General features: G+C 66.3%; 44 protein-coding genes and 2 pseudogenes (2 of these 46 running past the window's edge). 20 read left to right on the forward strand and 26 right to left on the reverse strand.

Translation table 11 applies throughout. The features are described 5' to 3' along the window. Positions 1-385, forward strand: the 3' portion of a protein-coding gene (gene fabF, locus LSI54_RS07990) for a beta-ketoacyl-ACP synthase II (RefSeq protein WP_241464915.1). 875 nt of this gene lie to the left of the window's left edge; only the last 385 of its 1,260 coding nucleotides appear in the window; the start codon falls outside the window, past its left edge; it ends in the stop codon at positions 383-385. Between the two features lie 235 nt (positions 386-620). On the opposite strand, the gene LSI54_RS07995 is transcribed toward fabF, so the two are convergent. The 14 genes from LSI54_RS07995 to ffh all read right to left on the reverse strand — a co-directional run bounded on the left by LSI54_RS07995 (position 621) and on the right by ffh (position 12,638). Further along, the gene (locus LSI54_RS07995; RefSeq protein WP_241464916.1) at positions 621-1,127 is read right to left on the reverse strand and encodes a DUF3145 domain-containing protein; all 507 of its coding nucleotides are present in this window, start codon (positions 1,125-1,127) and stop codon (positions 621-623) included. A gap of 147 nt (positions 1,128-1,274) precedes the next feature. Then, positions 1,275-2,252, reverse strand: a complete 978-nt coding sequence (locus tag LSI54_RS13010) for a tyrosine recombinase XerC (protein ID WP_274617566.1) — start codon at positions 2,250-2,252, stop codon at positions 1,275-1,277. A 48-nt stretch (positions 2,253-2,300) separates the two neighbouring features. Beyond that, positions 2,301-3,704 (reverse strand): DNA-processing protein DprA, encoded by a 1,404-nt coding sequence (locus LSI54_RS08010; RefSeq protein ID WP_241478101.1) that lies wholly within the window; start codon positions 3,702-3,704, stop codon positions 2,301-2,303. 14 nt (positions 3,705-3,718) lie between these two features. Then, complete coding sequence (locus LSI54_RS08015; protein ID WP_241478102.1) at positions 3,719-5,356, reverse strand: YifB family Mg chelatase-like AAA ATPase; 1,638 nt, start codon at positions 5,354-5,356, stop codon at positions 3,719-3,721. Beyond that, complete coding sequence (locus LSI54_RS08020) at positions 5,356-5,736, reverse strand: YraN family protein (RefSeq protein WP_241478103.1); 381 nt, start codon at positions 5,734-5,736, stop codon at positions 5,356-5,358. Before LSI54_RS08020 ends, LSI54_RS08015 begins: the two co-directional genes overlap by 1 nt. A 180-nt stretch (positions 5,737-5,916) precedes the next feature. Beyond that, positions 5,917-6,585: a ribonuclease HII gene (locus LSI54_RS08025; protein WP_241478104.1), complete on the reverse strand. Its 669-nt coding sequence runs from the start codon at positions 6,583-6,585 to the stop codon at positions 5,917-5,919. Positions 6,586-6,634: 49 nt separating this feature from the next. After that, positions 6,635-7,285, reverse strand: coding sequence for a signal peptidase I (gene lepB / locus LSI54_RS08030; protein ID WP_241470999.1), 651 nt, complete (start codon positions 7,283-7,285; stop codon positions 6,635-6,637). 70 nt (positions 7,286-7,355) lie between these two features. Beyond that, positions 7,356-7,982, reverse strand: coding sequence for a signal peptidase I (lepB, locus tag LSI54_RS08035; protein WP_241464922.1), 627 nt, complete (start codon positions 7,980-7,982; stop codon positions 7,356-7,358). A gap of 143 nt (positions 7,983-8,125) precedes the next feature. After that, positions 8,126-8,521, reverse strand: coding sequence for a 50S ribosomal protein L19 (gene rplS / locus LSI54_RS08040; RefSeq protein ID WP_241464923.1), 396 nt, complete (start codon positions 8,519-8,521; stop codon positions 8,126-8,128). 206 nt (positions 8,522-8,727) lie between these two features. After that, entirely contained in the window at positions 8,728-9,462 is a 735-nt protein-coding gene (trmD, locus tag LSI54_RS08045) for a tRNA (guanosine(37)-N1)-methyltransferase TrmD (RefSeq protein ID WP_241478105.1), read from the reverse strand. Positions 9,463-9,476: 14 nt separating this feature from the next. Further along, positions 9,477-10,061 (reverse strand): ribosome maturation factor RimM, encoded by a 585-nt coding sequence (gene rimM, locus LSI54_RS08050; protein ID WP_241464925.1) that lies wholly within the window; start codon positions 10,059-10,061, stop codon positions 9,477-9,479. A 19-nt stretch (positions 10,062-10,080) separates the two neighbouring features. Continuing rightward, entirely contained in the window at positions 10,081-10,323 is a 243-nt protein-coding gene (locus tag LSI54_RS08055) for an RNA-binding protein (RefSeq protein WP_036476533.1), read from the reverse strand. Positions 10,324-10,340: 17 nt separating this feature from the next. Further along, positions 10,341-10,748 carry a 30S ribosomal protein S16 gene (rpsP, locus tag LSI54_RS08060; RefSeq protein WP_241464926.1) on the reverse strand — a complete coding sequence of 136 codons (408 nt, stop codon included), beginning with the start codon at positions 10,746-10,748 and terminating at the stop codon, positions 10,341-10,343. 285 nt (positions 10,749-11,033) lie between these two features. Next, positions 11,034-12,638: a signal recognition particle protein gene (ffh, locus tag LSI54_RS08065; RefSeq protein WP_241478106.1), complete on the reverse strand. Its 1,605-nt coding sequence runs from the start codon at positions 12,636-12,638 to the stop codon at positions 11,034-11,036. A 202-nt stretch (positions 12,639-12,840) separates the two neighbouring features. On the opposite strand from ffh, the gene LSI54_RS08070 reads away from it, so the two are divergent. Further along, on the forward strand, positions 12,841-15,627 hold the full coding sequence (locus LSI54_RS08070; protein ID WP_241478107.1) for a glycosyltransferase: 2,787 nt from the start codon (positions 12,841-12,843) through the stop codon (positions 15,625-15,627). A gap of 795 nt (positions 15,628-16,422) precedes the next feature. Here LSI54_RS08070 and LSI54_RS08075 read toward each other — a convergent pair. Continuing rightward, positions 16,423-16,824: an acyltransferase family protein gene (locus LSI54_RS08075; RefSeq protein ID WP_274617567.1), complete on the reverse strand. Its 402-nt coding sequence runs from the start codon at positions 16,822-16,824 to the stop codon at positions 16,423-16,425. A 104-nt stretch (positions 16,825-16,928) separates the two neighbouring features. On the opposite strand from LSI54_RS08075, the gene wecC reads away from it, so the two are divergent. The 4 genes from wecC to LSI54_RS08095 all read left to right on the forward strand — a co-directional run bounded on the left by wecC (position 16,929) and on the right by LSI54_RS08095 (position 22,852). Beyond that, on the forward strand, positions 16,929-18,161 hold the full coding sequence (gene wecC / locus LSI54_RS08080) for a UDP-N-acetyl-D-mannosamine dehydrogenase (protein ID WP_241478155.1): 1,233 nt from the start codon (positions 16,929-16,931) through the stop codon (positions 18,159-18,161). Positions 18,162-18,268: 107 nt separating this feature from the next. Next, positions 18,269-18,682, forward strand: coding sequence for a hypothetical protein (locus LSI54_RS08085; protein WP_241478108.1), 414 nt, complete (start codon positions 18,269-18,271; stop codon positions 18,680-18,682). Next, positions 18,679-21,372, forward strand: a complete 2,694-nt coding sequence (locus LSI54_RS13180) for a glycosyltransferase (protein WP_241478109.1) — start codon at positions 18,679-18,681, stop codon at positions 21,370-21,372. The genes LSI54_RS08085 and LSI54_RS13180 overlap by 4 nt, the downstream gene beginning before the upstream one ends. A 100-nt stretch (positions 21,373-21,472) precedes the next feature. After that, positions 21,473-22,852, forward strand: coding sequence for an ATP-grasp fold amidoligase family protein (locus LSI54_RS08095; RefSeq protein WP_241478110.1), 1,380 nt, complete (start codon positions 21,473-21,475; stop codon positions 22,850-22,852). A 28-nt stretch (positions 22,853-22,880) separates the two neighbouring features. Here the strand turns inward: LSI54_RS08095 and LSI54_RS08100 are convergent, their stop codons facing one another. After that, positions 22,881-25,052: an acyltransferase family protein gene (locus LSI54_RS08100; protein ID WP_241478111.1), complete on the reverse strand. Its 2,172-nt coding sequence runs from the start codon at positions 25,050-25,052 to the stop codon at positions 22,881-22,883. Positions 25,053-25,254: 202 nt separating this feature from the next. Here LSI54_RS08100 and ftsY point away from each other — a divergent pair, with 202 nt between their 5' ends. Beyond that, the gene (ftsY, locus tag LSI54_RS08105) at positions 25,255-26,454 is read left to right on the forward strand and encodes a signal recognition particle-docking protein FtsY (RefSeq protein WP_241475921.1); all 1,200 of its coding nucleotides are present in this window, start codon (positions 25,255-25,257) and stop codon (positions 26,452-26,454) included. Positions 26,455-26,527: 73 nt separating this feature from the next. On the opposite strand, the gene LSI54_RS08110 is transcribed toward ftsY, so the two are convergent. Continuing rightward, on the reverse strand, positions 26,528-27,244 hold the full coding sequence (locus tag LSI54_RS08110; protein WP_241478112.1) for a FadR/GntR family transcriptional regulator: 717 nt from the start codon (positions 27,242-27,244) through the stop codon (positions 26,528-26,530). Positions 27,245-27,450: 206 nt separating this feature from the next. Here LSI54_RS08110 and eat point away from each other — a divergent pair, with 206 nt between their 5' ends. The 6 genes from eat (at position 27,451) to LSI54_RS08140 (ending at position 34,775) form a co-directional block, all read left to right on the forward strand. Next, complete coding sequence (eat, locus tag LSI54_RS08115; RefSeq protein WP_241475923.1) at positions 27,451-28,884, forward strand: ethanolamine permease; 1,434 nt, start codon at positions 27,451-27,453, stop codon at positions 28,882-28,884. A gap of 93 nt (positions 28,885-28,977) precedes the next feature. Beyond that, on the forward strand, positions 28,978-30,324 hold the full coding sequence (locus tag LSI54_RS08120) for a glutamine synthetase family protein (protein WP_241465102.1): 1,347 nt from the start codon (positions 28,978-28,980) through the stop codon (positions 30,322-30,324). Beyond that, the gene (locus LSI54_RS08125) at positions 30,305-31,126 is read left to right on the forward strand and encodes a gamma-glutamyl-gamma-aminobutyrate hydrolase family protein (RefSeq protein ID WP_241478113.1); all 822 of its coding nucleotides are present in this window, start codon (positions 30,305-30,307) and stop codon (positions 31,124-31,126) included. Before LSI54_RS08120 ends, LSI54_RS08125 begins: the two co-directional genes overlap by 20 nt. Further along, positions 31,123-32,481 carry an aldehyde dehydrogenase family protein gene (locus LSI54_RS08130; protein WP_241478114.1) on the forward strand — a complete coding sequence of 453 codons (1,359 nt, stop codon included), beginning with the start codon at positions 31,123-31,125 and terminating at the stop codon, positions 32,479-32,481. The genes LSI54_RS08125 and LSI54_RS08130 overlap by 4 nt, the downstream gene beginning before the upstream one ends. A 75-nt stretch (positions 32,482-32,556) precedes the next feature. Beyond that, entirely contained in the window at positions 32,557-33,333 is a 777-nt protein-coding gene (locus tag LSI54_RS08135) for a 3-oxoacyl-ACP reductase (protein ID WP_241475926.1), read from the forward strand. A 161-nt stretch (positions 33,334-33,494) separates the two neighbouring features. Next, positions 33,495-34,775: an ammonium transporter gene (locus LSI54_RS08140; protein WP_241464941.1), complete on the forward strand. Its 1,281-nt coding sequence runs from the start codon at positions 33,495-33,497 to the stop codon at positions 34,773-34,775. Between the two features lie 106 nt (positions 34,776-34,881). On the opposite strand, the gene LSI54_RS08145 is transcribed toward LSI54_RS08140, so the two are convergent. Next, positions 34,882-36,114 carry an MFS transporter gene (locus LSI54_RS08145; RefSeq protein ID WP_241475927.1) on the reverse strand — a complete coding sequence of 411 codons (1,233 nt, stop codon included), beginning with the start codon at positions 36,112-36,114 and terminating at the stop codon, positions 34,882-34,884. Between the two features lie 128 nt (positions 36,115-36,242). On the opposite strand from LSI54_RS08145, the gene LSI54_RS08150 reads away from it, so the two are divergent. Further along, positions 36,243-36,635, forward strand: a complete 393-nt coding sequence (locus LSI54_RS08150; protein ID WP_241470983.1) for a DUF1801 domain-containing protein — start codon at positions 36,243-36,245, stop codon at positions 36,633-36,635. Here the strand turns inward: LSI54_RS08150 and smc are convergent. Together smc and LSI54_RS08160 are read right to left on the reverse strand one after the other, a co-directional pair. Continuing rightward, positions 36,622-40,323 (reverse strand): chromosome segregation protein SMC, encoded by a 3,702-nt coding sequence (gene smc / locus LSI54_RS08155; RefSeq protein ID WP_241478115.1) that lies wholly within the window; start codon positions 40,321-40,323, stop codon positions 36,622-36,624. The genes LSI54_RS08150 and smc overlap by 14 nt on opposite strands. Positions 40,324-40,342: 19 nt before the next feature. Then, a pseudogene (locus tag LSI54_RS08160) lies at positions 40,343-40,630 on the reverse strand (UDP-N-acetylglucosamine 2-epimerase); the annotation flags it as partial. A 169-nt stretch (positions 40,631-40,799) separates the two neighbouring features. On the opposite strand from LSI54_RS08160, the gene LSI54_RS08165 reads away from it, so the two are divergent. Then, positions 40,800-42,917 (forward strand): acyltransferase family protein, encoded by a 2,118-nt coding sequence (locus LSI54_RS08165; RefSeq protein WP_241478116.1) that lies wholly within the window; start codon positions 40,800-40,802, stop codon positions 42,915-42,917. Between the two features lie 310 nt (positions 42,918-43,227). On the opposite strand, the pseudogene LSI54_RS08170 reads toward LSI54_RS08165, so the two are convergent. Both LSI54_RS08170 and wecB read right to left on the reverse strand, forming a co-directional pair. Further along, positions 43,228-43,707: pseudogene (locus tag LSI54_RS08170) on the reverse strand (AAA family ATPase); the annotation flags it as partial. Positions 43,708-43,717: 10 nt separating this feature from the next. Then, the gene (wecB, locus tag LSI54_RS08175) at positions 43,718-44,884 is read right to left on the reverse strand and encodes a non-hydrolyzing UDP-N-acetylglucosamine 2-epimerase (protein WP_241478117.1); all 1,167 of its coding nucleotides are present in this window, start codon (positions 44,882-44,884) and stop codon (positions 43,718-43,720) included. A gap of 198 nt (positions 44,885-45,082) precedes the next feature. On the opposite strand from wecB, the gene LSI54_RS08180 reads away from it, so the two are divergent. From LSI54_RS08180 to LSI54_RS08200, 5 genes are all read left to right on the forward strand, one after another. Further along, the gene (locus LSI54_RS08180; RefSeq protein WP_241478118.1) at positions 45,083-46,216 is read left to right on the forward strand and encodes a hypothetical protein; all 1,134 of its coding nucleotides are present in this window, start codon (positions 45,083-45,085) and stop codon (positions 46,214-46,216) included. An 884-nt stretch (positions 46,217-47,100) separates the two neighbouring features. Continuing rightward, positions 47,101-47,565, forward strand: a complete 465-nt coding sequence (locus LSI54_RS08185; RefSeq protein WP_241478119.1) for a hypothetical protein — start codon at positions 47,101-47,103, stop codon at positions 47,563-47,565. Between the two features lie 247 nt (positions 47,566-47,812). Continuing rightward, positions 47,813-49,933, forward strand: coding sequence for an acyltransferase family protein (locus tag LSI54_RS08190; protein ID WP_241478120.1), 2,121 nt, complete (start codon positions 47,813-47,815; stop codon positions 49,931-49,933). Between the two features lie 147 nt (positions 49,934-50,080). Beyond that, on the forward strand, positions 50,081-51,019 hold the full coding sequence (locus LSI54_RS08195) for an ABC transporter permease (RefSeq protein ID WP_241470969.1): 939 nt from the start codon (positions 50,081-50,083) through the stop codon (positions 51,017-51,019). Further along, entirely contained in the window at positions 51,016-52,053 is a 1,038-nt protein-coding gene (locus LSI54_RS08200; RefSeq protein ID WP_241470968.1) for an ABC transporter ATP-binding protein, read from the forward strand. Before LSI54_RS08195 ends, LSI54_RS08200 begins: the two co-directional genes overlap by 4 nt. An 87-nt stretch (positions 52,054-52,140) precedes the next feature. Here LSI54_RS08200 and ndk read toward each other — a convergent pair whose 3' ends face one another. The 4 genes from ndk to ileS all read right to left on the reverse strand — a co-directional run. Further along, positions 52,141-52,554 (reverse strand): nucleoside-diphosphate kinase, encoded by a 414-nt coding sequence (gene ndk, locus LSI54_RS08205; protein WP_241464956.1) that lies wholly within the window; start codon positions 52,552-52,554, stop codon positions 52,141-52,143. Beyond that, entirely contained in the window at positions 52,547-53,026 is a 480-nt protein-coding gene (locus LSI54_RS08210) for a DUF4233 domain-containing protein (RefSeq protein ID WP_241470967.1), read from the reverse strand. Before LSI54_RS08210 ends, ndk begins: the two co-directional genes overlap by 8 nt. An 86-nt stretch (positions 53,027-53,112) precedes the next feature. Beyond that, positions 53,113-54,489 (reverse strand): bifunctional folylpolyglutamate synthase/dihydrofolate synthase, encoded by a 1,377-nt coding sequence (locus LSI54_RS08215; protein WP_241478121.1) that lies wholly within the window; start codon positions 54,487-54,489, stop codon positions 53,113-53,115. Beyond that, positions 54,486-57,671, reverse strand: the 3' portion of a protein-coding gene (gene ileS / locus LSI54_RS08220; RefSeq protein WP_241478122.1) for an isoleucine--tRNA ligase. Its footprint extends 204 nt past the window's final position; only the last 3,186 of its 3,390 coding nucleotides appear in the window; the start codon falls outside the window, past its right edge; it ends in the stop codon at positions 54,486-54,488. Before ileS ends, LSI54_RS08215 begins: the two co-directional genes overlap by 4 nt.

Raw genomic sequence — 57,671 nt, forward strand, 5'->3', positions numbered from 1 at the left:
CCTGGAATCCGCCGGCGCGGAGCTGGGCGACGTGACCCACGTCAATGCTCACGCCACGTCCACGCCGGTCGGAGACAAGCCAGAGTACGCGGCACTGAGATCGGTGTTCGGGGATCACCTCGAGAACGTCTGCATCTCCGCCACCAAGTCCCAGACCGGGCACCTGCTCGGCGCCGCCGGCGCCGTGGAGTCGGTGCTGACCGTGAAGGCGCTGCATGAACGCCGCGCACCGGTCACGATCAACCTTGACCACCAGGACCCGGAGATGCCGCTCGACGTGGTCACCGGCTCGCCCCGCGACCTCGGCGACAAGCAGCAGGTGGCGCTGTGCAACTCCTTCGGCTTCGGCGGACACAACGCCGTGGCGGCCTTCCGCACCTACTGAGCCCTTCTGCCCGGGCAGGCCCGTGGCATGAGCACGCGAGAAGACCCCCGGCCAGGATCCTCAGGGATTCGGGCCGGGGGTCTTCTCTGCTTCATGTGGAAGCTGCCGCGCTGGGAAGCGATGGCCCGCTGGGGGGCTCTGTGCGGCAAGCCTGTAGTCGTGCATGTCGACCAGACGCTGCTGGGCTGCGAAGCTGCGGGACGGCGGTGGAGGGCGCCGCCCGGTCAGCCTCGGGTCAGCTGACCACCTGGTGAAGCCAGTGGACCGGTGCACCCTCTGCCGCGTGGCGGAAGGACTCGAGCTCCTCGTCCCAGGCCTCACCCAGGGCCAGCGAAAGCTCCTGGTAGACCACCGAGGGGTCACCGGCGCCCATCTCATAGGCGTAGCGGATCCGATCCTCGGACACGACGATGTTACCGTGCACGTCGGTGGTGGCATGGAAGATGCCCAGCTCGGGCGTATGGGACCAGCGTCCACCGTCGCAGCCCGGCGATGGGTCCTCGGTCACTTCGAAGCGCAGATGACTCACGGCGCGCAGCGCTGAGGCCAGGGTGGCGCCCAGTCCGGCTGGGCCCTCCCAGGAGAGCTCCGCCCGAAAGTCTCCGGGCGCGGCAGGCTGCGGGTGCCACGTGAAGTCCACTCGCGAGTCGACCGCCGAGGACACCGCCCATTCAACATGCGGGCAGAGCGCGGCGGGCGCCGAATGGATGTGAAGCACACCTCGGGCCGTATTTTTCGACATATCCATCCTCCACTGTGCTGTTGGTACGTCTTCCCCTACGACCAGACAGCAGCCAGGTGGCTGATGGTTTCGATGCTCTGCCAAGGTTAACACCTAGCGCGTCGAGCAACACTACTGATGTTAACAGATCCAGGTCAGATCACTTTCTCAGGCACGAGGATGAGCCTGGCCATAGGCGTCGCGAAGCCTGTCGATGGTGACGTGGGTGTAGAGCTGGGTGGTGCTCAAGGAGGCGTGTCCCAGCAGCTCCTGGACCGTGCGCAGATCAGCGCCCCCTTCCAGCAGGTGGGTGGCCGCCGTATGCCGCAGCGCATGGGGCCCTCGGGCGGCAGTGGTCCCGAGCCGGGCCAGAGCATCGTCGACGACGCGGCGCACCGTTCGCACGTCTATGCGGCCCCCGCGGCGACCCAGGAAGCAGGCGTTCGCCGAGGCGGGTGTGGCCAGCTCAGACCGTCCGTGGTCGAGCCAGCTTCGCAGCGCGGTCTCCGCCGGCACGCCGTATGGGACGATCCGTTCCTTGTTGCCCTTGCCGAGCAGCCGGACCATGCGCCGACCGGTCTCGAAGGAGGCGAGGTCCAGGCCGCTGAGCTCGGAGACGCGCATCCCGGTGGCGTAGAGCAGCTCCACCATCGCGGCGTCGCGCAGGCTCAGCGCATGAGCGATCGCATCCAGTTCCGCGGCCTGGCCGGCCTGCTGCGCCGCATCCGCGAGGTGACTGGTCAGTTCTTCGACGTGCTGATGCTGCAGCACATCGGGCAGGTGGCTGCTTCGACGGGCGGTCCGCAGACGGACGGAGGGGTCTTCTCGCAGGTGACCCCGGCGGTGCGCCCAGGCGGTGAAGGCCCGCACCGAGGCCGTCTTGCGGTTGAGGGTGTTCCGCGAGAGCCCCGCCTCGTGCAGCTCCCCCAGCCAGCTCCGGATCCCGGCCAGGCTGATCTCCTGCAGATCTCCGCGCCGCTGGGCGAGCTGACGCAGATCGCTGCGGTACGCCCGGATCGTCTGGGCCGAGAGCCCTCGTTCGTGTCTGAGGTGATCGATGAACGCCGTGATCAGCTCGGGGTCGACCGGAGCTTCGGTGTCTGATGCTCGATCGGTGTCTCGTGGTCGATCCTGCGCGGAGGCCATGGCGGAAGTCTACGACTGGACGCGCTGGGTCAGGGTTCTCCGCGCCGGTCATGCTCGGCCCCAGTGCCCGTTGACGGTCCTTGCGTGGCCGGAGCGCTGGAGCCGGGTCAGCTCGGCGAGCACCGTGGGCAGCGGGAGCCCCGCGACGGATGAGAGCTTGCCCGGGGCGCTCAATCCACGCCTGGGCAGCGCGTCGAGGAGCAGGCGCTGGGCCTCATCGAGTCCATCCTGCGGGTGATCCCGCCCCGCTGGTCCGGGAAGCTCTGGTTGGACGGTGTGTCGGGACGGTGGAGCCTGGCGCCCGGTCCTGTGGTCGATGGCAGGGCGGGGAACGTCGGAGTCGCCCGCCGGCGTTGGTCCGTAGGCTCTGCCGCCGGTGACGAGGGTCAGAACGTCGGTGGCGTCGCGCACCAGCTGTGCCGGGGTCTCCCGCAGCAGTCGGTGACACCCCGCCGAGGAGGCGGAGAAGACGCTTCCGGGCACCACCCCCACCTCCCGGCCAAGCGTGAGCGCATGGTGGGCGGTGGACTGAGCTCCGCTGCGCCATCGCGCCTCCGTGATGACCGTGACCATGCCCAGCGCTGCGATGAGCCGGTTTCGCTGCAGGAAACGGTGCCGAGTGGGCGCCGATCCAGGCGCCATCTCGCTGAGCAGCAACCCGGTCACCGCCACCTCCTGAAGCAGACTTTCGTTGCCAGCCGGGTAGAACCGGTCCAGGCCCCCGGCCAAGACCGCCAGTGTCGGCGCAGGCCGGGTTCCGCTCCAGGTGCCGGAAGCGGCGCTGGCCGCCGATCCCGACCCCGGGCGCGAGCCTGAGACCGGCGCTGAAGCCGCGCGCAGAGCGGCCCTGTGCGCGGCGGCATCAACGCCGTAGGCGCCGCCAGAGACCACGCAGAGCCCGGTCTGCACCAGATCCTGGGTGAGTTCCGCGGTGATCCGGATGCCGTAGTCGGTGACTTCCCGGGATCCCACGATCGCCACGGCCCGGGTCGGCTCCGGGAGTCGACCCAGCGACTGGGACGCGATCTCCTCCGCGCCGCCCCGGAACCAGAGCGCCACGGGGGCAAGCGGGCCCAGGTCACGCAGCTGCGCAGGCCAGGTGGGATCCTCAGGGATCAGCAGGCCCCCGCCGAGCCTGCTCATCGTGGCGAGATCGGCAGCTCCGCGCAGCTGCCCGCAGCGGGTGCGCCATCGCTCGAGCCCGACGCGCAGGTCCTGCTGCCGAGGTCCGAGCCCCGCCGATTCGGCGGCCTGCGCCAGAGCGTGACGCTCCGCCACGGACGGGGGATGCTCTGAGGTGATCAGCGCGTGGAGGTGCTGGGCCCTGAAGGTCTCCAGAGCGAGCCCGGCGAGCAGGTCTCCGGGTTCGATCAGCCGGGACAGCTCTGCCCGGATGATCCGTTCTTTCCGGGAAGCAGCCCTCGGTTCGCCGGGGGCGGGATCTCGTTCCATAGGTCCTCCTGGGTTCAGGTCTTGTGAGACCGCTGCCGCAGCTGCAGGGCAGCGTCGACCTCATCGGCCCCCGGTCGGTCGTTGTGCATGAGGTCGGCGATGGTCCAGGCCAGTCGCAGGACGCGAAGATATCCCCGCAGCGAGATCGCGGCCCGGTCCAGCGCGGCGTCGATGTGCCGGGTGGCACCGGCGGGCAGCCGCAGATCTCCGGTCAGCAGCTGCATAGGGGCCTGGGAGTTGGTGCGCAGGCCCCACAGGCGGAGGCGCTCGCGCTGTGCGGCTCGAGCGTCCAGGACTCGGGCGCGGACGACCGCGGAGCTCTCCCCCGGCGGTCCCAGTGCGTCGGCCGCTGATCGCGGCCGGTCGACCTGAATCTGCAGGTCGATCCGATCCAGGAGCGGACCGGAGAGGCGCGCCATGTAGTTGCGGCGCTGAGCCACCGAACACCGGCAGCCTGTCCCGGCACCGACGTTGAGCCCGCACGGGCAGGGATTGGCCGCGAGGACCAGCTGAAAACGGGCCGGGTAGGTCACGCTGCCGGCGGAGCGGTGAAGCGAGATCCTTCCGGTCTCCAAGGGCTGGCGCAGGGCGTCCAGCGCGTGGCGCGGAAATTCGGGGGCCTCATCGAGGAACAGCACTCCCCGGTGTGCGCGAGTGACGGCACCGGGCCGCGCGATCCGCGCTCCGCCACCGACGATGGCTGCCATCGAGGCACTGTGGTGTGGGGCCTGGAACGGCGGTGTGCGTCGCAGCCTGGTCACGGTGCGGGGTTCTGCCGAGATCGACTCGATGGCGGTGGCTTCCATCGCCGCCTGATCATCCAGCGGCGGCAGTATGCCGGACATCCGCTCGGCCAGCATGGTCTTGCCGGCACCGGGAGCGCCGATGAGCAGAAGGTGGTGGCCGCCGGCGGCCGCCAGTTCCAGAGCGAACCGGGCCTCCTGCTGACCCCGGACCTCTGCCAGGTCAGGCGCCGGGTCGCAGGAGAGCGGCCTGTCGTCGTCGACCTCGCCACGGAGATCAGCAGAACAGACCTGCGGCGACCGGGCCGGCTGTGAAGGGTCCACCAGAGCAGGCGCCTCCCGAGAACGGTCTGCGGACCACCGTTCGAGCCCGGGAGCATCGCGCACCAGTGGTTCGAGGGCGGCGGAGGCGAAGGAAGCCGCCGCCTGCCGAACATGAGACCCGGCAAGGACCTCCATCCCGGGTACCAGGGCGGCCTCCTGAGCGTTCTCCTGGGCGACCACCACAGTCTGCGCGCCGGCAGCCTGTGCTGCCGCCACCGCGGGCAGCACACCGCGGACCGGTCGCAGCCGCCCGTCGAGACCCAGCTCCGCCAGGAAGACGACCTCGGACGTGCGGTGTACCTTCCCGTCTGCAGCCCAGGCGCTGATCAGGATGGCGAGGTCGAGCACCGAGCCGGATTTGGGCAGCGAGGCCGGAAGCAGGTTGACGGTGAGCCGGCGGGCGGGCAGATCGATCCCGGTGTTCTTCGCTGCGGATCGGATCCGGTCCTGGCTCTCACGCATCGAGGCATCGGGCAGGCCCAGCAGGATGAACCCCGGAAGCGCCCGCCCGATATCGGCCTCCACCTCGATCAGATGCCCATCCATGCCGAAGAGCACCACCCCGCGGGCCCGACCCATGCTCATCAGCTCACGTCCTTGAGGTGTTCCAGCCGATGGATCAGATGCTCCTCGGCGTGCGCCGCAGCCGCTCCGCTGAGCAGCACCGCGACGACGTCCACGCGTCGCGGAACATGCAGCCACTGCTGCCCGACGCAGTATTCCAGCAGCAGCCGGTGCAGCCGCGCGAGCTTGCGCCCGTTGACCGCTTCGAAGGGGTGCCCGTATCCGATGCCTCGTCGGGTCTTGACCTCCACGGCGACCAGGTGGGCCCCGTCCCTGGTGATCAGGTCCAGCTCACCGTGCGCGCCGCGCCAGCGCCGCTCCAGGATCTGATGTCCCTGTCGGCCCAGATAGTCGGCCGCGATCTGTTCCCCGACCATGCCGGTGACGTCCTTGGCTCGCATCCGCGCTCCTCTCTCAAGGCACCAGCATCCGGCACAGCGCGACAGCAGAGGGACTGCCCCCGGGCTCTGTGGAGGACGCACGCGGACCGAGTGGGCAGGCGGCTCCTGGGGAAGACTCGGGAAGCCGTGGAAGTCAGAGTGACTTCAACGGTGCGGTCGGGCTCGGGTCAGACGGTGCGGTCAGACCCCGAGGTTCCAGCTGAGCCGGTGCTGAGCGGTGGCCCCGAGCTCGAGCAGCGCATTCCGGTGACCCTGAGAGCCATACCCGCGGTTGGAGTCCCAGCCGTATCCGGGATGCTCCGCGGCGAGCTCCTCCATCAGACGGTCGCGTTCGAGCTTCGCCAGCACCGAGGCGCAGGCCACCGTCAGTGCCTTGATATCGGCCTTGACCATGGTCTGCACGCGGGGCGAGGCGCCATGGGTCAGCCAGTCATGGGAGCCGTCCAGGATGACGGCGTCCAGCGGCCGACCGAGCTTGACCTCGACCGCGTTGAGCCCGGCGAGCCCGGCGGCCCGCAGCGCCCCGTTGATGCCCAGGGCGTCGATCTCCCGCGGCGCCCGGTGCTGGACGCTGTAGGCGGCGGCGTGTTCGCAGATGTGTGGATGCCAGCGCTGCCGGGCCTTGGCACTGAGCAGCTTGGAGTCGCGCACGCCGTCGAGCTGGGTACAGATCCCGCTCGTCGTCGGCGTCTGGGCGAAGACCGGGGCCTGAAGATCGAAGACCACCACTCCGATGCTGACCGGGCCCGCCAGGGCGCCGCGGCCGACCTCGTCGATCCCAGCGATGTAGCGGACGTCGCGTCCGGCGGCGATTCCCAGCTCGGGCAGCAGCGTGGCGTTCTCGGGCATCAGCGCAGCCCTCGCATGAGACGCGTGGCGCGGCGCCGGGACCAGACGCTCAAGGCTCCGGGACCGCCTCGAAGGGGTCACGCTCGGTTCCGCCGTCGCCGAAGTGGTCAAACGGCCAGATCACGACCGAGGACCGACCGATGACGTCTTCGATCGGCACCGCACCCATGTCGGGCTCATCCACGTGGGAGCGCGAGTCCGCGGAGTTCCCGCGGTGATCCCCGAGCAGCCAGACGCTGTCTTCGGCAACGGTCACCGCGAACTCACCCTCGCTGGGGACGTCGCCGGGGAAGATATAGGGCTCGTCGATGGGTTCGCCGTTGACCATGATCCGACCCTGATCGTCACAGCACTCCACCTCGTCACCGCCGAGGCCCACGATCCGCTTCACCACGAAGTGCGAGGAGGTGTCCGGCATCAGACCGACGAAGATCATCGCGTCCTGGAAGGCGTTCGTGGGCACCTGGCTCCCGGCGCCCCACCACTGGCGGGTGTCTTCGAAGACCACGACGTCGCCGCGCTCGACCTCCATGAGGTCTGGGGCGAGCAGGTTCACGATGATCCGGTCATCGACCTCCAGGGTGGGCTCCATCGACTCAGAGGGGATGTAGAAGGCCCGGAAGAAGAAGGTCTTGACGACGAAGGAGATGACCAGCGCGAAGACCAGGATCGTGGCGATCTCGATCAGGAATCCGACCACCGGGTGCCGCGCCGAGCGGGCCCGACGACGGCGTTCTCTGCGGCTCTCCGGCGATGGAGACGGAGGCCCGTCACTGGTGCTGATGAAGTGCCTCCGGAAGCTCTCGTCGTTCATTCCAGGGCCAGAAGACGCCGGTGACGCGGCCGAGGATGCGGTCTTCGCTGATCATACCCCCGCCGGGTGCGCCCAGCAGCGCCCGCGAATCCAGGGACTGCTCGCGGTTGTCCCCCATGACCCAGAGTCGGCCCGGCGGAACCTCAGCCTCGAAGCTCAGCTCTGAGGCAGGGGCCTGCGCGGTGACGTCTCGGCCCAGATAGGGCTCCTCCACGGGTTCCCCGTTGACGGTGAGCTGCCCGGAGTCCGCGCAGCACGCGACGATGTCTCCGCCGGTGCCGAGCACGCGTTTGACGTAGGTCGCAGGAGGTGTCGCGATTCCGAACCAGTGACCGACCCTCGCTCCGAGCTGCTCGAGGGTCGAACCTCCGCCCACGTAGGGGGTGAAGGAGCCTTCTCCGTCGAAGACGATCACATCTCCGCGCCGGACGCCCTGGTCCTCGGGATAAGCCTTCTCCACCAGGATCCGCTCGGAGTCAGCCAGAGTGGGCGCCATAGAGACCTGGGAGACGGTGTAGACGTCCACGACGAACAGGCGCAGCCCGGTGGCGAGCAGCACCGCGATGACGGCGGTCGCGAGCACCGCGATCCAGAGCCGGAAGCGGCGAGGACGCGTCAGACGCCGAGAACCCCGAGTCGCCGAGTCAGACTCGGGCGGCTCAGGGTTCTCTGCGCTGTTCATAAAACGTACGAGCTCTCAGCGATGAGCCGAGGCCGATCCGCGGATCAGGCCTCGGTGACCTCTTCGACCTTCTCGCCCTGCTGGCGAGCAATGGTGGACTCACGCTTCTCCTTGATGCGTGCAGCCTTGCCATGGCGATCGCGCATGTAGTACAGCTTGGCGCGGCGGACGTCACCGCGGGCCAGGACCTCGATCTTCTCGGTCACCGGGGAGTGGACCGGGAAGGTGCGCTCCACGCCGACGCCGAAGGACACCTTGCGAACCGTGAAGGTCTCGCCGATGCCGTGGCCCTGGCGGCCGAGGACGTAGCCTTTGAAGACCTGAACACGAGTGTTCTTGCCCTCAACGATGTTGACGTGCACGTTGACGGTGTCACCGGGGCCGAACTCCGGGATGTCGGTGCGCAGGCTGGCTGAATCAACGAAATCAAGCTTATGCATATGCTTCTCCTTGGACGACTGCCACAGGTCACTCGCCCGGGTTGCGACCTCTTGCGGACGGCGCACAAGGCGCCGATCACGCCGGAATCCGGCGCAGGTCAAAGCGTGAGGATCCGGATCGGGATGATTTCCCTCTCCGGCGGCCTGTCTGTTGACGGTCATCCCCTATGGCAGATGGAGCCGCCCAGCAGGCACGGTGGCCAATTCTATGTCAGATTCCGCTCCTGCGCGACCACGTGCTTGGCCCACAGATCGGGGCGCAGCTTCCGGGTGCGGATGTCCTGCTGCGCCGCGCGCCAGGCGCCGATCCTCGCGTGGTCACCGGAGAGCAGGATCTCGGGCACATCGAGGCCGCGCCAGCGCGCAGGCTTGGTGTAGACCGGATACTCCAGCAGGCCGTCGGCATGGGACTCCTCCGCCAGCGACTCCGGGTTGCCGAGCACCCCGGGGATCAGCCTGGTGATGGCTTCGACCATGACGACGACGGCGGACTCCCCGCCGTTGAGCACATAGTCCCCGATGGACATGGGGCGCACCTGGAAATGCTCCGGCGCCCAGTCGAGCAGCCGCTGATCGATGCCCTCGAAGCGTCCGGGGGCGAAGACCAGATGCTCGGCCTGGGCCAGCTCTTGAGCGGTCCGCTGAGTGAGCACCTCCCCCGCAGGGGTGGGAATGATCAGGATCGGGGGATCATCCGATGCCGGGGTCTCCCGCTGGGTGAGCACGTGCTCCAGCGCCAGCGCCCACGGCTCGGGCTTCATCACCATCCCGGCGCCGCCGCCGGTGGGGGTGTCATCGACGCTGCGGTGCTTGTCGAAGCTGAAGTCGCGCAGCTGGTGCCGGTGCAGGGTGAGCAGTCCCTCGCGCTGGGCCTTCCCGATCAGGGAGAGGTCAAGGACGTCGAAGAACTCAGGGAAGATCGAGATGAGGTCGATCCGCATGGCGCGCTCCTCGCTCAGAAGAGGCCGGGCGGCGGGGTCAGCACGATGCGCTGATGCTCCGCATCCACCTCGGGCACGAGCTCTTCGACGAAGGGGACCATCACGTCCTCGCCGGAGACGGCCGTGACCACGAGCAGATCCTGCGCCGAACCGGTGATCAGCTCCTTGAGCGTGCCCAGGCGCTGACCCTGTAGGTCCACGCAGGCGAATCCGGCGAGCTCGTGGCTGTACCAGCCGTCCTCGTCGGAGTCTTCCTCCATCGGCACCTCGACGTAGAGGGTGGAGCCGCGCAGGGCTTCGGCGCTGTCACGGTCAGTGATCTCGCGGAAGCTCAGCAGCGCGATGCTCTTGTTCCAGCGCTGCCGGGTCACAGTGAGCAGCGTGGTGATCCGGTCGACGGTCTGATCGCCGGCGATCCGGATGATCACCGAACCGGGAGCGAGTCGCTGCTCCGGGTCATCGGTGAAGAGTTGGGCTGTGACCTCGCCACGGATGCCGTGGGGTTTGCCGATACGAGCGACCCGCAGGCGCTCTGCCGAATCTGGCAGTGCCTGCGGGTCGGTCTCATATGCTTCCTGGCCTTGCATGCCAGCAATCATGGTGCAGTCCTCATATCCGTCAGCGGCTGCGGTCGGTGTCGACCACGTCGACGCGGACATCGCCCCCACCGGGGAGGGCGGAGACCACAGTGCGCAGTGCCTTGGCGGTGCGCCCGGCCCGCCCGATCACTCGACCGAGATCATCCGGATGAACTCGCACCTGGAGGACGTCGTAGCGACGCCCGCCCTTACGGCGGACATCGACGTCATCGGGTGCGTCCACGATTCCGCGGACCAGGTGTTCGAGCGCGTCACTCAGCACTGCATCAGCTCCCATGATTACTCTGCATTCTCCTGCGAAGCAGACTCAGCTGCCTCGTCGGCAGGAGCCGGAGCCTTGGTCTTCTTCTCCTGGATGACTGAGCCCTTGCTGGGAGCGACGAACTCCTCCTTCGGGGCCTTGGTCCGCAGAGTGCCTTCGGAGCCTTCGAGGCCCTTGAACTTCTGCCAGTCACCGGTGACCTTCAGCAGTGCATTGACCTGCTCGGTGGGCTGTGCGCCCACGGAGAGCCAGTACTGAGCGCGCTCGGAATCGATCTCGATCAGCGAGGGCTCCTGCGTCGGGTCGTATTTGCCGATCTGCTCGATGGCGACGCCGTCACGCTTGGTGCGGGAGTCGGCGACGACAACACGGTAGAACGGTGCACGGATCTTGCCCATGCGCTTCAGACGAATTTTAACTGCCACTTGAGTGGTCCACTCCTGTTTCTTGTTTCAGGGGCGCGGTCAGGCAACGGATTGCGTGGGGACGTGCTGCACAATCGAGGCGACCACTTCAGAACATTGTCCCTACGGAGGGTTTAGAGGGTGCCCTCCGTCGAACAAAGTACCTGCCTATTGTGCCAGAGATCGGCCGAACACGCGATCTGAGACCCGGTCAGCCCTGCTCAGCGCAGGCCGAGACTCAGCGCAGGCCGAGACTCAGCGCAGGCCGAGACTCAGCGCAGGCCGAGACTCAGCGCAGGCCGAGACTCAGCGCAGGTACTTCTCGAATCCCTTGGGGAGGTTCAGGTCCTCGGGCTTGAGATCCTTCGTGCCTGCGCCGAAGCTGGAGCCGTCCATCCGCTTGGCGGCACCCTGGGTGCGCTTGAGCTCAGCCTCGCGGGCCTCCTGGGCGGCCTTGGCCGGGTTGCCGGACTTCTTCTTGGGCTTGGGCTGGGGCTTGCGCTTCTTCGAGGCGCCTCCTCCGGCACCCATTCCGGGCATCCCGCCCATCCCCGGCATCCCGCCGCCGCCGGGCATCGAGGGCATGCCCCCGCCGCCGGCCATCTTCTTCATCATCTTCTGTGCCTGGGTGAAGCGCTCCAGAAGCTGGTTGACCTCGGAGACGTGGACGCCGGAGCCCTTGGCGATGCGGGCCCGGCGGGAGCCGTTGATGACCTTGGGGACGTTGCGCTCATAGGGGGTCATCGAATAGATGATCGCCTCGACCCGGCCGATGGAGGACTCGTCGAACTGGTCCAGCTGCTGCCGCATCCCCTGCGCGCCGGGCATCATGCCCAGCAGCTTCTTCATCGAGCCCATCTTCTTGAGCTGCTGCATCTGTCCGAGGAAGTCGTCGAGTGTGAAGTCCTCCTGGTCGGCGAACTTCCTGGCCATCTTCTCGGCCTCGCCGCGGTCCCAGTTGGCCTCGGCCTGCTCGACCAGGGAGAGGATGTCACCCATGTCCAGGATCCGACGAGCCATCCGGTCCGGGTGGAAGACCTCGAAGTCTTTCAGCCCTTCACCGGTGGAGGCGTACATGACGGGCTTGCCGGTGACCGAGGCGACCGAGAGCGCGGCACCGCCGCGGGCATCGCCGTCGAGCTTGGTGAGCACCACGCCGGTGAAGTTCACGCCCTCGTTGAAGGCCTGCGCGGTGGTGACCGCGTCCTGACCGATCATCGCGTCGATCACGAAGAGCGTCTCGTGCGCGCCGACGGCGGCCTTGATGTCAGCGGCCTGACGCATCAGCTCGGCGTCGACGCCGAGGCGGCCCGCGGTGTCGATGATGACGACGTCGTGCAGCTTGCTGCGCGCCTCGGCCAGGCCCTCGGTGGCCACCTTGACCGGATCACCGGTGGCGGACTCGAACTCGGAGGAGACACCGGGGTGCGGAGCGTAGACGGGAACACCGGCGCGCTTTCCGCCGACCTGCAGCTGGGTGACCGCATTGGGCCGCTGAAGGTCACAGGCCACCAGCATCGGGGTGTGGCCCTGGTTCTTCAGGTGGTGCGCCAGCTTCCCGGCGAGCGTGGTCTTGCCCGCACCCTGGAGGCCGGCGAGCATGATCACCGTCGGCGGGTTCTTGGCGAAGGCCAGTTCACGGGTCTGCCCGCCGAGGATCCCGACCAGCTCCTCGTTGACGATCTTCACGATCTGCTGACCCGGGTTCAACGCCTGTGCGACCTCGGACCCGAGGGCGCGCGCCTTGACCTTGGCGATGAACTCGCGGACCACCGGCACGGCGACGTCTGCATCGAGCAGCGCCCGGCGGATCTCCCGCGCGGTGCCGTCGATGTCGGCCTCGGAGAGCCTCCCCTTGCCGCGGAGGTTCTTGAAGGTGGCGCTCAGGCGATCGGAGAGGGAGTTGAACACGTCTGGGATGTCCCTTGGGTCGTTGGTGGTGGCTGCGCGTCGCGGAGCAGAGTGCGTCCACCGCGCAGTGGATGTACCGAGGCTCTAGAGTATCAATGTGCGATGGATAGACCTTCACCCCTGTGCCAACACGTCCGACCTCGGCAAACCCGACGCAACTGCACGCCCTGCGGCCACAGACATGGTGGACGCGGCGCTTGCCATGCACCGTTCTGCCCTGGGCGCCGCCGCGAAGGCGCACATGGCTGCCGCCCGGGCCTGGACGACGACGGCCGCGTCCTCGCCTGCCTGGTCGTCACCAGCCTTGACACTGCGCAACAAGGCCAGTGCCGCCCATCTGCAGCGAAGACGGTCCTATGAAGAGCTGATTGACTTGCTGAATGAACGCGCGGAGTCCGCGCCCCGGAACGGCGCTGCCCAGACCGCCACGAGCATCACTGAGATCTCGGTGCCGGAGGAATCTGAGCGGGAGTTCCTGGGATCCCCCATTCACGCAGTGGACGACGCACTCGACTCGACCGGAACACTCCCCGCCCCCGAGGCCGGCGTCTCCCGCCCCCGGCTGCCCCTCCGCATCGGACTGATCGCCGGCCCACGACTAGGTGCAGGCCTGTTCGGACTCGCGGAGATCATCGACATAGACGCCGAGAACTGGGCAGATCTCGATGTAGACGTCGATCTGCTGCTCATCGGCTCGGACACCTGCGTCTCCGACGAGCTGATCATCGACTCGATCATTCCGCACTGCCGAGAACGTTCGGTGCCCACCGCGTTCTTCTCCGCCGTCGGCAAGGATGAGGCCGAGGACACCCTGGGGGTCGTGGAGACCTGCGACTGGGTGTTCGCGGTCGACCATGAGGTCGCGGACATCTATCGGGAACTGGGCAGGTCGGAACCGAGCGTGACCACGGTTCAGCTCCCCGTGAGCCCCCTGCTGCACACTCCCCTCGGGACCCGACCTGCGGGCACGGATCTGCTGGCGTTCATGGGGCTGGACCAGTCGTCCACACCGGCGAAGGTCCACGCCGCCCAGTCAATCTCACCCCTGTTCGACGGTGCGCTGGCTTCAGGGCGACCCGTCGCGCTGTTCCGCCCCGCTGCGGAAGACGGCCTGCGACCCCCCCGTTGGACCGTGCCTGCGGAGTACGCGCCTTGGACCCTGTCCCAGCGGGAGGTTCCCGTCCTGGATGGACCCAGCGAGACGGCGAAGCTGCAGCGCTGTTTGGACGTCGGCCTGGCCGTGAACGCTGTGGCCAACTCGCAGACGCTGTTGGACAGCCAGGTCTTGCAGCTTCAGGCCTGCGGGACGATGGTGCTGGCCACCTACAACCAGGGCGTCAACTCCTACTATCCGAACGTCTACATCGCCAACACGGCGGAGGACGTGGCGAAGACGCTCCAATACATGGACATCGAGGAGCTTCGTCGTGTCCAGGGCGATGGCATCCGCCAAGTCTTCACCGCCCATCATGGGACGGATGTGCTCGGCACGATTGCGCGGACGATCGGCCTGAGCGTGGCCACTCCCACCGACCGGGTGCTCGCAGTGGCCGACGAGATCACCGATGAGCTCCGCGACGACATCGCACGGCAGACCCACCCCGCCGTCGCTCTGACAACCTGGGCACAGATCGACGGATGGCAGGTCGGAAGTGACACCGCAGCCGGGGACTTCGACATCCTCCTGCCGGTGAGCGCCTCCCGTCGGTATTCTCCGTTCTACACCGCCGATCATGTGGCAGCGTTCCGGTATCAGTCGGCGCCGATCACCACCAAGCTCCAAGGCACCGCGGAGGAGACGGATCACGCGGCCCACCGGCACACGACGGCCCTCGATGAGCTGTCCCTATCAGCCTGGTGGCGACCCGAAGCAGGAAGTCTGGGCTCTGCTGAGGCTCTCGCGTCGTCGGGCTCAGGCGTGACGGTCTACGCGATCGACCACCTCGGGCATCGGTCTCCTTCGATGCGTCGCGTGGTCGACCCGGAGGTCGGGTCAGACCTCGAAAGCTCCGCGCGCGAGTTCAAGGCCACCGCTGAGGCCGAGAAGCTTGAGCTCGCCGTCGTCGTGCCGATCTACAACAACGGCGATCACCTGCGACATAAGGCCTTTGCCTCGCTGCGCCGCTCAGAGATGTTTGAACGCATGCACATTCTGCTGATCAACGACGGCTCCACGGACGCTTCCACCTTCGACACGATCGAGGAGCTGGCGCACTCGTATCCCAACGTCTCAGCCTTCCATCACGGTTCCGGCGGATCCGGTTCAGCATCGAGACCGCGCAACACGGGTCTGGCGCTGAGCTTCACCGAGTTTGTGACGTACCTGGATCCTGACGATGAAGAGCTCGACGACGGCTACCTGGTGCTGCTCGATGAGCTCCGCGCCCGGCCCGAAGCCGATTTCTCGCTGGGCACGATGGCCGTCTGGACTCATCGGTACAGCGTCCATGACTACCACGCATGGTTCGCCGCCGGTGTCGAACACCGGGACGGGCTTGTCTGGCCTCACCGAGACACCCTGCGCACGCTGAACTTCAAACCAGCCTCCATCGAGGCCCTCGTGGCGCGGACGGAATGGCTGAAGGGACTGGGACTCGTCCAGCCGGTGGGCGCGGTCGGACAGGACTCATACTTCTTCCAGCAGCTGATGTACCACGTCAGGGCCTACGTGCCGGTGCACCGCCCGGTCTACACCTACTACGGAGCCGTAGACACCTCAATCGTGAACGTGGTCTCGCCCAAGTACTTCCGCAAGTACCTCATCCTGGAACTGGACAGGGCCCAGTGGCTGCGGGAGGTGGGCCTCCTGGAGGACTATATGGAGCAGCGCTTCGAGACCTTCTTCGTCTCCTGGTATCTCGAGAAGTTCGAGAAGGTCAGCCCAGATGACCGTGAAGAGGCCGCGAGCGTGCTCCGAGAGATCGCTAGCACCTATGGCCCGTTCCACTGGAACGACCATAGGGCGCGGGCTTTCTTCAGGAGGTACTAGGAGCTGCCACAACGGTCATCCGCTGAGCGCGCCCTCCATCCGGTCCGCCAGCACAGGAGTCACTGATCGCGCGAAGCAACGAAATCCTGTTCCACCTACTGCACCGAGCAATGGGCGGCACCCACAACCAGGGCCATACCGGCGGCAGCTGCAACCATGGTGCGCCACGTAGGCAGCAACACCTTTGCCTGCCACCGCTCGGCAGCGTCGATCACGTAGGGGGAGAAGATCACCACTGGCCAGCGCCAGAGACAGATGGAGTAGGACCAATCTCCCAAGGCTGTGACCGGGCGCCGCGCCAGCCACCAGTGGATCCCGGTCCAGGGAGCCTTGCCGCTGCAGGCCATCAGCAGGGTCGCCCCACGGACGTGACTGATGCCGTCTATCCAGGAAAGTGCGTCATCTCGCCGGAGAAGCAGGCCGAACCGAGAATCATCACCGGGCCCAGCCATCCCAGCAGAATTGCCCACCGACCAAAGGTTTTGGGCGGCACCGAGGAGTAGCGCCGGCATTGCCCCGAGCAGCCCGACCAACCAGAGGAAGAGCCTGCGCGTGTCGTTGCGAGGCGCCTGATCTGAATGCGTCGACGTTCGACGACGCCGCGCAAGTGCTGCCACAGCCGACACGACCGCCAGCAGCCCCGGCCACAACACAACACAACACATAGGACTGTTCCTCGACGGAAAGGGACCAGAGGTGCTGCACCGCGGTCGCGCGTTCATCGGCCTTCGAGCAGTCGATCGAATCACCGGCGAGCACCCAGTTCTGCACGGAGGGAGCCGAGTCCATGATCTGTCATCGGGTGTTCTGCCAGTCCGTACTCGGCAGAATCATCACCGCAGCCAACGCCGTGAGTCCCAGCACCAGCATGCTCAGCGGCAGCAATCGCCGAATCCTTCGGACGCAGAACTGCGCCAGCCTGATCTGATGGATCCGCGCAGCCTCCTTGTACAGGTGCGCGGTGATGAGGTCCCCGAAGATCACGAAGAACACGTCCACACCGAGATAGCCACCGGACAAGTACTCAGGACGGAAGTGGCAGGCCACGACGAGCAGCACAGCCAAGGCCCGCAGCCCTTGGATCTCGGGTGGGCACCACCCGCTCCGGGACGTTCGAAGGCGTCCCTCTGGACCATTCGACGCAGAGACGGGCTGGGCAGCTGCAGCGACAACGATTCGCCCCAAGTTCAATTCCATCGATCACGGCGCGCGGGACCGCAAGTCACGCCCAGATCTACCCGCTGGGATAGACTCGCCTGCTGTCAGTCACCTTTGACCGCCGAAGAAAGTGAATCTCCTTGATCAGCAAATCCTCCACCGTCGGTGTCATCGGACTCGGCTACATCGGTCTTCCCACCGCAGCCATCCTCGCGGATCACGGCGTCACCACGATCGGTATGGACGTCTCTGAACGCAATGTCACCGCTGTCAACAACGGCGAGGTTCCCTTCGTGGAACCCGGACTGCGCGAAGTCCTGGAACGCGCAGTCAACAGCGGCACCCTGACCGCGAGCACGCAGACACCCGTTGCGGACGCCTACATCGTCGCCGTGCCCACTCCCTTCACCGCTACCCACTCGGCTGACCTCAGCTACATCGAGTCTGCCGCGGATGGAATCGCCGCCAAGCTCTCCGGCGGGGAACTGATCATCCTGGAATCCACCTCTCCTCCCGGGGCCACCGAACACATGGCCGCACGCATCCTTGCCGCCCGCCCCGACCTGAGTCCGGCCGACATCCTGGTCGCGCACTGCCCCGAGCGTGTGCTGCCGGGCAAGATCATGGAGGAGATGATCTCCAACGACCGGATCATCGGGGGCCTGACACCTGCGGCCGCCGAAGCGGCGAGGGATCTCTACGCCTCCTTCTGCAAGGGCCAGTTCCTGCTCACCGACGCGCGCACCGCGGAGATGGCCAAGCTCACGGAGAACAGCTTCCGCGATGTCAACATCGCGTTCGCCAATGAGCTTTCCGTCATCAGCCACAAGCTCGGCATCGACGTGTGGGAGCTCATCGAGCTCGCCAATCACCATCCGCGGGTCAACATCCTTCAGCCGGGCCCCGGTGTGGGTGGACACTGCATCGCAGTGGACCCGTGGTTCATCGTCGACGCCGCCCCGGAGCAGGCGAACCTGATCCGCACCGCCCGTGAGACCAACGATGCGAAGCCTGAGTGGGTCCTGGGCCGTATCGAGCAGGCGCTCGAAGCCTCCGGTGAGACTCCCACCGTGGCGCTGCTGGGCCTGGCCTTCAAGGCCAACATCGATGACCTGCGTGAATCGCCCTCGCTGCACATCGCGGAGAAGCTCGCGCAGCGGGCCCCCGGCGCGAGCATCCTGGCGGTGGAGCCGCACATCCACGAGCTTCCCTCAACCCTGGGACAGTTCGAGAATGTCGCCCTGACCGAGCTGGATGAGGCACTTGAACGCGCCGACGTGCTGGTGCTGCTGGTCGATCATGACACGTTCAAGGCCCTGCCGATGTCACGACTGGGCTCGGCCACGGTCATCGACACTCGCGGAATCTGGCGCTGAGCCCTCCATCAGAGGTGATCCGCGAAGGACCGCCGTTAGACTGATCCTGACCATCACTTCAGGCAACCCTGAAGCAGCAGAACCCTATTGAGCCACCGAGGAGCCTGATGACCACCGACTCAGCTATGGGGCGTTCTGGCGTCGCCAGAGATCAGCCTGAGAGCGCAGTCAGCGGGGACCAGCTGTCCCCTGAGGAAGTGGTGGTCGCCCTGCTGCGTCAGCAGGAGACCCTGCTTGCCGAGCTGAGCTGGGCTTACGAGCAGCTGGAGCGTTCCCAGGAGTCAGAGATCGCGGCACTCAGGTCTCGCGTCTCGTCACTGGAGTACCGGGTGGCGAAGAAGCTCAAGGGACGAAGCATTCCCCAGAACGACACCGGCCGCCCTGCCTCGTCCTTCTTGACCGATACCCGCAAACGCGTAGATTTCACCATTCGGCACCCGCGTCGGGCCATCCGAGCCGCAGAGCGCCGTCTGCGCGGGCGCAACGAGGCACCTGCCGCGCAAGAGGGCCTCACGAAGTGAACCGTCGTCGTCAACGACAGCCATTCGACCGGTATTCTCAGCTTGCCGTCGGCCGGACACGCATCGGGCGGCTGCTCAACGCGAAGGAACCCCTCACCGCTCTGCAGGACCCAGCTCTGCTGGCGTCATTGGGCGTCTCCGCCTCGTCGCCGTTCCGCGGTGGAGTGTCACATCCTGACAACCTGCCAGAGCTCCTGGACGCCATGCAGGCTCTGCCCGAGCTTGAAGGGGGCGTCGCCAAACCGGCTCTTCCAGTGACGGTAGGCGTCTTCGGCGATGACTCGCTGTTGGAAGCCTTTGAGAACAGTGCGGTCATGATGGCCATCGACCCGCTGGATTGGGAGGCAGGTGTCCGGAATTCCCAAGTCGTCATGATAGGGCCCCGCAGCACTCGGTCACGCCCTGGCCGGGGCAAGGTCATCGACTATGCCCGGGAACACTCGCTGCCCCTGATCTATGTCGACCTCGGGACCGCCACGCCGACTGCAGCACAGCTGCGGCTCGCCGCCCGCTGTGACAGTATCTTCGCCGTCTCGGAAGAGAACGCGGCACTGTTTCAGGACGCCGGATCCGATCTCCCGGCATCCCTGGACGCGGAGACCAGCAGTTCCCTGCCACGAAGCACCCCCGTCGAAATCATCGCGTCTCCGGTCAACCCCCTCCACCGATCACCGCTCGGCTCACGCCAGGCCGTTCCTCCGCTGGTCACCTATCTGGGTGATCAGGGGGCCCAGATCCCGACCGAGGCCGGCGAAAGTCTGGAATGGATCCTCGATGGGGTCTTGGCTGCGGGCGCCGATCTGCTGATAAGCCCCGAAGCACGCCCCGAGGCAGCGCTGAGAAGCAGGTATTGGCCGCACGTCCAGGAGTGGGTGTCGAACCGCAGATGCGAGCTCGACCGGCTCACGGATATCGGAGTGGTGGCGCACACGATCAGTGGTTCTCAGACGGCATTCTCCCCTCGAATCATCGAGCTGCAGGCTTCGGGGTCCCTGGTGCTCTCCACGTACAACCAGGGTGTCAACTCCTATTATCCGCAGGCACATGTCGCGAACTCGACGCTGGACGTCGCGACGATGCTGGAATCGCTGCAGAGCACTGACCTGCGTCGAGCTCAGAATGACGGCGTGCGGCAGGTATTCACGCAGAACCACGCCACGGATGTCCTGCGCCAGATGCTGCGCATCGTCGGGATCTCGGATCCCACTTCAGCACCACGGGTGCTCGCAGTCACGGATGACGACGACGGCATGCTCAGGGCAGAGATGTCCGTCCAGACGGTCGGCGATGTCGACGTCGTCACCTGGCGCGAGGCCTCGGTGAATTCCGATGGCTACGACGTCCTGCTTCCACTATCTTCTGCGCATCACTACGCATCGACGTACGTTGCGGACCATCTCGCTGCCCTGGCGTACCAGTCCGCGCCGGTCGTGCAGAAGCTGGAACAGGGCGCGGTAGACCAAGGACACAGACACGTGGACGGGTCGCGCGGCGATCTCGGATTGACGGCTTGGTGGCAGCCTCACATCGGCTCCGAGATGAGCGTCGAACAGCTGAGAAGGCGTCTCGCAGTGACTCGTGCGTATGTGGCGGAGGAGTCCAGCCATCGTCCTCGTCGGGAGGGTTCGGGGCGTCGTACGGTCCAAGAGCTTGCTCAGGGAGATCAGTTCGATGACGTTCGCCGGGAGGTGGCGCGGACGGCGCGCGAAGCCGACCTCAAGCTTTCGGTCGTCGTGCCGATCTACAACAACGGACCCCACCTGCGGCACAAGGCATTCGCCTCTTTGCTGCGGTCCAGCGCATTTGCTGACATGCATGTATTGCTGGTCAGTGACGGCTCCACGGATCCGCTGACCCTTGACACGATCCAAGACCTCGCCGAGGACTATTCCAACGTCTCCGCCTTCCATCACGCCAGGGGCGGATCCGGTTCGGCGTCGCGTCCGCGCAACACCGGACTCGATCTCGCCCAGACAGAATTCGTGACCTACCTCGATCCGGACAATGAGGCCATAGACGACGGATACGCCGTGCTCTATGAATCGATCCAGGAGCATGAAGGCGTGGACTTCGTGTTGGGCAACATGTCCCAGTGGGCGAAGCGCAGGTCCATGCAGCCCTACGCCGAGGTTCTTCAGACCGTGTTCGCCGATGATATCGACGGTGAAGGAAACATCAGTGTGCCTCCGCGGGCGCTCGAGGCTCTGCGCTTCCGGCCCATGGGAATCCAGACTGTCGTGGCTCGCACCGAGTGGCTGCAGTCACTGAACCTGACCCAGCCGGTCGGAGCTGTCGGTCAAGATTCCTACTTCTTCCAACAGATGCTCCACTATGCGAAGTCGATCAGGGCAATTGATATCGGTGTGCACACGTATTACATGGTCGTGAGCAACTCGACGGTCAATACCCTGAATCCAAATTACTTCAAGAAATATCTGCCGCTGGACAAGGCACGTGCGCAGTGGCTTTATGAAGTCGGACTTCTGGACGCTTATAAAGCCGATCGCCTGGAGCCATTCCTGGTCTCTTGGCTATTGCCGAAGCTGAAGCGCGTGAAGCACGATGAATGGCGAGAAGCGGCTGGGAATCTGGCGGAACTGCTGAGTTATTATGGCGAGTACAAGTGGACTCAACCCACAGCCATCTCATTCTGGGAAGATCTCGACGCCACCAGGTCACAACACGGGTAGCCCTGCGGACGAACATGCTTGATGCGCCGGTCACCGATGCCAGGACGCTCGGAGGTCGACTACCGTGGCGCTCCCCGGCCTCAGGCACGGAAGGAATCCTATGCCGCAGATCCCAAAGTCAGTGCACAACCGAATCCCCGGGATAGGTTGGCGCGATCGGAAGATCTCCTTCCTGGAGACGCGCACGAACCAGCTCGATCGGGCCCAGAACTCGCTGACCGCGAAGCTGCGGAATCTCAAGACGGCCTTGGATCAAGAGCGCGCCGCACACGCCGAAGCGAATGCCGCACACACGGCAGAGCGAGCCGCAGCGAAAGCCGCACACACGGCAGAGCGAGCCGCAGCCAATGCCGCACACACGGCAGAGCGAGCCGCAGCCAATGCCGCACACACGGCAGAGCGAGCCGCAGCGAAAGCTGCACACACGGCAGAGACCGACAGCCTCAGGTCGGAGATCGAGATTCTCCAGTCGAAGTACGACGCCGCTGTCGCGGAGCATCAGCGATTCGCCCGATCTTCCTTCAAAACCAAGCTCGTGAATCACCTCGACGCAACCGGCATCACGCGGTCCAACAACTGGCATGCCCTCAGTCCGATTGCTCAGGTGGATTACAAGCTGCGCAACTACTCCTTCGCAGACAGCCTCGGCATAGGCACCCCTGAGATCTACAGGGTCTGGAACTCACTGGAGGACATTGATTTCAGCGACTTCACCGTCGACCGCTTCGTCCTCAAAGGTGACGGCGGACACAGCGGTATCGCCGTGATCCCGCTGACTCGCACCCCGACCGGCTGGCAGACCCTCACCGGCAAGGAACAGCTCACCGATGGCCGCCCCTCAGAACGGATGCTGGGTCGCCTGAAGCAAGGTGGTGGACCCTATTTCGCCGAAGAGTTTCTCGAAAGCGCCAGCGAGGCCACCATCCCGGAAGACATCAAGATCTACACCGCGTACGGGCAGATACTTCAGGTGCTGGTGATGCACACCAAGGGCGTGCAGGTGATAAATCGCAAGACCTTCACGCGCAAGTACTTCGGTCCTGACGGTGAAGATCTCGGCCCGATCCTGCCAGGCGCAACCTATGGACCAGAAATCCCCCGGCCGGCCCAGTGGAAAGAGCTGCTCGCAGCGGCAGAGAAGCTCTCCATCGCCTCGGGCATGGCCTTCGTGAGGGTGGACCTCTATGCGACCTCACGGGGACCGGTGCTGGGCGAACTGACCTCTACTCCTGGCGGGAAGCAGATGTACGCCCTGGAGCACGATGCTGAGCTCGGCGCCGCATGGAATAACGCCGAGGTGCGTCTGGACCGCGACCTCGCACAGGGAAGGCCACCGGGCACCCTCTTCGGATCGGAAGACTACACCTGGTGGTATCCAGAATCAGACCTGGAATCGCATCCCTCGAGGTGGCCGCGACCGGTCGCAGAGGCGCGGCGCTGGTTCACCCCTCCCCCAGCTCTGCCAGACGCGCAGGACTGACCACCAGGACTGTCAGTCGCGGCCGCTCTCATCCCTGCGCCGTCAGCGCCGATTCCATCCGGTCGGTGAGCTCGGGAACAGTGGACCGCACGAACGTCTCCGCGACGTGGCTGTTGTCCGAGTACGTGATGGCACCTCCGAGCACGGCATAGCAGGTGTCTTCCCGGCAGACCAGGTCCTCGGTGGGCACGAAGTGGTAGTTCTCCGCGTCCTCGAAGACTTCCGCAGACCGGGTGAGCCAGCGATCCCCCACCTGAGTGTCCTCCCGCGTCTCATTGCATGCGGAGAGGTCACTCTCATTGAGGGCCACGCATTCTGGCAGGGTCTCTTCAGATTCCTCATCGTGGCTCATGCGTGGGACCTCCCCGAAGACAACCACCTCTTTCTCGGCCTCGAGCCAGCGCACTATCGGCTCGTACATCGCCAGCGCCGTGTCGCTGAGATCATATTCATCCTCGTCCAGACCAAGGTCGCGGCTCGGTCCACCGAATTCGCCGTGCATCTGACTGGCAGCCACGATCACGGTGTTGACGCTCTCGTCATCAGAGATCTGATCGATGATCTCTGCGTTGGCCTTGAGACAATCAGTGGTCTCATCCCCCACCTCGCCGCCGCGCGGCGTACAGGCTGAACGCGTCAGCACCAGCAGCCGCTTGTCCTGTTCCTGGGCGATCTCATCGAGCGCCGGAAGCCACATCGTTGCGTGGGAGTCGCCGAACACAGCGATCGTGCCATCCGACTCGGACTCCTCAGCCCCGAGCCAGCACTCCTGCACACCGGGGGCGTCATTGTCTGCCTGGCACCCGGGGAAGGCCTCTTCCTGGTATTGCTCCGTCACCACCGCAGGCGATGGCCACAGACCAAGGTCCCCCTCGAACGGGTCGCCACACTCGTCTGGATTCGCCAAGGCCTGGTAGCCGTAGCATGGGTGGTCCTCGGTGAGTGTGGAGTCTTCCGAGCTCGCCTGCATCGTCGACACCGCGAGGGTCCCGGACACGATGACCAGCACCATGCCGGCGCCGGCCGCAACCATCGTCCGCCAGGTGGGAAGCAGAATCTTGGCCCGGCGGATCGGGGACTCGAAGAAACGGGTGCTCAGCGCGGAAAGCCCGATGATGCCCAGGATCAGCAGGGCCTTGACGTACCAGAACCTGGCGGCGTCACTGATGTAGGGAGAGAAGATCACCACTGGCCAGTGCCAGAGGTAGATCGCGTAGGACCAGTCACCGATGGCAGTGGCGGGGCGCAGCGAAAGCCACCAGTGCACGCCGGTCCCGGGTTCACGTCCGCCGCAGGCCAGCACCAGCACGGTCCCCAGGGTAGGTACCAGTGCGGTCCAGCCGGGGAACGGTGTGGCGTCGGTATAGAAGATCGCTGAGCCCAGGATCATCAGGAACCCGACCCACCCCAGCAGATTGCCCCACCGGCCGGTGAACTGGCGAGAGCCCAGCACGAGTGCAGCGATCGCACCCAGCGTGAACTCCCAGATCCGTGTGGGAGTGACGAAGTAGGCCTCCGCCGGCGCGACAGCGGTGTAGTAGATGGAGAACAGCAGCGAGATGGCTCCAAGCAGCCCGACCACCCAGAGGAATGCTGCCCGGATCTGGCGCTGCTCCAATGCGGGGGACCCTGAGCGACGCTGTCGGAATGCCAGAAACACCAGTGTGAGCGCCAACAGCACTGGCCACAGGACGTAGAACTGCTCCTCGACAGAGAGCGTCCAGAAGTGCTGGACGGCGGTTGCCCGTTCGTCCGCTTTGGAGTACTCCACCGCGTCGGCGGCGAGGATCCAGTTCTGCACGTAGAGCGTGGACGCGATGATCTGCCGCAGCGTCGCTTGCCACGCGGTGCTGGGAAGGATCAGCACAGCCGAGATAGCCGTCAGCAGCAGGACGAGCAGACTCAGCGGCAGCAGCCGACGGATACGACGCGCCCAGAACTGGCCCAGCCGCACTCCCCCGGTCTTCACCGCCTCCTTGAACAGGTGTGCCGTGATCAGGTAACCGGAGATCACGAAGAAGACGTCAACGCCGACGTAGCCGCCGGTCAGACGGTCGGGCCAGAAGTGGTAGAGAATCACGACCAGCACCGCCAGGGCCCGGAGCCCTTGAATCTCAGGCTGGAAGTGCGCCGGGGTCTTGGCATGCGCTGGCAGCGGGCGCCCAGAGGGGGTGGCCGTTGTCGAGGGTATGGAAGTCATGCTCGCACTGAATCTCTCACCTTGTCTGATTTTGAACGCAGATGCGCCGATCTATTCAAGCCTATTTTGGGTCCGTCGTCTGCACACGAAACGCCGACGAGTCCGATGCCGCACGATACTCCAACGTCCTGGAACTTCGCGGCAAGACATGGCCGTGGTCGCCGTGGCCGCTGGCTCCGCAGGTCTGTGACAGACTGAGCGCGTGGATTTTGACGTACTGATTCTGTTCATCGTTCTTGCCGTGATTCTGCTCAGCACCCTTGGATTCTTCCTGGTGCAGGGCGGGAAGCTGCTGCCCAAGGACAAGCGTGAGCAATACCTGACCCAGCGCGACCCCGATGACATCCCGTCCGGCGGCGTCGGCACCCTTGAGGCCCCCGCGGAAGACCGCCCGGACGTCGCAGAGCCCGAGTTGGGCGGCGGCGTCGATCTGGTGGAGGAGCCGACGGTCGTTGAACCGACCGTCGAGACCCCCGAACCGGTGGCTGGACGTCTGGCCAGGCTGCGCGCCCGGCTGGTCAAGTCCAACAACATCTTCGGCAAGTCGCTTCTTGCGCTGCTGTCTCGCGACGAGATCGACGAGGACGTCTGGGAAGAGATCGAAGAGGTCCTGCTGATGGCGGACCTCGGCACCGATCCCACCATGGAGCTCGTCGACAGGCTCCGCGAACGGGTCAAGGTCGAAGGCACCAAGGACCCGGTCGTGGTCAAGGCGATGCTCACCGAAGAGCTGACTACCCTGGTCGATCCCACCCTTGATCGCCGACTCACGGTGACGGCGCAGGGTCGTCCCGCGGTCATCATGGTCGTCGGCGTCAACGGCGTCGGCAAGACCACCACGGTGGGCAAGCTGGCCCGGATGCTGGTCGCCGAGGACAAGGACGTGCTCCTCGGAGCGGCCGACACCTTCCGCGCAGCCGCCGCCGAACAGCTGAGCACCTGGGGTCACCGGGTGGGCGTGCCGACGGTGAAGTCCGACGTCGAAGGCGCTGACCCGGCGTCGGTGGCCTATGAGGCCGTGGACAAGGGGATCGAGCTCGAAGCCGACGTGGTCATGATCGACACTGCAGGCCGGCTGCAGAACAAGTCCAACCTGATGGACGAACTCGGCAAGGTCAAGCGTGTGGTGGAGAAGAAGTCCGCCGTCGACGAGGTCCTGCTGGTCCTCGACGCCACCACCGGTCAGAACGGCCTGAACCAGGCCAAGGTCTTCTCCGAGGTCGTCAACGTCACCGGCATCGTGCTGACCAAGCTCGACGGCACCGCTCGAGGCGGCATCGTGGTCGCCATCCAGCGCCAGCTCGGCGTCCCGGTGAAGCTCATCGGACTCGGTGAGGGTCCCGACGATCTCGCACCCTTCGACGCCGCCGAGTTCGTCGCCGCGCTGCTCGAGGACCACTGATCATCAGCGCCCGCTGACCCTCGGCAGGCGCTGCACCTCAGCGGTCCTCCGCCTGCGGAATCCGCGAAGCCGCCTAGCTGAGGAATCCGCGCAGCAGCGAGGCGGTGCCCTCCAGGTGATCGATCATCAGCGACTTCGCCCCGGACCCGTCACCGGCCAGGATGGCCGTGGTGATCGCCAGGTGCTGCTGATTCGAATGCTCGAGATTCGCCGGCAGCAGCGGAATCTCATCCAGCAGCGCGCTCACCCGCGCCCGGGTGTCGGTCACGGCGGTGATGAGCGACGGGGACCCGCTCAGCTCGGCGACCGCGATGTGAAAGCGAGCGTCACGGGCGCGATAGCTGGACCGATCGGCGCGCTCCAGATCTGAGAGACAACCCTGAAGGTGCTCGCGCGCCGAGGCGGAGAGGTCTGCCTGGGCCGCCAGCTCCGCGGCGGCCGGCTCGAGCACCGCGCGAAAGACCAGCACGTCGCGGCGCTCCAGGGGATCCATGTGTTCTACGCCCTGCGGCGTGGCGCTCGGCGCCTCCAGGATGTAGGTCCCGCCGTAGCGACCCCGACGGACGTCGAGAAAGCCTGCCTGCTGCAGCTCAGCGAGGGCTTCGCGCAGGGTTGCGCGGGAGACCCCGAGGTGCCCGGCCAGTTCCCGCTCCGGGGGCAGCTTCTGCCCCGGGGGGAAGAGTCCGACCCGGATCGCCTGGAGCAGATGCTCGATCGTCTCCTCGAACGTATTTCCTGAACGCACCGGACGCAGCACCGCATAGGGGTTCCCGAAGTCTGCCGCCGTCATCTGGTCCTCCGTTCCGGCTCAAGCCCTGGCTCTGGCTCTGGCTCTGGCCTCAGCCTACGGGCTCCCCCCGCACGGGGTTACGACATGGGAGTCCACCTCTTGACGCCCAGGGAGAGAGCTGTCAGGATTCCGCACAGCACCATGGACTGAAATCAGTCCTTTGATGATCTCCCCCGTCGGGTCGAATCCACAAGAGGTGGACAGCCATGCCGCATGACAAGAGCAGGTCATTCCTCGCTGACTCCAGCTACATGGCGCATCGCCGGCTCAAGACCGGAGCCGCGGGGTGGATCCTGCTGGCAGGCCTGGGCGTCTCATACGTCATCTCCGGGGACTTCGCGGGATGGAATCTCGGTCTGGCCGAAGGCGGGTGGGGCGGTCTGCTGATCGCCTTCGTGCTCATGGGCGTGATGTACACCTGCATGGTCTTCGGCCTCGCCGAGATGTCCTCCTCGCTGCCCACCGCAGGCGCCGGCTACGGCTTCGCCCGGCGGGCCCTCGGCCCGCTCGGCGGCTACGCGACCGGTGTCGCGGTGCTCATCGAGTACGCGGTCGCGCCGGCCGCGATCGCCACCTTCATCGGCGGCTACATCGAGGCACTGGGCCTGTTCGGCATGACCAATTCCTGGCCCGTCTACCTGGCGGCCTATGTGGTGTTCGTGGGCATCCACCTCTACGGAGTGGGTGAGGCGCTGCGGCTGATGTTCGGCATCACCGCGATCGCCGTGCTCGCCCTGGTGGTCACCGTCATTGCCCTGGTTCCGCATTTCGACGCCGCCAACCTCTTCGACATCGTCCCGAACGACGCCGTGGGAGCCAGTGCGTTCCTGCCGATGGGCTACGCCGGAGCGATGGCGGCGCTGGTCTACGGGATCTGGTTCTTCCTGGCGATCGAAGGCGTGCCGCTGGCCGCCGAGGAGACCACCGATCCGAAGCGCGACATGCCGCGCGGCATCATCGTGGCGATGCTGATCCTGCTGGTCACCGGTGCGCTGATGCTGGTCCTGGTCCCCGGGGCGGCAGGCGCAGAGTCGATGAGCACCTCCGACAATCCGCTGCCCGAGGCGATCCGCGCCGTCGCCGGCCCCGACAGCGTGATGGCGAGCATCGTCAACTACGCCGGGCTCGCGGGACTGATCGCCAGCTTCTTCTCCATCATCTACGCCTACTCCCGGCAGCTCTTCGCACTCTCCCGCGCCGGTTACCTGCCCCGCTGGCTCTCACTGACCGGGAAGCGCCGGACCCCGTGGGTCGCGCTGATCGTGCCGGGGACCATCGGCTTCGTGCTGGCGGCGGCCACCGGGGACGGAGGCCTGCTGATCAACATCGCGGTCTTCGGGGCCACCGTGTCCTATGTGCTGCTCAACCTCTCCCACATCGTGCTGCGCCTGCGCGAGCCCGACCTCCCGCGGGCCTACCGCACCCCCGGCGGGGTGGTCACCACCGGCGTCGCGCTCGTCCTGGCCGTGGTGGCGGTGATCGCGACCTTCCTCGTCGATGTCTTCGCGGCCTCCATCACAGCCGCGGTGTTCCTGGCCTTCCTCGCCTACTTCTGGTTCTACAGCCGCCATCGCGTGGTCGCCAACGCACCGGAGGAAGAGTTCGCCCGGGTCAAGGACGCAGACTCCACGCTGAACTGAGCCCGACCGGTCACCCACGCCCCTGCCATCACCCCTGCAACCCAAGGATCAGATCCCGTGACGACATCGCCCAAGCATCCCCGCAACGATCGAATGCTCACCGTCCCTGGGCTGCGCCAGGAGATCACCGAAGGGCGCATCGACACCGTGGTGCTGGCCTTCACCGATATGCAGGGCCGGCTGCAGGGCAAGCTCTGCCACGCCCAGTTCTTCCTGGACTCGATGCTCGAAGAGGGAGCCGAGGGGTGCAACTACCTGCTGGCCGTGGACACCGAGATGAACACCCCCGGCGGCTATGCGATCAGCAGCTGGGAGGCCGGCTACGGGGATATGAGCTTCGCCATGGACCTGGACACCATCCGGCGGATGCCGCACAACCCGGGTCAGGTGATGATCCAGTGTGACCTCACCGCCCATGACGGCCAGCTGATCCCGATGTCCCCGCGGGCCATGCTGAGCCGTCAGCTCGACCGCGCTCGGGAGATGGGCTACCAGATGCTCACCGGGACGGAGCTAGAGTTCTGCGTCTACAACACCAGCTATGAGGACGCCTGGGACTCCAACTACCAGAGCCTGGTCCCGGCGAACCGATACAACGTCGATTACAACATCCTGGGCTCCCAACGGGTCGAGCCGCTGCTGCGCGAGATCCGCAACGCCATGTACACCGCCGGGATGACGGTGGAGAGCGCCAAGGGAGAGTGCAACTTCGGTCAGCACGAGATCGCCTTCCGCTTCGACGAGGGACTGGTCACGGCGGACAACCACGTGGTCTACAAGCTGGCCTCGAAGCAGATCGCCCAGCAGCAGGGCAAGTCCATCACGTTCATGGCCAAGCCCAACGAGCGTGAGGGCAGCTCCTGCCACATCCACATGTCGCTGCGCGGGCTCGACGGGGAACTGAGCTTCTGGGATGAGGAGAAGGACGCCCGCAGCGCCACCTACGACTACTTCATCGCCGGGGTGCTCAAGGGCATGCGCGAACTCTGCATCTTCTACGCCCCGAACATCAACTCCTATAAGCGCTTCGCCAAGGGCAGCTTCGCCCCAACCTCGGTGGCCTGGGGCATCGACAACCGCTCCTGTGCCGTGCGCCTGGTCGGCACCGGCCAGTCCGCCCGGATGGAGAACCGTCTCCCCGGCGGCGACGTCAACCCCTACCTGGCACTCTCAGCGATGCTGGCCTCAGGCCTCTACGGGATCGAGCACCAGCTGGAGCTGGAACCCATGATGGAGGGCAACGCCTATGAGTCCGACGCACAGGTCGTGCCCACGGCGATGAGAGAGGCCCGCGACCTGCTCGCCGACTCGGCACTTGCCCGCGAGGTCTTCGGCGAGGATGTGGTCGAGCACTACGTCCACTACGCCGATGTGGAGCTGGAAGCCTTCGAGTCCGCCGTCACCGACTGGGAGCTGCACCGTGGTTTCGAGCGGCTCTAGGGATTCTTCGTCGGCGCCGGGCCGGCGACCCCGGATCGCGCTCACCACGTATTACCAGGAGGGCTCGTGGGGCGATTGGAACTCGGTGGCGGCGATCGTGCCCGGGTCCTACGTGGAAGGCGTCGCGGCGGCCGGGGGAACCCCTGTGCTGCTGCCCCCGGTGGGCACCGACACCTCGGTGCTGGAGCTGATGGACGGGCTGATCGTGATCGGCGGAGTCGACGTGGATCCGCGCTTCTACGGCGCCGACCGGCACGAACGCACCTCCTCCCAGCCCAGCCGGGACGAACACGACATCGCGCTGACCCGTGCAGCCCTGGAGAGGGGCCTGCCGCTGTTCGCCATCTGCCGGGGCGCTCAGATCCTCAACGTTGCGCTGGGTGGGACCCTGATCCAACACCTGCCCGACGTCAACCCCGACGCCGAGCAGTACCAGCCCGGACCCGGCCTGTACGGAAGGGTCCAGTTCACCACCGAGCCGGGCAGCCGGTGCGCGCAGCTGCTCGGCGAGAGCGCCCAGTCGCCGTGCTACCACCATCAGGCCCTGGATGAGGTGGCGGAGGGCCTGGTCGTCACCGCCCGCGCCGCCGACGGCACCATCGAGGCCGTGGAGACCACCACGGAGGCCTGGACCCTGGGGGTCCAGTTCCACCCCGAGGAGAACCGCAAGGATGCTCGGCTCTTCGAGGGCTTCATCGACGTGGCCCGGCGCTTCGCCGAGCGGCGAGACGCCCCCCAAGACCCACATCGGGGATCCGGCGCCCACCCTGACCAGCACCGAGAGGACGCACTGCACCCATGACCGTGACCCAGATCGTCGATCCCACGACCGAAGAGATCATCGAGACCATCGAGCTGGTCTCGCTGCAGGAGACCGACGCCGCCATCGCCCGCGCCCAGCGCGCGTTCCTCACCTGGCGCACCGTGGATCCGGCGGACCGGGCGCGACTGCTGCGTCGCTTCGCCGACGCGGTGGACGCCGACCTGGAACATCTCGCCGCCCTGGAGGTGCGCAACGCCGGGCACACCATCGGCAACGCCCGCTGGGAGCCCGGAAACGTCCGTGACGTCCTGACCTACTACTCCGGAACCCCCGAGCGGCTCTCCGGTCGTCAGATCCCCACCCCGGGAGGGGTGAACCTGACCTTCCACGAGCCGCTGGGCGTGATCGGGGTGATCGTGCCCTGGAACTTCCCGATGCCGATCGCCGCATGGGGCTTCGCGCCGGCCCTGGCGGCAGGAAACACCGTGGTGCTCAAGCCCGCGGAGATCACCCCGCTGACCGCCATCCGGCTGGGCGAGCTTGCCCTGCAGGCCGGACTGCCCGAGGACGTCTTCACCGTGCTGCCGGGCAAGGGCTCCGTGGTCGGTGAGCGCTTCGTGACCCACCCGGACGTCCGGAAGGTCGTCTTCACCGGCTCCACCGCGGTGGGCAAGCGGATCATGGCTGGCTGCGCGGACCAGGTCAAGCGCCTGACCCTGGAGCTGGGTGGGAAGAACTCCAACATCATCTTCGCCGATGCCGACCTGGACCAGGCCGCCGCCGCCACTCCCGGCGGCGCGTTCGACAACGCCGGCCAGGACTGCTGCGCCCGTTCCCGGGTGCTGGTGCAGCGCTCGGTCCTGGATCGGTATCTGGAGCTGCTGGAGCCTGCCGTGCGCGACTTCCACTGCGGCGATCCGAGCCTGGAGCAGACCGCCATGGGTCCGCTGGTCTCCGCCGCCCACCGCGACTCGGTGGCCGCCTACCTCGACGACGACGCCCCCATCGCCTTCCAGGGGTCAGCCCCCACCGGCCCCGGATTCTGGTTCCCGCCGACCGTGCTCACTCCCTCTGCCGACTCCCGAGTCTTCAACGAGGAGATCTTCGGACCGATCATCGCCGTGGTCCCCTTCGAGGATGAGGCCGAGGCGATCCGCCTGGCCAATGACACCGACTACGGCCTCTCCGGCTCCATCTGGACCCGTGACGTGGGACGCGCCCTGCGGGTCTCCCGCGGGGTCGACGCCGGGAACCTCTCGGTGAACACCCACGCCTCGGTGCGCTACTGGACCCCCTTCGGAGGGTTCAAGCAATCGGGCTTCGGACGGGAGCTGGGGCCCGACGCCGCCGAGGCCTTCACCGAGACCAAGAACGTCTTCATCTCCAGCAGCTGACCGATTGCGTGACCGCGCAGCCGAACACCTCATCAACTGAGAACTTCAGCAGATGACCCTCAATCAAGGAGCCCCATGCAGATCAACGCCCGTCGTCTCGTCGACCGCAGCGCCGTCATCACCGGGGGCGCCAGCGGCATCGGTCTCGCCAGTGCCCGCCGCATGGCCGCCGAAGGAGCACGCGTCGTCATCGCCGACGTCGACGCGGTCGCCGGGGAGCAGGCCGCCGCGGAGCTCGGAGGCCTGTTCGTCAAGGTCGACGTCACCAACCCGGAGGAGGTCCAGGACCTCTACGCGCAGACCCATGAGGCCTTCGGCAGCGTGGACATCGCGTTCAACAACGCCGGCATCGCCCCACCCGACGACGCGTCCATCCTGGACACCGGCATCGACGCCTGGCGCAGGGTCCAGGACGTCAACCTCACCTCGGTCTACCACTGCTGCAAATATGCGATCCCCTATATGCAGAAGCAGGGCAGGGGCTCCATCATCAACACCGCATCCTTCGTCGCCGTCATGGGCGCGGCCACCTCGCAGATCTCCTACAGCGCATCGAAAGGTGGCGTCCTCTCGATGAGCCGTGAACTGGGAGTGGAGTTCGCCCGCCAGGGCATCCGCGTCAATGCCCTTTGTCCCGGACCGGTCAACACGCCGCTGCTGAAGGAACTGTTCGCCAAGGACCTCGAAAAGGCGGCTCGCCGCCTCGTGCACGTGCCGCTGGGCCGCTTCGCCGAGCCCGAAGAGCTCGCCGCGGCCGTGGCCTTCCTGGCCAGCGATGACTCCTCGTTCATGACCGCCTCGACGTTCCTGGTCGACGGCGGCATCTCGGGAGCCTACGTCACGCCGTTCTGAGCGTGAAGGCTGCGGCGGGGGCTCTCCCCTGCCCTCCGCGGGGAAAGCTTTAACCTGTCAGAAACATCACGGCGCGCCCGGTGAAACACGAGCCAGTCACCATTGAGATCAGCTCGCATCGGTGAAGTTCACCGATGAATTGATGTTTCCTGGAGGGACACATGGAACTTGGATCACTAGACGTCTGGGTGCTTGTGGCAAGCGGACTCGTGCTGCTCATGACACCCGGACTGGCCTTCTTCTACGGCGGTCTGTCTCAGGCCAAGTCCGCCATCAACATGATGATGATGAGCTTCGCGGCCATGGGACTCGTCGGCGTGGTCTGGGCCCTCTGGGGCTCCGCCATCGCAGGTGGAGAGTCCGTCGGCGGCCTGTTCGGCAATCCAGCCACTGACTTCGGCCTCTACAGCACCCTCGCAGAAGCACCGGAGGAACTGATCGGCATCGGCTTCGGCGCCACCTTCGCCATCATCACCACGGCCCTGATCTCCGGCGCGATCGCTGACCGCGCCAAATTCTCCGCCTGGATGGTCTTCGTGCCCATCTGGGTCACCCTGGTCTACTGCCCGCTGGCCTTCATGGTCTGGGGCGATGGTGGACTCCTCGTCGAGGGCGGCGCCGTGGGCGACGCCGTCGGTGAGGCAGTCGACTACGCCGGCGGTCTCGTGGTCCACATGTGCGCCGGCCTCGCCGCTCTGGTCCTTGCACTGATCCTGGGCAAGCGTCGCAACTTCACCGAACGCGAATCACACCGCCCCCACAACACCCCGTTCGTGCTGCTGGGCGCCTCGCTGCTCTGGTTCGGCTGGTTCGGCTTCAACGGCGGCGCAGCCACGGAGGCCGGCGAAGCAGGACTCATCTGGGTCAACACCCTCCTTGCCCCCGCATCGGCACTGGTGGTCTGGCTCCTCACCCAGCGCATCCGCGGCGAGAAGCCGACCGCCCTCGGCGCCGCATCGGGCATCGTGGCCGGCCTGGTGGCCATCACTCCCGCCTGTGCCCACGTGGACCCGGTCGGCGCCATCATCATCGGCGCCGTCTCCGGGTTCCTCTGCTACCTGGCAGTCGGCCTGAAGTACAAGCTCGGCTTCGACGACACGCTCGACGTGGTCGGCCTGCACTTCGTCGCCGGCCTCTGGGGCACCGTGGCCATCGGTCTGCTGGGCCGCGCCGAACTGATCGACGGCGAACGCTCCGGTCTGTTCTACGGCGGCGGTCTGGGCCTCATGGGCTCGCAGGTCGTGGCTGTCCTGGTGACTCTGGTCTTCACCGTGGTGATGACCGCGATCATCGCCTACGCCATCCACGCCACCATCGGATTCCGCGTCACCTCGGATGTCGAGACCCTCGGCATCGACCGCTCCGAGCACGACGAAGATGCCTACATCTTCGAGACCATCAACGGTTCCAGCAAGAGCCCCGCTGGCGCACCGCGCGAGTGACGACCTCCTAGGTCACCGCTTCGTCTCAAGAGCCTGGGTCCGGTTCATCGAGCATCTCGCTCGGTCAACCGGACCCAGGCTCTTGAGTGGATTCAGCGGCAGCGCCTCAGGGCTGCACTGTCTCAGCCGACTCTTCCTCGGCCTCCAAGGTCTCCGGAGCCTGAGTCCAGGCCAGGGCGCCGAACATCAGGATCACCCCGGTGACGCCGAAGGCCCAGGCGTAGCCGAGCTGGTCCACCAGGAACCCCGCCAGCAGCGGTCCGATGATCGCGCCGAAGTCCTGCGTCATCTGGAAGGTCGACACCACCGATCCCCCGTTGCGCCCCGAACCGACGATGTCGGCGATCGCCGCCTGCTGGGCGGGGTTCATCAGCCCGGTGCCCACCCCTGCGATCACGCTGAGCAGCAGCAGGATCAGCGGGCTGGGCGCCAGACCGAGAAGACCCGTGGCCAGCGCCGAGATGAGAAGCCCGAGGATGATCGGACGTCGTCGTCCATACCGATCTGACCGGCGCGAGAAGAGCAGCACGGCTGCCACATTGCCGGCGGCGAACGTGGCCAGCGCGACTCCTGCGAGCTGGCTGGAATCCAGCATCCATCCGGAACCGACGAAGGCGGTGGCGGCGAATAGCGGCACCACGGAGTTGCGCAGCCCGAAGGTCGCCCATCCGTTGGCGAAGCCGGCGGTCAGCGCCGCACGGTATCCGCGGTGCTGCCAGGCCTCGGCCAGGGTGACCGTCTCTCGATCTTCTTTGCGACCACGGTCCTCCAGCCGGGACTGGCGAAGCATGATGAACACGATCGCCGCCGCCACCACCAAGGCCCCTCCGTAGACCAGGAAGGGCACCCGAGGGCCGAAGACCAGCAGTCCCGAGCCGATGAGCGGACCGGCGACGCTGCCGAACAGGAACGCCGAGGCGTAGGCGCCGGAGACCCGGCCGCGGATCGTGGGCGGGGACTTCCGAGCCAGGAACGTCATCGCTGAGACGGTGAAGAAGGTCGAGCCGATGCCGCCGAGCGCCCGGAAGAGCAGCAGCAGCTCATAGCTGGGGGCGTACGCGGTGGCGATCATGGACACCGCCACGATGAGCAGCCCGATCACGTAGACCGGGGTCTCCCCCAACCACTGGGTGAGCTTCCCGGAGGCCGGCGCGAAGAGCAGCCGGAAGAGCCCGAAGGCCGAGACCACGGCCGAGACGGCCATGGCGGAGACCCCGAAGTCCGAGGCGTACTGCGGCAGGATCGGCGCCACGATGCCGAAGCCGATCGCGATCACGAAGGCCGAGACGATCATCACCTTCAGCTCAGGAGGGATCCCGGTCTTCACCTCACGTGTCATTGAGCCGCTCCTGTCCTTATGCCACCGGTCATCCTCGTTGCTCAACGCAACGAACCCCAGGACCATTCCCTCCGCCGGTCTTCGATCCCATGGCACGATGGGAGCACTTCATCACGAGAGGCGATTCGATGGAACCCACCGGTGGCAGCCTGGAGGCCCTTCTGAGCGCGATCACGCCGAAGGTTCGGCAGCGAGACGCCCGCACCATGGTGGGACTGATGCAGCGCATCACCGCCGAAGACCCGCAGCTCTGGGGCAGCATCGTGGGCTTCGGGACGTATCACTGCCGCTACGACTCAGGCCGCGAGGGCGACGCTCCCGCGGCCGCCTTCGCCGCACGTCGACAGGCCACCACCATCTATCTGCCCGACGGGATCGACCCGCACGCAGAGGAGCTCGGCCGCCTGGGTGCGCACAGCACCGGAGTCGGCTGTCTCTACATCCCACGCCTGGACCAGGTGGATGTCACGGTGCTCGAAGAGATCATCACCGGCTCGTATCGGTCCGTCACGGCGTGGTGAGCTCTGCTGCTGTGGGCTCTGCGGAGGTCCCCAGCCGCTGGGAGACGACCCGGGTGGAGCCGTCCTGCCGCATGGACACCCCGTAGAGCGCATCGGCGATCTCCATCGTGCGCTTCTGGTGGGTGATGATGATCAGCTGGGAGGATTCGCGGAGCTCCTCGAAGATCACCAGCAGGCGGGAGAGGTTCGTGTCGTCAAGCGCGGCCTCCACCTCGTCCATCACGTAGAACGGACTCGGCCGGGCTTTGAAGATCGCGACCAGCAGCGCGACGGCGGTGAGCGAGCGTTCCCCGCCGGAGAGCAGCGAGAGGCGGCGGATCCGCTTGCCCGGGGGCCTCGCCTGCACCTCGATGCCGGTGTTGAGCATGTCCTCCGGGTTGGTCAGCTCCAGCCGTCCCTCCCCGCCGGGGAAGAGTCGCGCGAAGACCCGTTCGAACTGCACCTTGGTGTCCAGCCAGGCCTCGGTGAACACCTTCTCCACGGTGGCATCCACATCGGCGATGATCTCGAGCAGGTCCTGCCTGGACCTCTTGAGATCGCTCAGCTGCTCCTGCAGGTAGCGGTGACGCTCCTCGAGTGCGGAGTGCTCCTCGAGCGCCAGCGGGTTGACCTTGCCCAGCGCCCTGAGGTCACGGCGGGCCTGCGCGAGCCGCTTCTCCTGCTCGGACCGGTTGAAGGGCACGCCCGACTCGGCTTCGTCAGCTGGATCGGCTGGATCGGCTGGGTCCTCGGGCCTGTCCGGTTGGGTGGGATCAGCCTGCGTCAGGAGCTGATCCGATGCCTGCGGCACCAGCTGATCCGGACCATAGTGCTCGATGAGGTACTCCGCGGTGAGGCTGAGCTCCTCGAGTCCGCGGGCCTCCGCGGCCTCCAGGCTCAGTCGCAGCTCGGTGCGGGTCAGCTCCGCCTGGTGCAACGCAGCCGTGAGAGTCTCGAGCTCAGCCACCTCGGCCTTGCGCGCTGCGCGAAGTGAGAGGGTCCGCTGGCGGGTCGCGTGAGCGGCGGTCTCGGCGGCGCCGCGAGTGGTCTGCGAACGCTGGAGGACGCCGAACAATGTCTGATAGGCCGCTTCGGCTTCGCGCTGAATGGTCTCTGCCTGCAGTGCGCGGGAGCTGCGGGCCTGAGCGATCCTCCGCGCCTCTTCCCTGCGTGTCTCTTCGGCGGCTGCGCTGCGGCGCAGCCCGGCGGCGCGTTCGAGCATCTGTTTGTGCTGCTCTTCGGCGGCGCGCAGCTCCAGCCGGGCGTCGACCTCTTCGCGGCGCTGGGTCGTGGCAGCAGCGGAGAGTCGATCCCGTTCAACGCTGGACGGCTCCTCTTCGGTGTCCTCGCTCTGCGCCGCCTGCAGGCGCGCCTCGGCTTCTTCGCACTGCTGCTGGGCCTCGGCGGCGGCCGCATCTGCCTGGCGAACCTCTTGGTCGGCGTGTTCGATCCGCTCGGCGGACCGCGCCAGTTCCGCATGAAGCCGGCCGAGCTGTTCGGTCGTGGCGTGCATCTCGGCGTCGTTGGCATGCAGCGCCTGCAGGGTCTCCTCGACGTGCAGCTCCGCGGCGTTGACCTCTGACTCCTCAGCGACGGAGGCGGAGACACGTTCGTCGAGCTCGAGCTCACGCTGGCGCAGCGCCTCGGTGAGTTCGCTGATCTCGGCATTGATCGCCACGTCGGAGTTCTCCAGCACGGTGCCGCCGATCTGCTCACCGGTGCGGAGGATGGCCCCCGCAGGAGTCACCGCGGTGCGCACCTCGGGAAGCTCCAGCAGCGCGGCCGCCTGGCGCTGGTCAGCGCAGAGCACGACGCCGGCAAGCGCGGCGTGCACCGGGATCTGAAGGTCGTCGTCGATGCCGACCACCTGGCGAGCCCAGATCGCGCCTGCGGGCAGCTCGATGTTGGGGAGCTCGATGTCGGGGAGCTCAGCGCCGTGAACCTCACTCCCCAGAGGCTCAGCGGCGGGTCGGCGGGAGGCGAGAGGAGTCTCGGCCGCCACTTGGTGGATCAGGTGCGCACGGCCGGCCTCTCCGGCAGCCAGCCAGCCCAGTGCATCAGCCGCGGTCTCGGCGTCCTTGACGATGAGCGCCGCGTCGAGGCTGCCGAGGCAGGCGGCGATCGCGGTCTCCCACCCGCGGGTGATGCGCAGCCGCTGCGCCAGGGGTGCCACGATCTCCTCGGCCCGGTCGCGGAGCAGCGCTGCGGCTCCGTCACGAGGGGTTCGGGCGGCGGAGAGTCCGGAGAGCCGCGCTCGGTGTTCGCTGATGACCGTGCGCAGCCGCTGCTGCTGTGCCAGCTTCTCGTCATAGGCCCCGCGCAGTGCTTTGAGCCGCTCATGGGCAGCCTCGTAGGCGGCGTCAAGGCCCTCTTCGCCGGTCTCGACGCCCGCGATCCGCTGCTCCAGCTCCGCGAACTCGCCGCGGGCTCGCTGCTGCGCGGCGCGGGCCGCGTCGCCCTGTTCCTGGCCACGAAGGCGCCTGGCCTGTGCGGCGTCGATGCGCCCCCGGGCGGTGTCCACCCGGCCGCGCAGCGTCGCGAGTCCCGCGCGACGGTCCGCGACGGCACGCAGCTGCTCGGTCAGACGGGTCTCTTCGTCCTTCCATGCCTCCTCGGCCTGTGCCCGCCCAGCGGAAGTGCGCTCCAGGCGTTCCCTGGCGGCGGTGACCTCGGCGTCGAGCTCTGCGGCCTGCTCGGCCACGCTCTGGGCCTGGGCCCGCAGCGCCTGCGGGTCGCGGCCGCTCAGTTGCACCACGGCGGAGGCCTGCAGGCTGCGGGCGCGCTCCTCGGCGAGCGAGGCGACCGAGCGCAGCCGCTCCTGGACCTGCTCGAGCCGGTGGTGGCCGGCCAACAGCCTCTCCGCGTGGGCGCGCTGCGTTGCGGCCTGCTTCTCCAGCTGCGCGATCTCGGTGTCCTGGGCGTCGAGCCAGGCGCGCAGCTGCTCGGCGGATTCCCGGTCGTCCTGTTCGCCCCGGCTGGACTCGTGCAGCGCGGTGGCCGCACGGACGAGGTCATCAGCGATGAGCCGGGAGAGCGAATCGCGCAGATCGTGCTGAATACGCTGAGCTCGGCGGGCCACCCGGGCCTGACGACCCAACGGGGCGAGCTGCCGGGAGATCTCGCTGATCAGGTCCTCGAGGCGGGAAAGGTTGGTCTGCATCGATTCGAGCTTGCGCACGCTGCGTTCGCGACGGCGACGGTGCTTGAGCACCCCGGCGGCCTCCTCGATGAAGCCGCGCCGCTGCTCCGGGGTGGCCTGCAGGATCTGATCCAGCTGCCCCTGCCCCACGATCACGTGCATCTCCCGGCCCAGCCCGGAGTCGGAGAGCAGCTCCTGGATGTCGAGCAGTCGGCACTTGGCGCCGTTGATCGTGTAGTCGCTGCCCCCGGCACGGAACATCGTCCGGGAGATCGTGACCTCGGAGTATTCGATCGGCAGCGCGCCGTCGGAATTGTCGATGGTCAGCGACACCGAGGCGCGTCCCAACGGCTGGCGCTCGGCGGTGCCGGCGAAGATGACGTCTTCCATGGTGCCCCCGCGCAGGGACTTGGCGCCCTGTTCGCCCATGACCCAGGCCAGCGCGTCGACCACATTGGACTTGCCCGACCCGTTGGGGCCGACCACGGCGGTGACCCCTGGTTCGAACTCGAAGGTGGTGGCCGAGGCGAAAGACTTGAATCCGCGAACGGTCAGGGTCTTCAGGTGCACGGGTGCGGACTCACACTTCCCCGGACTCGCCGGGGCTCACCGGGATCCCGAAGTGGAACGCCGCCATCGCGCTAGCGGTGGTGGTGTCCCCCTGGACGACGGCGTCGGGCTTTTTCCGCGTGAAGATCGCGTCCAGGCCGGTGTACGTGCGGGTGAGCACCCCGTTGAGCATCTGCCGGGGCTGGATGATGTTCAGGTGATGGTCCGGCACGATGCGGAAGAGATCGCTGGCCTGCAGCGCCTTGACGACCGGCGCCATCTTGATGGCTTCGGGACGAGTCCCACAGATGGGCATGATTCGATTCATGGCTTGTACCTGTCCCTTCGCGCGCATGGTGTCTGCCACACAGCCTAGCTTCCCGTGACGACATGGGACCGGTCTAACACCCAGGTATCGGGGTCCGGACCGATTCTGCCGATAAACTCAGGCCCCATGTCAGCAACGGAATCCGGACGATGCAGGAAAGGGGTTGATCGTGCGTTCAGTATCGACGCGTTCGCCGCGCGGCCGTGCCGCTGCGGCCCCCGCCGCTGAGGTTCAGACCCTGACCCGCGGCCTGCCTGAACGCAGGTTCCGCCCAGAGCTCCACGGGGTCCGCGGCCTGGCAATCCTGGGTGTGGTGCTGTTCCACCTTTTCGGAGCAGGCCGAGTCTCAGGCGGCATCGACATCTTCCTCGCAGTCTCGGGCTTCCTCTTCACCGGCATGCTGCTGCGCGAGTCCGCCGCCGGTGGCGGCCCCATCGACATCGGACGCTACCTCGCTCGCATCGCCCGAAGGCTGTTGCCTGCGGCGGCGATAGTCATCTCGATGACTCTGGCCGTGGGACTCTTCCTGTTCCCCAGCACCCGGCATGAGCAGCTCTGGGGTGAAGCCCGGGCGTCCTTGCTCTACTTCGAGAACATCGAACTTATCAACTCTCAGCTGGCCTATGGTGCCGCAGGGCCCGACACCAGCCCGTTCCAGCATTTCTGGTCGCTCAGCGTGCAGGGACAGTTCTACCTCGTCTGGCCGCTGGTCGCCATCACCGCGGTGCTCCTGGCCCAGAAGATCAAGAAGCCCGCTGCACACGTGATGATCGCCCTGGTCGGGCTGGTCATCGCGGCATCCTTCAGCTTCACGCTCTACATGCAGACGATGGACCAGGACCAGGCCTACCTCATGACGCGCACGCGCTTCTGGGAACTGGCCTTCGGCGGTCTCCTCGCGCTCGTCGCCTCCTCGATCGCTCTGCCTCCTCGAATCCGGTTCCTCGCAGGCTGGCTCGGGATCGGCCTGATCCTCACCTGCGGCTTCGTCCTCGACGGGGCCTCGCTGTTCCCGGGACCCTGGGCGCTGTGGCCGCTGGCTGGCCTCACACTGGTGATGCTCTCGGCCAACGGCGGGACCGGACCCCAGGAACCGAAGGCCAGCGCCTCGACGTTCCTCTCCAACCGCTTCTTCGCCTGGATCGGCAGCATCGCCTACGGGCTCTATCTGTGGCACTGGCCGCTCTTGATCTTCTACCTCCAGGTGCGAGACCAAGAGGCGATCGGCGTTCAGGGGGCCGTGGTCGTCTTCGCGGTCTCACTGCTGCTCGCCTGGGTGACCTACCGGTGGGTCGAGCAGCCCATGAGCAGAACGAAGATCCGCGAGAAGACGCAGCTCGCATCCGCCGCCGTTCTGCTGGGGGCAGCCGGAGTGGCCTCTTCGCTGATCCTCAACCAGCTGGCGCCTGTGATCCCAGAGGGCTATGCCATGTCTGGTGTCGACCGGAATGACTACCCCGGTGCCGCCGCCGTGGGCGGCGGGCAGCCTGTCGATGACAGCATCGACTTTTTCCCGGAACCGACCGAGCTGAGCGCAAGCCTCCCGATGCACATGTCCTGGGACTGTGAACAGACCTACTTGAGCGAACCCGGCTCCGACGAGGTCACGGTCTGCGAGGACCCTGATCCGCCCGCGGATCCACGGGCAACGGTCATGCTGACCGGAGGCTCCCACTCCGGTCACTGGTACAACGCACTCGCACTCCTTGCCGAAGAGCAGGACTGGGAACTCATCGTCGTCATCAAGTCTGGATGCAGGCTGCAGCACACAGACGAGGCCGATGGCGATGACGCTGACGATGACATCTATTGCGCGAGGTGGAACGCGAACCTGCCCGCCTTCATGGCGGAGCGTCAACCCGACGTGGTGATCTCCACCGGGACAGCCTTGTACGACAGCGGCAGTGAGGAGCACCTCACCCGGGGAGCGGAAGATCGTTGGAGCGAGATCGTACAGACCGGCGCAGAGCTGCTCCTGATCCGAGGAACAGCTCGTCCAGACGAGGACGTGCCCGACTGCCTGGCGTCCGGGGGGACTGCGGAGAGCTGCGGCGCTGAATACAGCATCTACGCCGAGCATGATCTCCTTGCACAGGCCACGCAGGATGCGTCGATCTATTCGATCGACATGACCGAGTACGTGTGCCCCGACGGCTCATGCCCGGCCGTCATCGGCAATGTCGCCGTCTACAGCGATAACAGCCATCTCAGCGCGCACTACGTGGAGACTCTCGCCCCGTACCTCGATGAAAAGATCAGGTCTGAGATGCCTCAGCTTTACCGCTGATTCCCAGGTCCGTCCCGGAGCCCTTGGAGATTCGGCGGTCGGGCACCCGGTCGCGCAGACGCACAAGGACCGACCGGACAGGCCCCGAGGGCCCCCTCAGCGACATCGGCGTGAGTGGTCGACGAAGGCGACACAGCGAACGCGTCGAACCTGAACGCACGATCAACCCCATTCTTGCACCGCCGAATTCCGATACGGACACGGTGCCAGAGATAACCCGGCAGGATCGGTCCGGACCCCGGTACCGGGGGGGGGTGGTTGAACCGGTCCCCTGTCGGAACGGGAAACTAGGCTGGGCGTCGAGCCAGGCGCGCAGATCGTGCTGGATGCGCTGGGCTCGGCGGGCAACCCGGGCCTGCAGGCCTAACGGCGCGAGCTGCCGGGAGATCTCGCTGATGGAGTCGGAGGGCAGCTCCTGGATGTCGAGCAGTCGGCACTTGGCGCCGTTGATCGTGTAGTCGCTGCCCCCGGCACGGAACATCGTCCGGGAGATCGTGACCTCGGAGTATTCGATCGGCAGCGCGCCGTCGGAATTGTCGATGGTCAGCGACACCGAGGCGCGTCCCAACGGCTGGCGCTCGGCGGTGCCGGCGAAGATGACGTCTTCCATGGTGCCCCCGCGCAGGGACTTGGCGCCCTGTTCGCCCATGACCCAGGCCAGCGCGTCGACCACATTGGACTTGCCCGACCCGTTGGGGCCGACCACGGCGGTGACCCCTGGTTCGAACTCGAAGGTGGTGGCCGAGGCGAAAGACTTGAATCCGCGAACGGTCAGGGTCTTCAGGTGCACGGGTGCGGACTCACACTTCCCCGGACTCGCCGGGGCTCGGGTGGAAGTCCTCGAGCCGGTCCCCGAGGCCGAACATCGCAGCAATCGCAGCCACGGTGCGCTGCGCGGCGTGGCCGTCGCCGTAGGGGTTCACCGCATTGGCCATCGCGGAGTAGGCCTCGGGGTTGTCGAAGAGCGCGGCGACCTCCTCGACCACGCGCTCCTCGGCAGTGCCGATGAGTCTCACCGTGCCGGCGTCGACGGCTTCGGGGCGTTCCGTGTTCTCGCGCATCACCAACACCGGCTTGCCCAGCGATGGAGCCTCCTCCTGCACGCCGCCGGAGTCGGTCAGCACCACGGTGGCCAGGTTCATCAGTCGAGTGAACTCGCCGTATGGCAGCGGCTCGGTGACGATCACGTTCTCGTGACCAGCCAGCGCGGGCAGGATCGCTTCGCGCACCACCGGGTTGCGATGCGCAGGGAGCACGATCAGCTTCTCCGGGTAACGGTTGGCCAGGCGTGCCAGCGCGCGGCCCACACCTTCCATGGCAGAGCCCTGGTTCTCCCGGCGGTGCGTGGTCACCAGGAGCACATCCCGGCCCGAGGCCGCGGCGTCTTCGAGCTGCGCGTCGGCGAAGGGCACGTGCTTTTGAGCGACCTCGAGCAGCGCGTCGATCACGGTGTTGCCCGTGACTACGATGTCCTCGGCTGGCAGCGCCTCGCGCAGCAGGTTGTCGCGGGACTGTGAGGTGGGGGCCAGGTGCAGCGCGGTGATCTGGCTGGTCATCTTGCGGTTCGCCTCTTCGGGGAACGGCGAGTAGAGGTTGAAGGAGCGCAGTCCGGCCTCGGCGTGGATCACCGGGATCCCGGAGTAGAACGCCGCCATCGCGCCGGCGGTGGTGGTGGTGGTGTCCCCCTGGACGACGACGGCGTCTGGCTTGTTCCGCGTGAAGATCGCGTCCAGGCCGGTGACCGTGCGGGTGAGCACCCCGTTGAGCGTCTGCCGGGGCTGGATGATGTTCAGGTCATGATCCGGCACAATGCCGAAGAGCTCGTTGACCTGGTCCAGCATTTCGCGGTGCTGCCCGGTCACGGTGACCTCGCACTCGAAGAGCTCGCTGGCCTGCAGTGCCTTGACGATCGGGGCCATCTTGATGGCTTCGGGACGAGTCCCATAGATGGGCATGATTCGCTTCATAGCGTAGGTTCCTCTTTCGCTGGTGCCGCCCAGGGTGCGACGAATTCTGCGCCTGATGGCGTGCAACAGGGCGCGCCAATTACACATCGACGAAAACAGCCTATCTGGATGACTCGTGACAGTGACGGAGACTCCCCCGCCCAGTGGCGGCCTAGAATAGGTCCGGACCGAATCCAACCTGGACCGACGAGGAGATTCATGGCGATGGGCAGCGCAGGGGACCCGACCTCGTTGGCGGAGCAGGGGAGGCGCTCTGAGCGTCGCCGACACGCCGAACGGTTTCGTGATCCGAGGGATCCCAGTCGCCGTCTCATCGCCCGATTCGCGTCGATTGACTGGAACGCGCCGCAGGAGTACTCGACCTTCAAGTCGAACAACATCCTATTGATCGATGCAGCCAAGAAGGGCAAGGCTGTCAGCCGCGAGGTCCACAACGGCTATCGCACTTTCACCCGGAACGGCCGCGTCATCGGAGGGTTCTACCAGCTCACCACCTCACTGACGAGTGACCTGGCAAAAACTGTCGTGCGATCAAGGCCGCTGGTCAAAGACTGCCTGGAATCGGCAGGTGTCCCGACGTCGATCGGGCGTGGATTCGCCGTGGGAGACCTGCAAGGAGCGTGTGACTACATGCACGATCTGGGCGGCTCGGTCACAGTCAAACCCGAGGCGGGCAGACGAGGCGACGGGATCTCCACAGGTGTCGCGAGCGACCAGGAATTGACGCATGCCTGGAACTTCGCCCAGCCGCAGGAAAAGACTCCGCTGTGGCGCGCCAAGAACATCCTTGTCGAGCAGTTCGTCCCTGGAGTTGATATTCGGGTCTACATCGTCGGGGAAGCGGTGGTCGGCGCCCTGGCACGGCTTCCTCTCTTCATCGTCGGCGACGGACGCTCGAATGTCGCGACTCTTACCCGGGCGGCCGTTGCCGCCCGCAGTCGGAATGCTTTCCTGGCCGAGACCCCACCAGACATCAGCGCTGATGCGCTGTACGACCTGGATCTCGACCCACTGGAGACCCTTCCCGTAGGCGAACTGCGAGATGTCAGTGGGACGTCGAACCCCAAGGCGGGAGGCGTCACGCTCGACGTCACAGAGAATCTCAGCGACCCGCTCCGTCGGCTGGCAGTAGATGCGCTATGGGCGATTCCGGGGCTTCCTGCTGGAGGCGTGGATCTTCGAGTGAGCGATCTGAGCCAGACCGCAACGGCAGTCGTCACCGATGTCACCGACAGCGCGGACATGTCTCTGCACCGTTACCCTGCGTTCGGCACCTGGCGCTCTCCCGCACCCTCTGTCGTCGCGCAGATGCTGGCGGAATCCGCCGCGTGAGGTTACTCACGCGTCTCGGTGTGCCGAAGACCTCTTCTCCCGCCCCGGCTGCCCGGATCGCCTAGAACGCCACTACCCGGCCCGAGCTGCACGGACTTCGCGGCCTGGCCATCCTCGACGTTGCCTTTTTCCACCTCTACGGTGCCAACAGGGTCTCCGGCGGGATCGACATCTTCCTGGCGATCTCGGGGTTTCTGTTCACCTCCATGTTGCGCAGGGAGGCAGTGGAGAGCGTGGGCACCATTCGCGCAGGGTGCTACCTTGCTCGACTGACACGTCGCCTCCCGCCCCGGCCCCATTTGTCATCGCCGCAACGGCCCTGACAGGACTCTCCCTGATTCCAGAGACTCGGCACGGACAACTCCTGTCCGAAGCACGGGCCTCGCTGCTGTACTTCGAGAATCTCGAGCTCATCACCTCGCAGCTTGGATATGACGCTGCCGGAACAGATTCGAGCCCATTCCAGCATTTCCGGTCCCTCTCGGTGCAGGGACAGTTCTACTTGGTGTGGCCGCTGGTGGCGCTGATCGTATCTACCGGGTTCGTATTCAATGGCGCGGAGATATTCCCGGGACCCTGGGCTTTGTGGCCTCTGCTCGGACTCGCACTGGTGCTCGCGGCCGCCGGACCGCCCGGGTGTGCGGCTGATGCGCCCGCGAGCGCCACCCGGATTCTTTCATGTCAACCATTCACCTGGGTCGGTGATCACGCCTACGCCCTCTACCTGCGGCACTGGCCCCTGCTGGTCTTCTTCTCGGAACTCAACGACGAAACCGCGCTGGACGCATCCGGCACACCCGATCACGCTGGAGCACGGTCAGGTACCCTCGATCGCCGATCTCGACCCTGATAGCTACCCAGGGGCGCTGGCCACTCTCAGCGGGGTGGAGACACCCAGCGAAGTGGACGTCGTGCCCGATCCGGAGACCTTGAGCCTGACCCGCCCAGTCTATTGCGGGTGGGGATGCCGACGAGAGAACAACGACGGTGCTGGCGAGGAGGTGTTGATCTGTGAGGACCCGGACCGATCCACCGGTCCCGACCCCACCGAACCTGAACAAAACGACTGCCATGAATGGAACCTGGGACTACTGGACCTCATCAAGTCGCGGCAGCCGGATCTGCTGTTTTCGGCCGGAACCCTGATCCCCAATGATGATTCGACAGAGAACATCCAGACCGGCGCTCCTGAGCAATGGAGCCGCATCATGGACCGGGGGACTGAACTGCTGCCGACGCGCGGGACCCCGCGGGGTGAGAACTCGGTGGCGGACTGTCGGGCCGAGGTGGGGGTGACGCTCAGAGCTGTGGCATGGATCCGGTTAGCTACCAAGAGAAGAACCCGCTGACCGATCCCGAATTGCCAGGAGGCAATACACTCCGTGGACCTGACCGCGCACTTGTGCGGGGCAGAGGTCTGCCGGCTGTGATCGGAAACATCGCTGTCTACTATGATCATAGCCACCTCTCGAATCATTACGTGGAATCCATGGTTCCGTTCTTCGACGCTGAGCTCCGGGACGCGATGCCCACCTCTTCTGATCTGCCTGCGAGCTTCCACGGACCCACGGCACGTGTCCGATACCCTGGTTCTCGATGCCTCGATTGATTTCCGCCCTAGACACCGCTGCCTCCGGAGCCGTTGAGCCCGCGGCAAGGGCCCTTCCTCAACGACTCCATCGGCCTGAGCTGCACGGTCTGCGCGGACTCGCCATCGCAGGCGTCGTCCTGTTCCACCTGTTCGGTGCCGGCAGGGTCTCCGGGGGCATCGACATCTTCCTCGCCATCTCCGGCTTCCTCTTCACCGCGATGCTTCTGCGTGAGGCAGGTTCAACGGGGAAGATCGACTTCCTGCGATACTTCGTGAGACTGGCGAAGCGGATCTTGGCTCCCGCGGCCCTGGTCATCGCGGTCACCACGTTTGCGGGTCTGCTCCTGCTCCCGCTCACCCGACATGCCCAGCTCATCGCCGAGGCGCGTGCTTCGCTGCTCTACTTCGAGAACTTCGAGCTGATCCGCTCGCAGCTCTCCTACGAGGCCGCCGGTGCCGAGACGAGTCCCTTCCAGCACTTCTGGTCCCTCTCCGTCCAGGGGCAGTTCTATCTGATCTGGCCAGCGGTGGCGCTGCTCGCCGTCTGGCTGGCCCGTCGATCCCGGTTCTCCCCCACCGTCACGATGGCGACGCTCATCGTGCTGCTGATGATCGCTTCCTTCGCAGCTGCGCTGGTCATGCAGCAGCAGAACCAGGCAGAGGCGTATCTGCTGACCCAGACGCGCATCTGGGAGCTGGGCTTCGGCGGTCTCCTCGCCCTGCTCGGCGCCAGGTTCGTGCTCCCGCACGGGGCGCGCACGGCCGCTGGCTGGCTCGGGCTCGGCCTGGTCATCAGCTGCGGCTTCGTCCTGGACGGGGCGGCGCTCTTCCCCGGACCGTGGGCGCTCTGGCCATTGGCAGGCATGGCGCTGATCCTGGCCTCGGCGACTCCGCCGAGCTCCGGACAAAAGGATCCGCGGCGCACGGCCGCGGGCCTGCTCTCCACCGCTCCGTTCACCCGGCTGGGTGACATCGCCTACGGACTCTTCCTGTGGCACTGGCCGCTGCTCATCTTCACCCTCGATTTCCGCGGCGCCTCCGGACTGACGCTCACCGACTCGGTGTCCGTGCTCGCCCTCTCCCTGCTCCTGGGCTGGGTGACCCACCGTTTCGTCGAGCAGCCCCTGGCCCGCACGTCCAGCACCGAAAGCGGCCCAGGAGCGAGAAGAGCTGCCGGGAAGACGCTCGCGCTGGCCGCCAGCACGCTGATCGTGGGTGGACTCGGCGCCACGATCTACGTGCAGATGACCACCTCCCCGCAGCAGGACGGCCTCGCCATGGCGGGCGTGGACCGGATGCTCTATCCCGGAGCAGACATCATCGATACCGATCGCTCCGCGCGCGACGTCGAGTTCTACCCGGATCTCAGCGGCATCTCCCGTCGGGTGCCCGAGTACGCGCGGACCGACTGTCACCAGCCCACCGGAGATCAGCCTGGATCCGGTGAGGTGCTGGTCTGTGAGGATCCCGCACAGCCGGAGAACCCCTCCAAGACCATCATGCTCGCGGGCGGTTCCCACGCGGGTCACTGGCACAACGCGTGGATCATCCTTGCAGAGAAGCACAACTGGGAAGTGCTGGTCTCCACCAAGGGCGGGTGTGTGTTCCGCGGGCTCGACACCGAGGATCCGAACACCTGCGACGAGTGGCTCACCGGCTTCCCCGATGTGGTCGCCGACCGTCAGCCCGATCTTGTGGTGACCCCGGGCACCGCGATCCCCCGGGAGTCCGGGACCGAGAGCGTGCATGAGGGGGCCCCGGACCAGTGGGACGCGATCACGGGGGCCGGAACGGATCTGCTGCTCGTGCGGGGAACGCCTCGGCAGACGCAGAACGTCCCCGACTGTCTGGCCGACGGCGGAGACTCGATCGAATGCGCCCCGGAGTATGAGAAATACGCCGACGTCAACCCGCTGAATGAGCTGGACCTGCCCGAGAACACCTACAGCCTGGATCTCACCGAGCACTTCTGCCCCGCCCAGGAATGCTCGGCTGTGATCGGCAATATCCTGGTCTATCGGGACAGCCACCACCTGACCAATGAATATGTCGAGACCATGGTGCCGCATCTTGAGCGGGAGCTTCGGGAGTCCGTCCCTGGGTTGTTCTCTCCGCAGGCAAGCTGACCCGGTGGTGAGCGGCGACGCTGATAGACTCGCAGGCGCTCAGCCGGTCCCGCTCTTCGACTCCGCATAGGTGGTAGAACAAGGCAGGAGGACCGCGAGAACGAGACGGCACTCCTGCCCGATCGAGGTATCAGGAAGGAAACGACCATGGCCGCACCTGCTCTAGAGCGCGCCGGTGGACCCCAGGAGCCAGGCGAAGCTCGCAGGGTCGCTCAACTTGATGGCAGCAACCTCATCCGGGTCGGGGCCCGCCCGGGGCTCTTCCGCTACATCCGCGAGATCTGGTCCTTCCGCCACTTCCTGTACTACGACTCTCACTCCCGCGTCGCCTCGGCCAACAGCTATGACTCGCTGGGCCGGGTATGGATGATCCTGAATCCGATCCTCTTCGGCACGGCATACTTCTTCGTCTTCGGCCTGCTGCTGCAGACCGGTCGCGGCGTGGACAACTTCATCGGGTATCTGATCATCGGCGTGTTCACCTTCCGCTTCTTCACCACCGCGGTCTCCGGCGGGTCCAACGCAATCGCCGGGAACCAACGAGTGGTGCAGGCCTTCAACTTCCCTCGTGCCTGCCTGGTCATCTCCACCACGGTCCGCGAGCTCTTCTCCAGCATCCCGATGTTCTTCGTGATGGCCCTGCTCGTGCTGAGCATCGGAGACCTGCAGCTCGGGGACGCCGACGAGGTGCCGATCTCGCTGACCTGGCATTGGCTGCTGTTCTTCCCCTGCATCGCACTGGCGCTGATGGTGATGCTCGGCTGGTCCCTCGCGCTGGCACGAGCAGTCAATGCGCACAACGACGTCAAGCACTTGATCAGCTTCAGCACCAGGATCCTGTTCTACACCTCAGCGGTGTTCTTCTCCTCAGATCGATACTCTGACATGGGTGTTGACTGGCTGGACACGGTGATGGGCCTCAACCCGCTCTTCTGTGTCCTCGACATCATCCGTCATGCCTGGCTCTACGACGGGTTCGCTGATCCCGCCCGCTGGATCGTCCTGGGCTCCTGGGCAGCTGGTTCAATGCTTATCGGGTTCCTGATCTTCTGGCACGGTGAAGAGAGCTACGGGAAGGAACGATGAGCACCTCTACTCCCTATGTCCCGCGGCGCAACACCGACACCGAAGCTGACCTGATCGCTCAAGACCTCGCCATAGAACTGGACGATGATTCTGTCGGTCTGGCCGACGCCTGGGAGGATCATCCGTTCACCCAGCAGACCCCGGTGATCCAGACCGTGGATCCGAAGAATGTCTGCATGGTCGTCGACGACGCCTCCATGACCTACCGGGTGCGCTCATCCACGGGCAACAAGGGCTCCGGCGGTCGCATCGCTCGAGGCCTCAGACGGATCACCGGCGCCGGCTGGGCCGAGGTCCACGCCCTGTCGAATCTGAGCTTCATCGTCAACCGCGGTGAATCCGTCGGCGTGATCGGCACCAACGGGTCCGGCAAGTCCACGCTGATGAAGCTGCTCACCGGCAAGGTCCGCCCCACCAGCGGTGAGGTCTACGCCACGTCGACCCCGGTGATGCTCGGCGTCAACGCCGCACTGGTCAAGGAGATCTCCGGCCGGGAGAACATCCGGCTCGGCTGCCTGGCCATGGGGCTCTCGCCGGAGCAGACTGCGGCGAAATACGATCAGATCGTGGAGATCTCGGGGCTCTCTGATGCCCTGGAGATGCCGCTGAAGACCTACTCCTCAGGCATGTCCTCGCGGCTGCAGTTCGCCATCGCCACCTCCGTCGACCCGGACATCCTGCTGATCGATGAGGCGCTGAACACCGGTGACGCCCAGTTCCGCGCACGCACCAAGGAGCGCCTGGATGAAGTGCGCGCCAATGCCGGCGCCGTCTTCCTGGTCTCACACTCGCTGGGCACCATCAAGCAGATGTGCACCCGGGTGATCTGGATCGAACAGGGCGAGATGCTCGCCGACGGCGACCCGCAGTGGGTGTGCGAGCAGTACGAGGAGTACACCTCGCACAAGTCGAACGGTCGGATGCGCGCGGCCAAGGTGGTCTACGAACGCACCCGGCTGCGGCTGGATCCGATCAAGGTCGACTTCACCTCCGGCTCCCGGCCGAAGAAGGCCGGCGGCAGCCGGAGCCGCTGAGCGAACATGACGGCGGCCCCGGGAGAGTCATCCACCGGAGCCGCCGTCCTGTTCAGGCTTTCAGCTGAGCTGAGGAGCCGAGCGGTCTCAGCTGAACCAGATGCCGATCTCGCGCTCGGCGGACTCCACCGAGTCGGAGCCGTGGACCAGGTTCTTCTGCACCTTCTCGCCCCAGTCCCGGCCGAGGTCTCCGCGGATCGTGCCCGGAGCCGCCGTCGTCGGCTCGGTGGTGCCGGCAAGGGAGCGGAAGCCTTCGATGACGCGCTCACCCTCCACGACCGCGGCGACCACCGGGCCGGAGAGCATGAAGTCCACGAGCGGCTGGTAGAAGGGCTTGCCCTCGTGCTCGGCGTAGTGCTGCGCCAGCTGCTCGGTGCTGGCGCTGAGCTGCTGCAGCGCGGTGACGCGGTAGCCCTTGGCCTCCACCCGACGCAGGATCTCACCGGTCAGACCTCGCTCAACACCGTCGGGCTTGACCAGGATCAGGGTACGTTCAGTCATTCTTGTGCTCCTCACTTGTCGGGTTCTCTGCCAGGGCCTCTTCGGCCCGGAATCTGTCGAGCTTCTCGTCGTCGAGCTGATCGCCCTTGTTCAGCGCGTACCACCAGCAGGCCATGAAGGCCACGCCGGGGATCGCTGCCAGTGGCACGATCAGGCCTTCGCTGGTCACCAGCGCCACCGCGATGAAGCCGAAGAGCATCACGAACTGCAGCACCCAGCCGAACACATAGCCGCCTCGGCGCTGCAGGATGGCGCAGGTGAAGATCAGGACCACCGCCAGGGCCAGCGAGCCGCCCAGCAGCCACCAGGCGTACCACTCGTTCTGGTTCAACCCCCAGGCCATGAGGCTGAAGAAGAACATCAGCACTGCCTCCAGGCACAGCACGGTGGAGGCGAACAGCGTCTTCACCGATCGTGGTGCCTTGACCTGTCCGGGGCGCCATTCGCGCTGTGCGCGGGTCTGCTTGGGCATCCTCTGCTCCTGCCTCGTGCTGGGTGCTGGTTCTTGCGGGGTTCTCTGAACTGGTTCTGGTTCGCCGCTCGACTCGGGGTCTTGACTCATGTTCCCTCGGGTGCGCCCAGCAGCGTGCGGGCCTCACCCACCAGGGTGATCGATCCGGTGATCAGCACGCCGCCGATCAGGCCCGGGTCGGCCTCGTCGGCGCGCCCCACCGCCCAGTCGATCGCGTCGTCGAGGCGTTCGGTGACGTAGATGTCCTGCTCGGCGTAGCCGACCTCGAGCGCGAGTGTTCCGAGCTGTCCTGCGGGAATGGCCCGCGGGGAGGTGGACTGGGTGAAGCAGATGTCCTCGACCAGACCCTCATACTCCTTGTACAGCGCGGTGAGCATCTCGCGGGCGTCCTTGTCCTGCAGGATCCCGACCACGAGCACCAGTCGGGAGAGCCCGAAGCTCTCCTTGAGCGCCTGCGCGCTGGCGGTGATCCCGGCGGGGTTGTGCGCGGCGTCGACGACGATGCTCGGGCCGGTGCGCAGGGTCTCGAGTCGTCCGGGGGCGCTGATGTTCTCCGCGGCCAGGCGCAGGTTCTCGATGTTGAGCTCGTGGTCTCCCCCGCCGATGAACGCCTCCAGAGCGGCTACCGCCACGGCGAAGTTCTGCGCCTGGTGCGCCCCGTGCAGGGGCAGCAGGATGTCCGGGTAGCGTCCGGCCAGGCCGGAGACGGTCAGCTGCTGACCCCCTACCCCAGGCACCCGGGATTCGACGCCGAACTCCACGCCTTCGAAGCGGTATGGCACATTCTTGGCCCGCGCCTCGGCGAGCAGCACATCGGCCGCGGCCGGGACCTGGGCGGCGGAGATCAGGAACCCGTCGGACTTGATGATGCCGGACTTTTCCAGGGCGATGTCGCGCTCGTCGTCGCCGAGCAGGTCGGTGTGGTCCAGGCTGATCGGGGTGACCACGCTGACAGATCCGTCGGCCACATTGGTGGCGTCGGTGATGCCGCCGAGGCCGACCTCGAGCACCATGACATCCACCGGGGCGTCGGCGAAGACCGCGAACGCCAGGATGGTGACACATTCGAAGTAGGTCAGCGGGACCTCGCCGCGGTCGGCCAGCTTCGCGTCGACCAGGCTTATGAAGGGGCGCACCTCGTCCCAGATCCGCACGAAGGTGCCGTCGTCGACCGGCTGGCCGTCGAGGCAGATCCGTTCGGTCACCGAGGTCAGGTGCGGGGAGGTGTAGCGCCCGACGCGCAGATCGTGGGCCAGCAGGCCGGCCTCGATCATCCGGGCGGTGGAGGTCTTGCCGTTGGTGCCGGTGATGTGGATGACCGGCGCGGTCCGGTTCGGCTCCCCCAGCAGGTCCATGGCCTCGACCATGGGCTGCATCCGCGGTTCCATCTTGTTCTCCGGTGCGCGCGAGAGCAGCTCCGCGTAGACGCTGGCCACTGAGAACTGATCAAGGTCTTCGCTCATGCTCGAGCTCCTTCGACGACGGACACATGGATGCTCGGTTCGGCTGAACTCTCGCAGGCGACCGGGTGCAGATCCACCGTGAGGGTCTCCTCGCTGACGAGCTGACGGTGGGCTTCCAGCGCCGCGACGATGGCCGGGGACGCCGTGACCGTGGTCTCGATCCGGTCTGAGACCTGCAGGTCGGCGTCCTTGCGGGCCTGCTGGATGCTGCGGATCAGGTCCCGGGCGGTGCCCTCGGCAATCAGCTCCTCGCTGAGCTCCGTGTCCAGCACCAGGAAGCCGCCCGTACCGTCCAGGACCGTGACGGCCTTCTCGCCGAGCTCTTCGGAGACCGTGGTGCTCAAAGTGTACTCACCATCGAAGAGCTCCAACCCTCCAGCGGTCACCACGCCGGCCTCGACCGACCAGTCACCGGACTTCGCGCCCTTGATGGCCTGCTGGACCTGCTTGCCCAGTCGGGGGCCGACGACGCGGGCGTTGACCACCAGCTGCTGTCCGATGCCGAAGTCCGCCGCATCGGTCTGCGCGGCGTCGAGCAGCTGGACCTGTTTGAGGTTCAGCTCATCGGCGATGATCTGCTGGTAGGTGCCTTCCAGCGCCTGAGCCTGCGGCACGGCCACGGAGAGCTTGGCCAGCGGCTGGCGGACCCGGAGATTCGCCTGCTTGCGCAGCGAGGACCCGGCGGAGCTGACCAGACGGGTGAGCTCCATCAGCTCCACGGCACGCTCGTCGCGCAGATAGTCCTCAGGGTCTGGCCAGTCGGCCAGGTGCACCGAGCGCTTCCCGGTCAGGCCGCGCCAGATCTCCTCGCTGATCAGCGGCAGCAACGGTGCCGAGACCCGGGCGAAGGTCTCCAGCACCGTGTAGAGCACGTCGTAGGCGGCGAAGTCCTCGGCGTAGAAGCGGGCCCGAGACCGGCGGATGTACCAGTTGGTCAGCGTGTCGGAGAACCGGCGCAGCGACTCACACGCGGCGGAGACGTCGTAGGCGTCGAGCGAGGAGGTGACCTCGCGGACCAGATCACCGGTGGCGGCGAGGATGTAGCGGTCCAGCGGGCTGGCGACGTCGTCGGCCCCCACGGACTTGGCCTGGTAGCCGGCGCCCTGGTTGGCGGTGTTGGCGTAGAGCCCGAAGAAGTGCCAGGCGTTCCACATCGGCAGCAGCACCTGGCGGACGCTCTCACGGATGCCCTCCTCGGTGACCACCAGGTTGCCGCCGCGCAGGATCGGCGAGGACATCAGGAACCAGCGCATCGCGTCGGAGCCGTCGCGGTCCAGGACCTCGGAGACGTCCGGGTAGTTCTGCAGCGACTTCGACATCTTCTGGCCGTCGGAGCCCAGCACGATCCCGTGGCTGATCACGTTGGTGAAGGCCGGGCGGTCGAAGAGCGCGGTGGCCAGGACGTGCATGGTGTAGAACCAGCCGCGGGTCTGCCCGATGTACTCCACGATGAAGTCCGCCGGGTGGTGATCGGCGAACCACTGCGCGTTCTCGAAGGGGTAGTGGACCTGGGCGAACTGCATCGACCCGGAGTCGAACCAGACGTCCAGGACGTCCTCGACCCGGCGCATCGTGGAGGCGCCCGTGGGGTCGTCGGGGTTCGGGCGGGTCAGCGCATCGATCCAGGGCCGGTGCAGGTCGGGCTCCCCCTCGGCGTTGCGCGGGTAGTCGCCGAAGGCCTCCTTGAGCTCCTCCAGCGAGCCGTAGACCTCGGTCCGCGGGTGCTCCGGATCGTCCGAGACCCAGACCGGCAGCGGGCTGCCCCAGTAGCGGTTGCGGGAGATCGACCAGTCGCGGGCGTTCTCCAGCCATTTGCCGAACTGGCCGTGCTTGACGTTGCCTGGGATCCAGTTGATCTGCTCGTTGAGCTCGAGCATCCGCTCCTTGACCTGGGTGACAGCCACGTACCAGGAGGTCACCGCCTTGTAGATCAGCGGGGTGCGGCAGCGCCAGCAGTGCGGGTAGGAGTGCACATAGGATGCCTCACGAACCAGTCGCCCGGAGGTCTTGAGCTCGTTGATGATGGTGCGGTTGGCCTCGAATACCTGGACCCCGGCGATCTCGGCCAGCGGGGTCTTGCCCGTGGGGGTGGGCTGGGCGAACATCGGCAGGAACCGGGCGCCCTCGTCCACGGAGAGGATCACCGGGATCCCGGCCTCCTCGGAGGAGCGCTGGTCCTCTTCACCGTAGGCCGAGGCCTGGTGGACCAGCCCGGTACCGTCGGTGGTGGTCACGTAGTCCTCCACCAGCACCCGGAAGGCGTGCTCGGTGCCCCAGGTCTCGGTGTCGGTGTAGTAGTCCCACAGCGGCGCGTACTCGAGCCCGGCCAGCTCGGTGCCCTGGTAGCGGGCGACGACGGCGGCGGCGGCCGCCTCGGCCGCGGTGGCAGGCACCGCTTCGGTGGCTTGCACGTCGGTGGCTTGCACGTCGGTGGCTTGCACGTCGGTGGCTTCAGCGTCGGTGAACCCCAGGTCCTTGGCGTAGGCGCCGAGCAGCTCGGCAGCGATCAGGTGCCGGCCGGGCAGCGCGGAATCTGCGGGTGCCTGGACGACGACGTAATCCACCTCAGGACCCACGGCGACGGAGAAGTTGGTGGGCAGGGTCCAGGGTGTGGTGGTCCAGGCCAACAGGTTGACCCCGGTGAGGGCGTCGCCGTGCGCGCCGCCTCCGGTGATCGGGAAAGCCACGGTGACCGAGGGGTCCTGGCGGTCCTTGTAGACGTCGTCGTCCATGCGCAGCTCGTGGTTGGACAGCGGGGTCTCGTCCTTCCAGCAGTACGGCAGCACTCGGAAGCCCTGGTAGGTCAGGCCCTTCTCGTGCAGCTGCTTGAAGGCCCAGATGACCGATTCCATGTAGTCCACGTTGAGCGTCTTGTAGTCATTCTCGAAGTCCACCCAACGGGCCTGGCGGTGCACATAGGATTCCCATTCGCCGGTGTACCTCAGCACCGAGGCACGGCAGGCGTCGTTGAACTTGTCCACGCCGAAGGCCTCGATCTCGGCCTTGTCGGTCATGCCGAGTTCCTTCATGGCGGTGAGCTCGGCGGGCAGCCCATGGGTGTCCCAGCCGAAGCGCCGCTCCACCCGGGAGCCGCGCTGGGTCTGGTAACGCGCCACGAGGTCTTTGACGTAGCCGGTGAGCAGATGACCGTAGTGCGGCAGACCGTTGGCGAAGGGCGGACC

The sequence above is a fragment of the Nesterenkonia sp. AY15 genome (genome assembly GCF_022565855.1).
In the GTDB taxonomy this organism is placed as follows: Bacteria; Actinomycetota; Actinomycetes; order Actinomycetales; family Micrococcaceae; genus Nesterenkonia.

Coding starts and splice junctions, on each gene's coding strand:
- LSI54_RS07995 (WP_241464916.1), bottom strand. CDS start 1,127: ATGTCGAAAAATACGGCCCGAGGTGTGCTTCACATCCATTCGGCGCCC.
- LSI54_RS13010 (WP_274617566.1), bottom strand. CDS start 2,252: ATGGCCTCCGCGCAGGATCGACCACGAGACACCGATCGAGCATCAGAC.
- LSI54_RS08010 (WP_241478101.1), bottom strand. CDS start 3,704: ATGGAACGAGATCCCGCCCCCGGCGAACCGAGGGCTGCTTCCCGGAAA.
- LSI54_RS08015 (WP_241478102.1), bottom strand. CDS start 5,356: ATGAGCATGGGTCGGGCCCGCGGGGTGGTGCTCTTCGGCATGGATGGG.
- LSI54_RS08020 (WP_241478103.1), bottom strand. CDS start 5,736: ATGCGAGCCAAGGACGTCACCGGCATGGTCGGGGAACAGATCGCGGCC.
- LSI54_RS08025 (WP_241478104.1), bottom strand. CDS start 6,585: ATGCCCGAGAACGCCACGCTGCTGCCCGAGCTGGGAATCGCCGCCGGA.
- rplS (WP_241464923.1), bottom strand. CDS start 8,521: ATGCATAAGCTTGATTTCGTTGATTCAGCCAGCCTGCGCACCGACATC.
- trmD (WP_241478105.1), bottom strand. CDS start 9,462: ATGCGGATCGACCTCATCTCGATCTTCCCTGAGTTCTTCGACGTCCTT.
- rimM (WP_241464925.1), bottom strand. CDS start 10,061: ATGATTGCTGGCATGCAAGGCCAGGAAGCATATGAGACCGACCCGCAG.
- LSI54_RS08070 (WP_241478107.1), top strand. CDS start 12,841: ATGCACCGTTCTGCCCTGGGCGCCGCCGCGAAGGCGCACATGGCTGCC.
- LSI54_RS08075 (WP_274617567.1), bottom strand. CDS start 16,824: ATGGAATTGAACTTGGGGCGAATCGTTGTCGCTGCAGCTGCCCAGCCC.
- LSI54_RS08085 (WP_241478108.1), top strand. CDS start 18,269: ATGACCACCGACTCAGCTATGGGGCGTTCTGGCGTCGCCAGAGATCAG.
- LSI54_RS08095 (WP_241478110.1), top strand. CDS start 21,473: ATGCCGCAGATCCCAAAGTCAGTGCACAACCGAATCCCCGGGATAGGT.
- LSI54_RS08100 (WP_241478111.1), bottom strand. CDS start 25,052: ATGACTTCCATACCCTCGACAACGGCCACCCCCTCTGGGCGCCCGCTG.
- LSI54_RS08110 (WP_241478112.1), bottom strand. CDS start 27,244: ATGACGGCGGCAGACTTCGGGAACCCCTATGCGGTGCTGCGTCCGGTG.
- eat (WP_241475923.1), top strand. CDS start 27,451: ATGCCGCATGACAAGAGCAGGTCATTCCTCGCTGACTCCAGCTACATG.
- LSI54_RS08120 (WP_241465102.1), top strand. CDS start 28,978: ATGCTCACCGTCCCTGGGCTGCGCCAGGAGATCACCGAAGGGCGCATC.
- LSI54_RS08130 (WP_241478114.1), top strand. CDS start 31,123: ATGACCGTGACCCAGATCGTCGATCCCACGACCGAAGAGATCATCGAG.
- LSI54_RS08135 (WP_241475926.1), top strand. CDS start 32,557: ATGCAGATCAACGCCCGTCGTCTCGTCGACCGCAGCGCCGTCATCACC.
- LSI54_RS08140 (WP_241464941.1), top strand. CDS start 33,495: ATGGAACTTGGATCACTAGACGTCTGGGTGCTTGTGGCAAGCGGACTC.
- LSI54_RS08145 (WP_241475927.1), bottom strand. CDS start 36,114: ATGACACGTGAGGTGAAGACCGGGATCCCTCCTGAGCTGAAGGTGATG.
- LSI54_RS08150 (WP_241470983.1), top strand. CDS start 36,243: ATGGAACCCACCGGTGGCAGCCTGGAGGCCCTTCTGAGCGCGATCACG.
- wecB (WP_241478117.1), bottom strand. CDS start 44,884: ATGAAGCGAATCATGCCCATCTATGGGACTCGTCCCGAAGCCATCAAG.
- LSI54_RS08180 (WP_241478118.1), top strand. CDS start 45,083: ATGGCGATGGGCAGCGCAGGGGACCCGACCTCGTTGGCGGAGCAGGGG.
- LSI54_RS08190 (WP_241478120.1), top strand. CDS start 47,813: ATGCCTCGATTGATTTCCGCCCTAGACACCGCTGCCTCCGGAGCCGTT.
- LSI54_RS08195 (WP_241470969.1), top strand. CDS start 50,081: ATGGCCGCACCTGCTCTAGAGCGCGCCGGTGGACCCCAGGAGCCAGGC.
- LSI54_RS08200 (WP_241470968.1), top strand. CDS start 51,016: ATGAGCACCTCTACTCCCTATGTCCCGCGGCGCAACACCGACACCGAA.
- ndk (WP_241464956.1), bottom strand. CDS start 52,554: ATGACTGAACGTACCCTGATCCTGGTCAAGCCCGACGGTGTTGAGCGA.
- LSI54_RS08210 (WP_241470967.1), bottom strand. CDS start 53,026: ATGCCCAAGCAGACCCGCGCACAGCGCGAATGGCGCCCCGGACAGGTC.
- LSI54_RS08215 (WP_241478121.1), bottom strand. CDS start 54,489: ATGAGCGAAGACCTTGATCAGTTCTCAGTGGCCAGCGTCTACGCGGAG.